The sequence below is a fragment of the uncultured Oxalicibacterium sp. genome (assembly GCF_913776015.1).
Taxonomy (GTDB): domain Bacteria; phylum Pseudomonadota; class Gammaproteobacteria; order Burkholderiales; family Burkholderiaceae_D; genus Oxalicibacterium.
The window spans coordinates 1-57,257 of record NZ_CAJYMD010000008.1; the positions used below are offsets into that span (position 1 = coordinate 1).

General features: G+C 56.5%; 49 protein-coding genes and 1 tRNA gene. 23 read left to right on the top strand and 27 right to left on the bottom strand.

The window, feature by feature from the left end; translation table 11 throughout:
- Positions 1–224, bottom strand: a 224-nt coding sequence (locus QZ725_RS01380) for a hypothetical protein (RefSeq protein ID WP_293775734.1), incomplete at its 3' end; no start/stop codon positions are given.
- Positions 225–609: 385 nt separating this feature from the next.
- On the opposite strand from QZ725_RS01380, the gene QZ725_RS01385 reads away from it, so the two are divergent.
- From QZ725_RS01385 to QZ725_RS01425, 9 genes are all read left to right on the top strand, one after another.
- Entirely contained in the window at positions 610–972 is a 363-nt protein-coding gene (locus tag QZ725_RS01385) for a hypothetical protein (protein WP_293775736.1), read from the top strand.
- Positions 973–1,075: 103 nt separating this feature from the next.
- Positions 1,076–1,246: a hypothetical protein gene (locus QZ725_RS01390; protein WP_293775737.1), complete on the top strand. Its 171-nt coding sequence runs from the start codon at positions 1,076–1,078 to the stop codon at positions 1,244–1,246.
- Positions 1,247–1,288: 42 nt separating this feature from the next.
- A complete protein-coding gene (gene mnmH, locus QZ725_RS01395; protein WP_293775738.1) occupies positions 1,289–2,353 on the top strand; it encodes a tRNA 2-selenouridine(34) synthase MnmH in 1,065 nt (354 codons plus the stop codon).
- A gap of 38 nt (positions 2,354–2,391) precedes the next feature.
- Entirely contained in the window at positions 2,392–3,447 is a 1,056-nt protein-coding gene (gene selD / locus QZ725_RS01400) for a selenide, water dikinase SelD (RefSeq protein ID WP_293775739.1), read from the top strand.
- A gap of 108 nt (positions 3,448–3,555) precedes the next feature.
- Positions 3,556–4,425: a putative selenate ABC transporter substrate-binding protein gene (locus tag QZ725_RS01405; RefSeq protein ID WP_293775740.1), complete on the top strand. Its 870-nt coding sequence runs from the start codon at positions 3,556–3,558 to the stop codon at positions 4,423–4,425.
- 51 nt (positions 4,426–4,476) lie between these two features.
- Positions 4,477–5,304 carry an ATP-binding cassette domain-containing protein gene (locus QZ725_RS01410; protein ID WP_293775742.1) on the top strand — a complete coding sequence of 276 codons (828 nt, stop codon included), beginning with the start codon at positions 4,477–4,479 and terminating at the stop codon, positions 5,302–5,304.
- Positions 5,298–6,134 carry an ABC transporter permease gene (locus tag QZ725_RS01415; RefSeq protein ID WP_293775744.1) on the top strand — a complete coding sequence of 279 codons (837 nt, stop codon included), beginning with the start codon at positions 5,298–5,300 and terminating at the stop codon, positions 6,132–6,134. Before QZ725_RS01410 ends, QZ725_RS01415 begins: the two co-directional genes overlap by 7 nt.
- Positions 6,134–6,940: a phosphonate ABC transporter, permease protein PhnE gene (phnE, locus tag QZ725_RS01420; RefSeq protein ID WP_293775746.1), complete on the top strand. Its 807-nt coding sequence runs from the start codon at positions 6,134–6,136 to the stop codon at positions 6,938–6,940. Before QZ725_RS01415 ends, phnE begins: the two co-directional genes overlap by 1 nt.
- 58 nt (positions 6,941–6,998) lie before the next feature.
- Positions 6,999–7,613 (top strand): class I SAM-dependent methyltransferase, encoded by a 615-nt coding sequence (locus tag QZ725_RS01425; RefSeq protein ID WP_293775748.1) that lies wholly within the window; start codon positions 6,999–7,001, stop codon positions 7,611–7,613.
- Between the two features lie 64 nt (positions 7,614–7,677).
- Here the strand turns inward: QZ725_RS01425 and QZ725_RS01430 are convergent.
- From QZ725_RS01430 to gntA, 10 genes are all read right to left on the bottom strand, one after another.
- Positions 7,678–7,773 (bottom strand) — tRNA-Sec (locus tag QZ725_RS01430).
- An 18-nt stretch (positions 7,774–7,791) separates the two neighbouring features.
- Positions 7,792–9,711 carry a selenocysteine-specific translation elongation factor gene (gene selB, locus QZ725_RS01435; protein ID WP_293775750.1) on the bottom strand — a complete coding sequence of 640 codons (1,920 nt, stop codon included), beginning with the start codon at positions 9,709–9,711 and terminating at the stop codon, positions 7,792–7,794.
- 6 nt (positions 9,712–9,717) lie between these two features.
- Positions 9,718–11,166 carry an L-seryl-tRNA(Sec) selenium transferase gene (gene selA / locus QZ725_RS01440; protein WP_293775752.1) on the bottom strand — a complete coding sequence of 483 codons (1,449 nt, stop codon included), beginning with the start codon at positions 11,164–11,166 and terminating at the stop codon, positions 9,718–9,720.
- Positions 11,166–12,182: a formate dehydrogenase accessory protein FdhE gene (gene fdhE / locus QZ725_RS01445; protein ID WP_293775754.1), complete on the bottom strand. Its 1,017-nt coding sequence runs from the start codon at positions 12,180–12,182 to the stop codon at positions 11,166–11,168. The genes selA and fdhE overlap by 1 nt, the downstream gene beginning before the upstream one ends.
- A 22-nt stretch (positions 12,183–12,204) precedes the next feature.
- Entirely contained in the window at positions 12,205–12,825 is a 621-nt protein-coding gene (locus QZ725_RS01450) for a formate dehydrogenase subunit gamma (protein ID WP_293775756.1), read from the bottom strand.
- A gap of 9 nt (positions 12,826–12,834) precedes the next feature.
- Positions 12,835–13,767, bottom strand: a complete 933-nt coding sequence (gene fdxH, locus QZ725_RS01455; RefSeq protein ID WP_293775758.1) for a formate dehydrogenase subunit beta — start codon at positions 13,765–13,767, stop codon at positions 12,835–12,837.
- Between the two features lie 12 nt (positions 13,768–13,779).
- The gene (gene fdnG, locus QZ725_RS01460) at positions 13,780–16,851 is read right to left on the bottom strand and encodes a formate dehydrogenase-N subunit alpha (RefSeq protein WP_293775759.1); all 3,072 of its coding nucleotides are present in this window, start codon (positions 16,849–16,851) and stop codon (positions 13,780–13,782) included.
- Positions 16,852–16,941: 90 nt separating this feature from the next.
- Positions 16,942–17,238 (bottom strand): hypothetical protein, encoded by a 297-nt coding sequence (locus tag QZ725_RS01465; RefSeq protein WP_293775760.1) that lies wholly within the window; start codon positions 17,236–17,238, stop codon positions 16,942–16,944.
- 230 nt (positions 17,239–17,468) lie between these two features.
- Complete coding sequence (locus tag QZ725_RS01470) at positions 17,469–18,089, bottom strand: urea carboxylase-associated family protein (RefSeq protein WP_293775761.1); 621 nt, start codon at positions 18,087–18,089, stop codon at positions 17,469–17,471.
- A 28-nt stretch (positions 18,090–18,117) separates the two neighbouring features.
- Complete coding sequence (gene gntA, locus QZ725_RS01475) at positions 18,118–18,867, bottom strand: guanitoxin biosynthesis heme-dependent pre-guanitoxin N-hydroxylase GntA (RefSeq protein ID WP_293775762.1); 750 nt, start codon at positions 18,865–18,867, stop codon at positions 18,118–18,120.
- 323 nt (positions 18,868–19,190) lie between these two features.
- On the opposite strand from gntA, the gene QZ725_RS01480 reads away from it, so the two are divergent.
- Together QZ725_RS01480 and QZ725_RS01485 are read left to right on the top strand one after the other, a co-directional pair.
- Complete coding sequence (locus QZ725_RS01480; RefSeq protein WP_293775763.1) at positions 19,191–19,475, top strand: PsiF family protein; 285 nt, start codon at positions 19,191–19,193, stop codon at positions 19,473–19,475.
- A 156-nt stretch (positions 19,476–19,631) separates the two neighbouring features.
- The gene (locus QZ725_RS01485; RefSeq protein WP_293775765.1) at positions 19,632–20,159 is read left to right on the top strand and encodes a gluconokinase; all 528 of its coding nucleotides are present in this window, start codon (positions 19,632–19,634) and stop codon (positions 20,157–20,159) included.
- Between the two features lie 17 nt (positions 20,160–20,176).
- On the opposite strand, the gene QZ725_RS01490 is transcribed toward QZ725_RS01485, so the two are convergent.
- The 3 genes from QZ725_RS01490 to QZ725_RS01500 all read right to left on the bottom strand — a co-directional run bounded on the left by QZ725_RS01490 (position 20,177) and on the right by QZ725_RS01500 (position 22,612).
- A complete protein-coding gene (locus QZ725_RS01490; protein ID WP_293775766.1) occupies positions 20,177–21,208 on the bottom strand; it encodes an alpha/beta hydrolase in 1,032 nt (343 codons plus the stop codon).
- Between the two features lie 107 nt (positions 21,209–21,315).
- A complete protein-coding gene (locus QZ725_RS01495; RefSeq protein ID WP_293775768.1) occupies positions 21,316–21,921 on the bottom strand; it encodes a M23 family metallopeptidase in 606 nt (201 codons plus the stop codon).
- A 52-nt stretch (positions 21,922–21,973) separates the two neighbouring features.
- A complete protein-coding gene (locus tag QZ725_RS01500; protein ID WP_293775770.1) occupies positions 21,974–22,612 on the bottom strand; it encodes a Vat family streptogramin A O-acetyltransferase in 639 nt (212 codons plus the stop codon).
- A 175-nt stretch (positions 22,613–22,787) separates the two neighbouring features.
- On the opposite strand from QZ725_RS01500, the gene atzF reads away from it, so the two are divergent.
- From atzF to urtE, 8 genes are all read left to right on the top strand, one after another.
- Positions 22,788–24,596 (top strand): allophanate hydrolase, encoded by a 1,809-nt coding sequence (gene atzF, locus QZ725_RS01505; RefSeq protein WP_293775772.1) that lies wholly within the window; start codon positions 22,788–22,790, stop codon positions 24,594–24,596.
- Positions 24,597–24,635: 39 nt separating this feature from the next.
- Positions 24,636–28,238, top strand: a complete 3,603-nt coding sequence (uca, locus tag QZ725_RS01510) for an urea carboxylase (protein ID WP_293775773.1) — start codon at positions 24,636–24,638, stop codon at positions 28,236–28,238.
- Between the two features lie 8 nt (positions 28,239–28,246).
- Positions 28,247–28,978, top strand: coding sequence for a GntR family transcriptional regulator (locus QZ725_RS01515; protein WP_293775774.1), 732 nt, complete (start codon positions 28,247–28,249; stop codon positions 28,976–28,978).
- 293 nt (positions 28,979–29,271) lie between these two features.
- Positions 29,272–30,525, top strand: coding sequence for an urea ABC transporter substrate-binding protein (gene urtA / locus QZ725_RS01520; RefSeq protein ID WP_293775775.1), 1,254 nt, complete (start codon positions 29,272–29,274; stop codon positions 30,523–30,525).
- 213 nt (positions 30,526–30,738) lie between these two features.
- Positions 30,739–32,295 carry an urea ABC transporter permease subunit UrtB gene (urtB, locus tag QZ725_RS01525; protein WP_293775809.1) on the top strand — a complete coding sequence of 519 codons (1,557 nt, stop codon included), beginning with the start codon at positions 30,739–30,741 and terminating at the stop codon, positions 32,293–32,295.
- A complete protein-coding gene (gene urtC / locus QZ725_RS01530; RefSeq protein WP_293775776.1) occupies positions 32,292–33,401 on the top strand; it encodes an urea ABC transporter permease subunit UrtC in 1,110 nt (369 codons plus the stop codon). The genes urtB and urtC overlap by 4 nt, the downstream gene beginning before the upstream one ends.
- Positions 33,398–34,273: an urea ABC transporter ATP-binding protein UrtD gene (gene urtD / locus QZ725_RS01535; RefSeq protein ID WP_293775778.1), complete on the top strand. Its 876-nt coding sequence runs from the start codon at positions 33,398–33,400 to the stop codon at positions 34,271–34,273. Before urtC ends, urtD begins: the two co-directional genes overlap by 4 nt.
- A 13-nt stretch (positions 34,274–34,286) precedes the next feature.
- Positions 34,287–34,985, top strand: coding sequence for an urea ABC transporter ATP-binding subunit UrtE (gene urtE / locus QZ725_RS01540; RefSeq protein WP_293775779.1), 699 nt, complete (start codon positions 34,287–34,289; stop codon positions 34,983–34,985).
- A gap of 161 nt (positions 34,986–35,146) precedes the next feature.
- Here the strand turns inward: urtE and QZ725_RS01545 are convergent, their stop codons facing one another.
- The 9 genes from QZ725_RS01545 to QZ725_RS01585 all read right to left on the bottom strand — a co-directional run bounded on the left by QZ725_RS01545 (position 35,147) and on the right by QZ725_RS01585 (position 46,974).
- Complete coding sequence (locus QZ725_RS01545; RefSeq protein WP_293775781.1) at positions 35,147–35,500, bottom strand: DUF3325 domain-containing protein; 354 nt, start codon at positions 35,498–35,500, stop codon at positions 35,147–35,149.
- Positions 35,497–37,140, bottom strand: coding sequence for a PepSY-associated TM helix domain-containing protein (locus QZ725_RS01550; protein WP_293775782.1), 1,644 nt, complete (start codon positions 37,138–37,140; stop codon positions 35,497–35,499). Before QZ725_RS01550 ends, QZ725_RS01545 begins: the two co-directional genes overlap by 4 nt.
- Entirely contained in the window at positions 37,137–37,427 is a 291-nt protein-coding gene (locus tag QZ725_RS01555; RefSeq protein ID WP_293775784.1) for a DUF3649 domain-containing protein, read from the bottom strand. The genes QZ725_RS01550 and QZ725_RS01555 overlap by 4 nt, the downstream gene beginning before the upstream one ends.
- Before the next feature lie 17 nt (positions 37,428–37,444).
- The gene (locus QZ725_RS01560; protein ID WP_293775786.1) at positions 37,445–38,164 is read right to left on the bottom strand and encodes a DUF4198 domain-containing protein; all 720 of its coding nucleotides are present in this window, start codon (positions 38,162–38,164) and stop codon (positions 37,445–37,447) included.
- Between the two features lie 267 nt (positions 38,165–38,431).
- Complete coding sequence (locus QZ725_RS01565; RefSeq protein WP_293775788.1) at positions 38,432–41,572, bottom strand: CusA/CzcA family heavy metal efflux RND transporter; 3,141 nt, start codon at positions 41,570–41,572, stop codon at positions 38,432–38,434.
- 12 nt (positions 41,573–41,584) lie between these two features.
- On the bottom strand, positions 41,585–42,832 hold the full coding sequence (locus tag QZ725_RS01570) for an efflux RND transporter periplasmic adaptor subunit (RefSeq protein ID WP_293775790.1): 1,248 nt from the start codon (positions 42,830–42,832) through the stop codon (positions 41,585–41,587).
- A 15-nt stretch (positions 42,833–42,847) separates the two neighbouring features.
- The gene (locus QZ725_RS01575; protein WP_293775792.1) at positions 42,848–44,248 is read right to left on the bottom strand and encodes a TolC family protein; all 1,401 of its coding nucleotides are present in this window, start codon (positions 44,246–44,248) and stop codon (positions 42,848–42,850) included.
- 97 nt (positions 44,249–44,345) lie between these two features.
- Positions 44,346–44,699: a DUF2946 family protein gene (locus tag QZ725_RS01580; protein WP_293775794.1), complete on the bottom strand. Its 354-nt coding sequence runs from the start codon at positions 44,697–44,699 to the stop codon at positions 44,346–44,348.
- Positions 44,700–44,736: 37 nt separating this feature from the next.
- Positions 44,737–46,974, bottom strand: coding sequence for a heavy metal translocating P-type ATPase (locus QZ725_RS01585; RefSeq protein WP_293775796.1), 2,238 nt, complete (start codon positions 46,972–46,974; stop codon positions 44,737–44,739).
- A gap of 108 nt (positions 46,975–47,082) precedes the next feature.
- Here QZ725_RS01585 and cadR point away from each other — a divergent pair, with 108 nt between their 5' ends.
- Positions 47,083–47,532: a Cd(II)/Pb(II)-responsive transcriptional regulator gene (gene cadR / locus QZ725_RS01590; RefSeq protein ID WP_293775797.1), complete on the top strand. Its 450-nt coding sequence runs from the start codon at positions 47,083–47,085 to the stop codon at positions 47,530–47,532.
- A gap of 137 nt (positions 47,533–47,669) precedes the next feature.
- Positions 47,670–48,173: a peptide deformylase gene (def, locus tag QZ725_RS01595; RefSeq protein WP_293775799.1), complete on the top strand. Its 504-nt coding sequence runs from the start codon at positions 47,670–47,672 to the stop codon at positions 48,171–48,173.
- Between the two features lie 29 nt (positions 48,174–48,202).
- Here the strand turns inward: def and QZ725_RS01600 are convergent, their stop codons facing one another.
- On the bottom strand, positions 48,203–48,529 hold the full coding sequence (locus QZ725_RS01600) for a hypothetical protein (protein WP_293775800.1): 327 nt from the start codon (positions 48,527–48,529) through the stop codon (positions 48,203–48,205).
- A 258-nt stretch (positions 48,530–48,787) separates the two neighbouring features.
- Here QZ725_RS01600 and QZ725_RS01605 point away from each other — a divergent pair, with 258 nt between their 5' ends.
- Positions 48,788–50,260, top strand: coding sequence for a sensor domain-containing diguanylate cyclase (locus QZ725_RS01605; protein ID WP_293775802.1), 1,473 nt, complete (start codon positions 48,788–48,790; stop codon positions 50,258–50,260).
- A gap of 141 nt (positions 50,261–50,401) precedes the next feature.
- Here the strand turns inward: QZ725_RS01605 and QZ725_RS01610 are convergent, their stop codons facing one another.
- From QZ725_RS01610 to QZ725_RS01620, 3 genes are all read right to left on the bottom strand, one after another.
- Positions 50,402–52,759, bottom strand: a complete 2,358-nt coding sequence (locus QZ725_RS01610; protein ID WP_293775811.1) for a penicillin-binding protein 1A — start codon at positions 52,757–52,759, stop codon at positions 50,402–50,404.
- Positions 52,760–53,017: 258 nt separating this feature from the next.
- Positions 53,018–54,307 carry a nitrate/sulfonate/bicarbonate ABC transporter ATP-binding protein gene (locus tag QZ725_RS01615; protein WP_293775804.1) on the bottom strand — a complete coding sequence of 430 codons (1,290 nt, stop codon included), beginning with the start codon at positions 54,305–54,307 and terminating at the stop codon, positions 53,018–53,020.
- Positions 54,308–54,324: 17 nt separating this feature from the next.
- Complete coding sequence (locus tag QZ725_RS01620) at positions 54,325–56,067, bottom strand: ABC transporter permease subunit (RefSeq protein WP_293775805.1); 1,743 nt, start codon at positions 56,065–56,067, stop codon at positions 54,325–54,327.
- 303 nt (positions 56,068–56,370) lie between these two features.
- Here QZ725_RS01620 and fnr point away from each other — a divergent pair, with 303 nt between their 5' ends.
- Positions 56,371–57,123 (top strand): fumarate/nitrate reduction transcriptional regulator Fnr, encoded by a 753-nt coding sequence (fnr, locus tag QZ725_RS01625; RefSeq protein ID WP_293775807.1) that lies wholly within the window; start codon positions 56,371–56,373, stop codon positions 57,121–57,123.
- Positions 57,124–57,257: the final 134 nt, after the last annotated feature.

Consider the following 57,257-nt stretch of genomic DNA (forward strand, 5'->3'; position numbering starts at 1 on the left):
TTTACCGCTGGATTGTCCAGGGCGCGGAGTGCCGATTTGACGTCCACAGCGGCGACACGGTAGCCATTCGGATACCGGAGCTGGACACGGAACTGGCTGTTTGGGAGTTCGAGCTGGAAGCGGGCCTTTGCCTGGCGTGCCAGGAGAATGCAAGCCAGGAAGTCGTCGGAGCCGCCCGAGCAGATGACGCCGGATCGGCAGTGGATTTCGTAGAAGGTTTTCATTTGCGCACCCACAAGTGAGCGCAGCATACCCAGCACATGCAGCCGGGCTGGCAATATGATTTTTTGGTTACGGTCTGTGATGAATTTTCGTTACGCGTAACGGAAATTGCAGGCTCACCCTGCGCCTGGAGGAAATTGAATTTGCGACGAAGGCGGAATTCGCGTTGCCGCTGTGCGTTGGATTTGGCGTCAGGCTTGCGAGGGCGACCGCGCCCTGGCTTTGTGAATGCATCTACGGTGTAGACGTCTGCGGTCTGCTTCATCCGTTTACCTTTTAGTGAATTTAAGCTAAGGTGCGGTCAACTAAGTTGCACCCAGCTTAGGTGAACTCAACTAATTGCGAAGACTAGTTGAACTCAACTACACATGTCAACGGGAAATTTTTATGACTTATGACGAGCTGATTGAAAAAGTACTGAAGGGACGGAGCGTGAATGCGACAGCGAAGGCTATAGGCCTGCCACAGAAGACGATGGATCAGTATGTAAAGGCTACCAATTTGCCCGATTGCGAACGCGCCGTTCTGCTTGCGAATGCAGCAGGCGTATCGATTGAAGAAGCTGTATTGGCAATCGTGAAGAAAAAGACTGAGCTGCGGCCAGAGCGTGTATCGACGTTTCTTAGACCGGCAATGGCCGCTGTTCTGACTGGTGTACTCAGTGTCAATTTGTTTTTGACACCTACCCCGTCGCAAGCCGCGCCAGTATTGAAGGCCGCGGCTGAGCAATTTGCATTATGTAAAATATAGGATATTGGAGGCTTTTATTTCTACACAAATTATCACTCTCCCTCTGCTATCATTCCGCGCTCAAATCTCCCCTTTACCAGATCTCATAGAAACAGGATTGATCATGGATGAACAACGTTGGCGCGCCCTTTGGATTCAGACGTTGCTGGAAGCCGGTGTGGATATGGAAAGCGCGTGGGATGCTTTCGATCTTTTTTATGGTGACGAAGGATTCGACACCGAGCCTGATCCGGTTGCTGCGGCCAAGGAATTTCTTGACGATATCAATGGCTGAGGAAGTGCTTGGCGCGAGCTGCTGCACTGGATTGCATCAAGAATGAAATACCCAGCCGTATTGCCATTTGCGGAAGCATTGACGCAACTCGATCGGTTCGACACGATCATTGACGTCCGTAGCCCGCTCGAATTCACCGAAGATCATGTGCCAGGCGCGATCAACTGTCCGGTTCTGGATAACGAAGAACGTGTCCGCGTTGGTACCTTGTATCGTCAGCTTGGCGCCTTTGAGGCGAAAAAGCTGGGCGCGGCGCTCGTCGCGAAGAACGTGGCACACCATATTGAAACGGTTTTCCAGCCACATCCACAGAACTGGAAACCGCTTGTTTATTGTTGGCGCGGTGGTAACCGTAGCGGTGCGATGTCGCATATCTTGGCGAAAATCGGTTGGCAGGTAACGCGTATTGAAGGTGGCTACAAGGAATATCGCGCTTACGTGAATATCGAGCTGGCGACGCTGCCGAACCAGTTTCGCTACCAGATGTTGTGTGGCCCGACTGGCAGTGGAAAAAGTCGCCTGCTGCGAGAACTAGCGCGACAAGGTGCGCAAGTCCTCGATCTTGAACTGCTGGCCAATCATCGAGGTTCCGTGTTGGGCAACATGCCTGATAGCGGACAACCCGCCCAGAAACGTTTTGAGAGTGCGATCTGGCACACTCTTCGTGGATTCGATCCGTCACGTCCGGTGTTCGTCGAGGCAGAAAGCAAGAAGGTCGGCAAGCTGAGGGTGCCTGATGCATTGATGGAAAAAATGCGCGCTTCTGCTTGCGTGGTAATTTCCCTGCCCTTGCCCGATCGGGTTCTATTATTGCTCGATGAGTATGCCCATTTTGTCGCTGATCCTGCGCACTTGACTGCACAACTCGCCTTGCTCACGCCATTGCACGGAAAAGAGCGTATCGCCGAATGGCGTGCGCTGGCTGAATCAGGACAGATGCCGAAACTGGTTGAGTGCTTGCTCGCAAGCCATTACGATGCACTGTACGCGCAGTCGATCAAACGCAACTTCATGCAAGCAGGAAGTGCCGTTGAAATGGCGATACCCGATGGCAGCAATGCTGCATTCGAACATGCCGCTGCCACACTGATTGCGACGAACGGATAAACTGTCGTCGCTAAACAATGTTTTCACACAGGATTTGAATGGCAGACATGGATACTTCCGGTATCAGATTGACCGGTTTTTCCCACGGCGGAGGCTGCGGATGCAAGATTGCTCCGGGCGTTCTGCGCGATATTCTCAAGAGTACAGGCGGCTTTCCGTTGCCGCAGCAACTTCTGGTTGGCATCGAGACGTCCGATGATGCTGCGGTTTATCAGCTTAACGATGAACAGGCACTGATCGCGACGACGGATTTTTTCATGCCGATCGTCGATGATCCTTTCGACTTTGGTCGCATCGCCGCAACGAATGCCATTTCCGATGTCTATGCGATGGGCGGCACGCCAATTATGGCGCTGGCATTGGTCGGCATGCCGATCAATCAATTGCCTATCGATGTTATTGGTCAAATTCTGCGTGGTGGTGAATCCATCTGTGCCGAAGCAGGCATTCCGATTGCGGGTGGCCATACCATTGATTCCGTCGAGCCCATTTACGGCTTGGTGGTTTTGGGATTGGTCCACCCTTCCCGTCTCAAGCGCAATGCTGATGCGCAGTCTGGCGATGCGCTGATTCTCGGGAAACCCTTGGGCGTGGGTGTATTGTCCGCTGCACTCAAGAAGAATCAGCTTGATCAGGATGGCTACGCTGCCATGATCGCCAATACGACCAAGCTCAATACACCTGGCAAGAAACTCTCGACGCTGGATGGCGTCCATGCCATGACGGATGTGACTGGCTTCGGCTTGCTTGGTCATACGCTGGAAATAGCTCGCGGCTCAGGTTTGCGCGCCAATATCGACATGACCTCCGTACCATTCCTGCCTCAAGTAACGGTGCTGGCGGAAAAAGGCTGCGTCACCGGTGCCTCGGACCGTAATTGGCTGGGCTATGGCAAGGATATCGAACTGGCGGCGCCCATCACCACCTTGCAAAAGGCATTGCTGACCGATCCGCAGACAGCGGGCGGGCTGCTGGTTTCCTGCGCACCGGAAGCCGTCGAAAAGGTCTTGGCGCTGTTTCGTTCGGAGGGGTTTCATGATGCGGCCGTGATTGGTCACATGGTGGAAGGCACGCCCGGCGTGCAGGTTGCTTGAAACAATAAAAAGGAGCAGAGAAAAGAAGCATCACGACGTGGTCTCGCACAAGCAGACCAGCCAGCAATGGCGAAGTCCAACCGTTTTTTCACAACCATGAGGTGTTGCATGATCCGTTTACCCAAATTCTCCGCCCTCCTCGCCTCGGTCCTCGTGACCGTTGCTATTGGTGCCACCAGCATGGCACATGCCCAGCAGGTACTGCGCGTATCGGCGATTCCCGATGAATCGCCAACAGAGTTGCAGCGAAAGTTCAAGCCACTGGGTGATTATCTGGCGCAGAAGACGGGTATGAAGGTGGAATTCACGCCTGTCACGGACTATGCCGCATCGGTCGAAGGTCTGATCACACACAAACTGGACATGGTCTGGTTTGGCGGTTTTACCTTCGTGCAGGCGAATGTACGTAGCGGCGGCAAGGTCATTCCGCTAGTACAGCGCGAGGAAGACGAAAAATTCCGTTCGGTTTTCATCACCACCAATCCATCAATTCACAAGCTGGAAGACTTGAAAGGTAAGAACTTCAGCTTCGGTTCCGAATCGTCGACGTCCGGTCACTTGATGCCGCGTTATTTCCTGCTGGCGGCCAAGCTGAATCCGGATACCGACATGAAGCGCATTTCCTTCTCCGGCGCACATGATGCGACCGTCGCTGCCGTCGCTGGTGGCAAGGTCGATGCAGGCGCATTGAACATTTCGGTCTGGGAAAAACTGGTTGAATCCAAGAAAGTGGATCCTTCCAAGGTACGCGTGTTCTACACGACGCCTGGCTATTATGACTACAACTGGAGCGTCAGCAGCGCGATGGAGCCTGCCCTGCGCAAGAAGCTGACCGATGCCTTCCTCGAACTGAAGCCCGATACGGCTGAAGGCAAGCAGATTCTCGAACTCCAGCGTGCCACGAGCTTCATCCCGACCAAGGCAGAAAACTACAAGGATATCGAAGCGGCCGCCCGTAACGCGGGCCTGCTGAAGTAAGCTGCCTGAGACGCCTGTCTTGCCCCGTGCGGGCGGACAGGCGACGCCATCATGAGTATTCATCTCGATTCGATTTCGGTACGCCACGACGGCGCACCTGAGTCCGCATTTGCCTTGCGGGGCCTTTCCCTTTCGATCGTGCAGGGCGAACAAGTTGCCTTGATCGGCCCTTCAGGAGCAGGCAAGACCAGTCTCTTGCACACGCTCGCTTGTGCTCTCCGGCCTGAAGCGCAGACGTCCGGCAGCGGCTATCGCCTGTTCGATCACGATCCCTGGCAGCTTTCCAATACGGAACGCCATGCGATGCGCGCGCGCCTGTTCCTGGCGCCGCAAACACCGCCATTGCCGCCACGTCAGCGGGTGGTCAATGCCGTGCTGGCTGGCGCATTGCCGTACTGGAGCTTGTGGCAAGCCGTCCGTTCGTTGATCAAGCCTGTTGACCCTGCGCGTGCCTATGCAGCTTTAGCGCGCTTCAACCTGGAAGACAAACTCTACAAACGTGTCGATCGCTTGTCAGGCGGAGAACGACAACGTTGCGGTATGGCTCGCGCACTCGTATCTTCCGCAGAATTGTTTTTGGTTGACGAACCCTTGTCGGCGCTTGATCCGACACTGGCGATTCAAACCTTGAATGTGCTGCAGCAGGAAGCTGCAGTGCGCAATGCGACGCTGATTTGCAGCCTGCATCAGGTGGAACTGGCCCGACACTATTTTCCACGCGTGATTGGTTTGCGTGACGGACAGATCGTATTCGATGCTGCGAGCGAACAGATCAGCGATACGGACATCGCAGCGCTGTATCGCAACCGGCGTGACGATGCTCCCGCGATCGCCGAGTCGCCCGTACCGCAATCAATCACCATCATTCCCCGATGCTGAGCGCAAATCCACAAAGCGCCTATCCTGATCCCGACTGGCACCGACGGATTGCGACATGCATTCTTGCATTGGTGATTCTGTGGCCATTACTGGTCATGGCGGAATTCAAACCGTGGATTTTGCTCGACGCGCAAAGTCTGGGCGCAACCTGGCAATTCGTTTCCACGTTTTTTCCACCCGCGCATTCCGCCGAATTTCTTTTGATGGTGCTGGAGGCCACCTGGGAAACCATTGCAATGGCGACAGCCGGCATGACCTTGGCCTTGCTCGGTGCGATTCCCATGACGTTGATCGCCACTGAACGGCTTTCCATTTCCCGTCTTGGCACCGGCCGCATTGCTGCGTGGGCAATGGGCGTTCGACAGATCGTACGCTGGATACTGATTCTTCTTCGCAGCGTGCCCGAGCTGGTGTGGGCCTTGCTGCTGGTACGCATTGTCGGTCTTGGCCCGACTGCAGGCGTGATCGCGATTGCGCTGACCTACTGCGGCATGCTGGGCAAAGTGTATGCCGATATTCTCGAATCATCGGATGCCGCTGCGTGCGATACCCTACTGCGCAACGGCAATAGTCGGCTTGCGGCCTTCTTCTATGGCGCCCTGCCCTCGTCTGCGTCTGAGCTCGTTTCCTACACCGTCTATCGCTGGGAATGTGCAATACGCGGTTCGGTCGTGATGGGTTTTGTCGGTGCCGGCGGACTCGGTCAACGCATGGATGAGTCGATGAAAATGTTGGCAGGCGACGAACTGGCCACCATGCTGTTGATGTTCGTGCTGCTGGTGGCATTGGCCGATTGGGTATCGGCCATGTTGCGCAGGAGGCTCGGATAATGCCGGCGTTGCCAGACTCGCTCGAATTGCCTGAGCCACCAAGCATGCGCTGGTCGACCATTGGTCTGCTGCTGGCTATCGTTTTGCTGATCATTGCCAGCTTCGTTTCGTTGCAGTTGAAGTGGCAGGCTTTCTTCACCGCGGGTGCGATCCAGACCACGGTCGAATTCCTGCGCGGTTTTGTGCCACCTGAAACAGCAGCACCTTTTCTTTCACGTATCGTCTCTGCGACGATGGAGACGCTAGCCATGTCTGCCGTCGGCACGGTACTGGCTGCCATTGCCGGCCTGCTGTTAAGCCTGCCCGCCAGCGGCCGCTTCGGCTTGCCTATGCGGACTGCCACGCGCGGCGTGCTGAATGTGTTGCGGTCGATACCTGAACTCGTATGGGCGGCCATACTATTGATTGCTGCCGGTCTGGGGCCGTTCGCCGGCACACTGGCACTGGCCATTCATACGGCGGGGGTGCTGGGCAGACTGTTTGCGGATACCCTGGAAAATTGTCCGCCACTTTCTGAAGAGACTTTGCGGCTCAACGGTGTACGTCCTGTGACAGCCTTTTTTTATGCAACGCTGCCGCATTGCAGTCCGCAAATGATGTCCTACGTGCTGTATCGCTGGGAAAACAATATCCGCGCGGCCGCGATTCTCGGTGTGGTCGGCGCTGGCGGATTGGGCCAGATGCTCAAATATCATCTCTCGCTATTTCAAATGCATCAGGCGGCAACAGTCATCATTGCGATGCTTGTGCTGGTCTGTATCGTCGATGCGGCAAGTTTCTGGCTGCGGCGTAAAATGACGCGTTGAACGTTCATTCAAAACGTTCGCTTCCATCATGACGTCATCATCAGACAGCTAAGTTTTTATGAGCAAGCCAGCACACTGGGACAAGGTTTATGCGGAAAAGGCACCGGATGCCGTCAGTTGGTATGCACCTCATCTGGATCAATCTCTCAAGCTGATTGAAGATGCGGCAGATTCGCCGGATGCTACCATCATCGATGTAGGCGGCGGGGAATCCACCTTGATCGACGATCTGATCGCACGCGGGTATCGCGATATTTCGATGCTCGATATCTCGCAAAAAGCGGTCGATGCCTGCCGTGATCGTCTTGGCGCAGCAGCGAAGAACATCACATGGCTGGTCGCCGACATAACGCAAGCGGCATTAGACACGCAGCGCTATGACATCTGGCACGATCGTGCGGTGTTTCATTTTCTGACCGAAGCATGGCAGCGCGAAGCTTACGTACGGCAAGTAATCCGCGCGATGAAACCGGGTGGTACGGTGATTGTGGCGACCTTCGGGCCGGAAGGACCACTCAGTTGCAGCGGGCTGGAAACAGTTCGTTATGACAGCGAAGGCTTGCATGGAGAATTCGGCGAACGTTTTCGTTTGGTTGGCAGCACCATCGAATTGCATGAAACGCCATTCGGCACCAAGCAGCAATTTCTCTATTGCTATTGCCGAGTCGAATAAATATCACGGACTAGTGCTGCGACTACGACTGCACAGCATTGCCGAAAGATCAGGCATAAAAAGATGGCGGAAGGAAGCGGGAGTCGAACCCACCCGGCGACGCATGGCGCCACCAACCGGGTTTGAAGCCCGGCCGCCCCACCAGGGACGATTTCCTTCCGTATTCATTAACCTGCTTTCAGCTCTTGCGGTTTTCCTGCGGAACGAAAAGCAGACAACCGGGGCGCAGCAAATGTTCATCGCCAATGCGCCGCAACAAACCGATACGATCAAAAAACTCCAGTATCTGAATGGCGCGTTTGCGTCCCAAACCTGTCGCATCACGATACGTTGCAGCAGTGATCTTGCCATGTTCATGCGCAATCGTGCGCGCCAATGTTGCAAGCTGCTGCACGACGACAGGATGATAATAAAGGTCTTTGACGATTTGGAAAACCTCACCGGCTTTTGCCATGCGAATCATCACGTTACGGACCTGGTTTTCCGGCATATTGATATGCGTGGCAACATCACGCACCCACGGCGGATCGAAACGTCCTTCACTCAATAGCGGCAAGGCTTTTTCGGCCATGATCTTTTCTGCGGCAAGCAGTTGTACGCCATGTGCGGGCAAATGCAGAAAACCATTGCGCTCCTGAATATCGCCATCGTCACGCAAATGCGCCAGCAACTGCAGCCATAGCGGCTCCGGCATACGTGGGATCGCAAGCCTGCGTACACGTTGCCGGTCGGGGCCGATATCTTCCGGATAGCGTTGATGAAATGCCTCCAGTGCTTGCAGTACAGCCGCCCTGCTCTCTTGCAATCTTTGCTGCGCAATGATCCACTTGCCATCCTGATCCGCAATGGTTCCTGCGAGTGCAGCAGGATCGAACGGCCATTTTTTGAGTCCGTTACGGCGTAACCAGACATGGCCATCGACGCCAAAAACCGAATGCGCCAGCGCACCTTCAAGGCGTGTCTGCATCAGATCAGCGCGTTGCGTGTGCAAGTAGTCGAGTCTCTCAGGCGTTTGTCGATAACGTGCCGGACCATCCGTATCAAGCACGTTTCCACCCGCAACGGTGCGTGTTGCCGAGGCGTCGCGCAGGATGAAGCGATCGCCCTGCCAGGCATGAATCGTATGCTGCAGTACGACTTGTGCAAGCCCCGATTCGCCCGGACCGATCGAGGCTTGTCCGAGAATGGCGACAGATGCCGTGCAATCCTGTGTCGCCAGATGCAGATGGACCTTGGTGCCCGAACGCAGCACATGCTCCTCGGACGGCGCGACATGCAGCCAGACATCCATGCGCTGCGTACCTTGCGCAATCGCCGGCGCACACAAAGTCTGTCCACGCTCGACTTGATTGCGCTCCAGACCGACCAGACCGATGGCACAGCGTTGCCCTGCCTGTGCCTCTTCCACTGCCTGACCGTGCACATGCAGGCTGCGAACACGGTACGGCTTGTCCGGCGCATGCGCCAGGCACAATCCGTCGCCGATCTTTACATGGTCCGCGGCAATGCTACCGGCGACGACCGTCCCCACACCATCCAGTGTAAAGACACGATCCAGGCCCATGCGAAAAGCGGCGTCGCTGCCATTGTCATTAGCGACGATAGCTGCCTGCTGCTGCAGCAAATCGCGCACTTCGGGCACGCCTTCACCGGTAATGGCTGATGCCTGCAGTATGGGATACTCAACTAGGCCATGTGCATGCAGCAACTGACGAACTTCTTCGACGCGTTGCTGGCGCAGTGGCGCATCTGCCTTATCAATTTTGGACAGCACTGCCGCACCGCGTTTAACGCCAAGCAGCGAAAGAATCGTCAGATGTTCGAGCGTCTGCGGCATGATGCCATCGTCAGCAGCCACCAGCAGCAACGCAAAGTCGATACCGCTGGCGCCTGCGGCCATCGTACGCACGAGTTTCTCGTGGCCTGGCATATCGACAAAACCGATCAAGCCATGCGGGCCTTGCAGATAGGCGTAGCCAAGCTCGATGGTAATGCCACGTTTTTTTTCTTCCGGCAGGCGATCACCATGAATGCCGGTCAATGCCTGCACCAGTGCTGTTTTGCCGTGGTCGATATGCCCTGCTGTGCCGACGATCATGGCGCTTCAGGCAAGTTGCTGACGCAAGACGTCGAGTTGCGATTGCACTTCCTGAACGTCATCGATGCAACGGCAATCGAGTAAGAGTTGGTCATCCGCAATGCGGCCGATAATCGGCATCGGCAACGCACGGAATTGCGCGGCCAAGTAATCGAGCGCAGAACCAATCCCGCGCTTGCCATCCAGAACGGGCCTGATGGCAAGGCCACAGGAAGGCAAACGATCTACCGGCAATGAACCAGAGCCAATCTGGCTGTTCATGTCTTGTACGCTCACGCTGTAACGCGGTGCCAGTGCCGCCTGCATGGGCTGCAGTAATGCCTGCGCCATCTGCGCTACCTGTTCCTGCTGCCGCGTGAGCCAACGCAAGGTTGGCAGATCACGCGTGAGTAATTCGGGTTGCAGATAGAGTGTCAGTGTCGCCTCCAGTGCAGCGAGCGGCAGCTTGGATAAACGCAAGGCACGCTTCATCGGAAACTTGCGAATGCGGCCGATCAAATCGCGATCACCAACAATCAATCCAGCCTGAGGCCCGCCTAGCAGCTTGTCACCTGAGAATGTCACGACGCCGCAACCATCACGCAGCATTTCTTGCGGCGTCGGTTCATGCGGCAAGCCGAATTGCGTCATGTCCACCAGAGACCCGCTACCGAGATCGGTCACGAGTGCTACACCATACTCTTTAGCCAGCGGCGCGAGTTGCGCTTCGGCGACCGAGGACGTAAAGCCCTGCACCGCATAGTTGCTGGTATGGACTTTCATCAGCACGGCTGTGTGTGGATTGATGGCGCGTTGATAATCGGCCAGATGTGTACGATTGGTTGTGCCGACTTCAATCATGGTGGCACCGGCACTCGCCATCACATCAGGCATGCGGAACGCACCGCCGATTTCCACGAGCTCGCCACGCGAGACGATGACTTCCCGTCCGCCGGCCAATGCGGCGATCGACAGCAGCACGGCAGCCGCATTGTTGTTGACCACGGTGGCTGCTTCCGCGCCGGTAATGTCGCACAGCAAACCTTCGACGATCGTGTCGCGATCCCCGCGACCGCCACTGCCAAGGTCATATTCGAGATTGTTGGGTCCCTCCATCATCGTCGTCAGATGACGAATGGCCGCTTGCGGCAGTACGGAACGTCCGAGGTTGGTATGAATGACCGTGCCGGTCAGGTTGATGACACGGCGCATGTGCGAAGCCAGTTTGGCCTCTACCGCGGCATGCAAATGCGAAACAAGTACGTCTGGCTGAACAGCCGTCAAGGATATCTCTTCGTTCAGAATACGATTGCGCAACCCATCAAGTAGCACACGCGCTTGAGTCGCAACTTGTGTGTGGCCACGCGTCTGAACCAAAGCCCGCACTTGCGGCAGGCGAAGCAGTTTGTCTATCGAAGGAAGATCCTGAGGCCTTGCCTTCGAGCCGTGAACCACGGACTCTCCGGTCGCTGCCATCAGTGCGTACTGCCCGGATCGGGCTCCTGCGCATCTGGGTCGCCGAACAGCAACATCAGATTGATACCATGTCGTTGAAAACCGGCTTCCGAAACCAGTAAGTCCAGCGTCAGCGAAGCCAGATCATCTGCAACGGGCTCGACTGCTGGGTTGCGCTCCATGCGCAGGATTTTTAGGTAATGGCCGCACTCGTCACAGGTTTCTGCCTCCACAGCTTCCTTGCGTACAGTTCCTACTGACTCGTCGTCACTAGCTTGCAGCGATTGATACTGGATGCCTTTGGTGCTGTCGCAATGCGTACATTTGATCCGTACGACATGCCACTGCGCAGAACACAACGAGCAATGTACATAGCGATAGCTGCCATCGGCATCGATCCGCGATATCGAAGCCGTAGGCAAACTGCCACAACATGGGCATCGCGATGGGTCATCGGTACGACCAAAAGGTGCAAGACGATCTTCGCCATGCGCCTGCTGGACGGCAGACACCATGTGAACCCAGTAAACCTGCAAACCTGCGGCAATCAAGGGTGCGCTTGCGAGATCAAGGCCGAACATGATGTTGTTAAGCAAACGGTCCGCCTGCTGTTCGATTTCCTGATCACTCAGAGCAAGCACTTTGCGGATCGCGGCGCCGACAGCATCTTGCGTTTGCAAAGTTGGCAGCATGCTCTCGAGCATGTTGCGTAACGCTGTGATCCATTGCGGATCGCGCTCCCATGATGTTGCCGCCAATGCCGGTTTGCCTGCATGGGCAGCAGCATTGATTGCATCGAAGTCGGGAAGTCGAACTGCAGGGAATGATTGCAGTGCCACATGCTGTGCATGGGCGATATCGGCTGCGAAAAGAAGGAAATCGCGCATTGCGTTTTCATGCGCGCATTGGCGCAATCGTCGTTCACGTGCCGAAAACACATCTGCAACCTGCGGCAAACGCAGGAATTCGACTTGTTGTCCGGCACGGACCGCGATTTCTTCAGGGCTGAGCAGTCTGCTCGCTTGGCTGATAGTCATGCAGCGATTGTGCCCTCAAAGATTATTTTCCGCCAGTGATTTTCCGGTACCAGAGCGAGTGATGCTTGCGTGCCCAGCTTTCGCTAACCGTACCGCGCGTCATCGCTTGCACCGAGCCTTTCACCCAGATCGCGGCGTAGATGTGAATGATCACGCTGATGATCAACACGACAGCGGAAATGGCATGGATCAATACGGCGAAGCGCCGTACGACGATCGGAAACAGATCGGCAAACCACGGACGCCAGAACATGATGCCGGTGACCAGCAACAATATGAGACTGATGCCGAAAATCCAGAAAACGGCCTTCTGTCCTGCGTTGTATTTGCCGACGGGCGGCATGCCCCCTTCCTCACCTTTCAGCAAGTCCGGGGAATGCTTGAGCCAGGCCGTGTCTTCACGCGTCCAGAAGTTGTCACGCCATACCTGGAAAAACAGGAACACGAAGCCCAGCACCATCAGTACGCCAAAAAACGGATGCAGAATACGCGTCCACGATCCGCCACCGAACAAGGCGCTGAAGAAGAACATGGATGGATGGAAAATCGCCAGCCCGGAAAGACCGGCGCAGATGAAAAGGATCGCCACGGCCCAGTGATTCAGGCGGGTGCGGTCCTCATAGCGACGAATGAGTTTTGTCATGGCGATCTCCTAGACGATGTCCGCATCGTTCTTGCGCTGCTCTTCAGCCAGACGCTCGCGTTCGGCTTCTTCGTCTTCCTTCGCTTCCAGCGGACCGACCTTCATGTAATGGAAGAAGCCGGCAAATGCCGCGCCAATCATGGCAGCGACTGCCAATGGTTTGGCAGCACCCTTCCACAATGCCACAAGCGGGCTGATGGTCGGATTTTCCGGCAGACCGTGATACAGCTTGGGCTGATCGGCATGCTGGAGCACATACATCACGTGCGTACCGCCGACACCTTGCGGATCATAGACGCCGGCATTTTCGTAACCGCGCTCTTTCAGATCGACGATGCGTTCTGCGGCGTATTCATGCATGTCTTCCTTGGTGCCGAAACGAATGGCGCCCGTCGGACATACTTTTACGCATGCTGGCTCAAGGCCGACCGTCACGCGATCCGAGCACAGGGAACACTTGTAGGCCTTATCATCCTTCTTGCTGATACGTGGCACATCGAATGGACAGCCAATGACGCAGTTGCCGCAACCGATGCAATTTTCGCTGATGAAATCAACGATGCCGTTGGTGTACTTGACGATGGCGCCGGGTGCCGGACACGCTTTCAGGCAGCCCGGATCCTCGCAGTGCATGCAGCCATCCTTGCGGATCAGCCACTCCAGACGCGTACCTTCGTCCTGGACCGGCATTTCAACTTCCGAATACCGCATGACTGTCCACGACTGCGGCGTCAGGTCACGCGGATTATCGTAAGTACCGTGATTCTCGCCCACTTCATCACGCAGATCATTCCATTGCATGCAGGCGACCTGGCAAGCCTTGCAGCCAATGCAGCTCGGAACATCGATGAGTTTGGCAAGTGCCGGCGTGTTACGCGCCTGCGGCATCGGCGTTGTCGTCGCCGAGCGCAGTGCGATATCGAGAGATTGTAGTGATGACATGTTCGTTCTCCCTTATGCCTTCTCGATGTTGACGGTGAACGACTTGTACTCGGGCGTATTCGTATTGGCGTCACCGACGAACGGTGTCAGCGTATTCACGAGGTAACCTTTCTTGGCTACGCCGACGAATCCCCAGTGATTGGGCAAGCCCACGGTGTCGATCTTCTTGCCGTCAACGGTAAGCTGCGGGATGCGCTTGCTGACCACGGCTACCGCTTTAATGAAACCCCGGTTCGAAGACACCTTGACCCAGTCGCCATTGCCGATCCCCTTGGCCTTGGCCAGTTCTTCGCCGATTTCGACGAATTGCTGAGGCTGGATGATCGCGTTAGACCGTACATTCTTGGTCCAGTAATGGAAGTGCTCGGTCAGTCGATAACTGGTCGCAACGTAAGGGAATTTGTCCGGCTTGCCAAATGCCTCCAAATCGCTCTTGAAGACGCGCGCTGCCGGATTGGCACGTGCCTTCGGATTGTTCGGATGCATTGGGTTGTTTACCAATGGCGATTCGAACGGTTCATAGTGCTCGGGCAGTGGGCCATCGGCCATACCGCTTGGCGCAAACAGACGTGCGACACCTTCCGACGTCATGATGAAAGGCTGCACGCGGTTCAGGTCGCCCGGATTCGCATCAGGACGGATGTCGGGAATATCTGAGCCACCCCAGGTCGTGCCATTCCACTGCACCAGCTTGCGTTTGGCATCCCACGGTTTGCCATCTGGCGCGGACGACGCTGCGTTGTAAAGAATGCGGCGATTCGCGGGCCACGCCCAGGCCCAGTTGAGTGTCTGGCCGATGCCCCATGGATCCGAGTTGTCACGACGCGCCATCTGATTGCCAGCCTGCGTCCAGCTACCGGCATAGATCCAACAGCCCGACGTGGTACTGCCATCGTCGCGCAACAAGCCGAAGCCAGACAATTGCTCGCCCGCCTTGGCCAATACCTTGGTTGGATCTTTGGGGTCGAGCACATCGGACAACGCCTTGCCGTTGAATTCCATCGCCAACTCTTGCGGAGAAGGTTTTGACGGAATCTTGTATTGCCAGGTCAAGTTCAGGATCGGATCTGGGAAAGCGCCACCGTCCTTCAGATACGCCTGCTTCATGCGATGGAAAAGATCGCCGATGATTTCGGCATCGCCACGTGCTTCACCTGGCGGCTCTGCGCCCTTCCAGTGCCATTGCAACCAGCGACCAGAATTGGTCAGCGAACCATCCTCTTCGGCAAAGCACACACAAGGCAGACGGAACACCGTGGTCTTGATTTCCTCGGTTTTCACATCGTTAAATTCACCGTGATTTTTCCAGAACTCGGCCGTTTCCGTTTCTAGCGGATCAATGCTGACGAGGAACTTCAGCTTCGACAAACCAGCGATGATCTTGGCCTTGTTCGGGAAAGAACCAACCGGATTGAAGCCCTGGCAGATATAGCCGTTGAGCTTGCCCTGATTCATCAACTCGAACGCCTGCAAGACGTCATAGACCTTGTCGAGTTTTGGCAGGTAATCGAAAGCCCAATTGTTTTCCGCCTTGGCCGCATCACCCCACCAGGTTTTTTGCAGACTGACGAAGAACTTGGGATAGTTCTGCCAGAAGCTCATCTGATTCGGGCGCAGCGGTTTCAGTGCACGCGGCTTGTAATACGTTTCCAGGTCCTGCTCGGCCTCATTGGGCAACGATAAGTAGCCTGGCAAGGAATTCGACAGCAAGCCAAGATCCGTGAGACCCTGAATATTGCTGTGTCCACGCAAGGCATTCATGCCACCGCCCGCGATACCGATATTGCCGAGCAGCAGTTGCATGATGGCCGCTGTACGAATCATCTGCGAACCTTGGCTATGCTGCGTCCAGCCAAGGGCATACATGATCGTCATGGCCTTGTTCGGCACGGCCGTTTCCGAAATCATCTGGCAAACCTTGATGAATTTCGCTTTCGGAGTACCGGTAATGCGTTCGACCATTTCTGGCGTGTAGCGCGAATAATGCTGCTTCATGATCTGCAGCACGCTGCGCGGATGCGCCATGTCCATATCGACCTTGGCGAAACCCTGTTCATCCAGTTCGTACGCCCACTGCTTGTTGTCGTAACGACGCTTGGTTTCGTCGTAGCCACTGAACAAGCCATCCTCGAAGCGATAGTTTTCGCCGACAATGAAGGTCGCGTTCGTGTAGTTACGAACGTATTCCTTTTGAATCTTGTCGTTGGACAGAAGATAGTTGATGACACCGCCAAGGAAGGCGATATCCGAGCCCGCCCGAATCGGGGCGTAATAGTCGCTCATCGCGGCCGAACGCGTATAACGCGGATCGACGACGATCAATCGTGCCTTGTTATGATGTTTTGCTTCAATAACCCACTTGAAGCCGCATGGATGTGCCTCGGCGGCATTGCCACCCATGATGAGTACGAGATCGGCGTTCTTGATGTCCACCCAGTGGTTGGTCATCGCGCCTCGTCCAAATGTTGGAGCCAGACTGGCTACCGTTGGACCGTGTCAGACCCTCGCCTGATTGTCGAAGACGAGCATCCCCATCGATCTCATCACCTTGTGTGTGATGTAGCCGGTTTCATTGGGAGACGCAGAAGCCGCCAGCATGCCGGTAGTCGTCCAGCGGTTGACGAGCTTGCCGTCATCCGTACGAGCCACAAAGTTGGCATCACGGTCTTCCTTCATGAGCTTGGCGATGCGTCCCATCGCTTCATCCCACGAAATACGCTTCCATTCCTTGCTGCCCGCTTCACGCACTTCGGGATACTTGAGACGGTGCGGGCTGTGTACAAAGTCGAGCAGACCGGCACCTTTCGGGCACAGCGTGCCGCGATTGACAGGGTGATCCGGATCGCCTTCGATATGAATGATGCTGGCCGTGACGTTTTTTGCCTTGTCACCCAAGCTGTACATGATCAGGCCGCAACCCACCGAGCAATACGGGCAGGTGTTGCGGGTTTCAGTGGCGCGCGCGAGCTTGAATTGTCGCGTTTCGGCCAGTGCTTCCGTCGGCGAAAAGCCGAGCGCGACCAGACTGGAGCCCATTAGGCCAGCCGTAGTCACACGGAAAAACTGCCTCCGGTTCATGTCCATGGTGATCACCTCCTAGAGCGTTTCTCGCGAACGCGTGGCATTAAAACGAACTGCTAGACCTACGGATGAATTGCTATCATCCGTTTTTACTTACTTGGACGGGCCGTTGCCATCCCCTCCCGTACTAGCTGGCGCCTTGCTCTTGGAAGCGCCTTCATCATCCTGATGCGTACTGCTCAAGCCACCGATCGCAGTACCGCCATCAGCAGGGCTGGAACCCGGAACGGCAGGCGGCAAAGGAGAGCTGGATGCAGGAGTAACAGAATTGGCGGAGGGAGAAGCAGCAGGCGCGGAAGACGCTGGCGCGCTACCGGAAGATTTGCTGTCGCAGGCGGAAAGTACCAGAAGCGAAAATGCAAGGCTGGCACAGATATGCAGCTTATTCATTGGCTATCCCGAATGATGTGGAACATCGAATTCGCCCCCGTGAGGGGTTTGGCTATTTTTAATATAACAGGCATGTTGCAAACGTTCAATCAACTTTGCACCACGATGGATGAAAGAAATGCATTCCATAATCCATTTTGGTGAAATGCAGCGGTTGTGATTGAGCAAAACGGAAAGACAATACAGCTACTGGAGTGGACACGAGCGCAGGAGAAATAGTTTCGCCACAGCTAAGATGACTGGCCGATTGCTTCTCGAATTTCGATATCGATAGGCTTGAAGGCGTGGTTATTGGAGAGTTCTGCAGAACATGCAGTCACCCCAACGACCATGTCCATTTCGGCGCGCAGATCGATGAATTGGCCGGCCTTCGATAGTGGCGGGCCAATGGTCAATTCACCATTATCCGCAATCTTCACATTCATGAAGACGTTGAAGGTTGTGGGAATACGATCGGGCTGAATACCGAAAGGTGCCAGGTTATTGACCAGATTCATGAAGCAGCTGGGATGCGGCGCGTGATTATCGTAAATGATCTGGAATGTCTCTGGGCTGCATGGCGTCAACAGAAAATCATGTCGCCCTACCTGATCCTCGAGAATCGTGAACATCGGCGTACTACGATTGGAATAGAGAACATGGCCGGTGGTCAGGTAGATCGTATTGGCATAATCAATACTTCGCCCCGAAGACAGCACTTCGTCAAGATCGTGTTCGTTGAAGGCCATCAAATCCGATACTTGCTCGCCCATCGGATCGATGATTCTCAATACCTGCCCACGTTTCAGAATAAATGCCGTGCCGCTTTGCTGTTCGATATGACGACATTCCAGAGTATATGTGTGACTCATTGCCTGGCTCATTCTTTCGATCTTCTTTTCAAGTTTCACTTTTCTTTGCATTCAAAGCGCTGAAAGGGCAACGCCATGTTTCTTCCACGGCACGCCCTGCATATTGACGCGCATCCGACATGCTGCCGTACTCGCTCAACGTCTCATTTATCGATCCCTGGAGTTTGCGTTCACGCGCTCGAATCACTTCCTGCATTCGCTCAAAACGTCCGTCATCGCGCAGTTTCTCAAATTGCGCGTGGAGGTTAAACACTAGGGTTGGCCAAGCAAAACGTCGTGTATAACGCGATGCGGCAGGATGAATGCCTACTACGAAGAAACTCTGTCCGGCAAAACTGAAAGCGAAATGGGGATTCTCGGGGTCGTCACTGACTGCCGGGTCCCACGCATGCAAATTGGCATCGAGAGCATGCAATTGCTGAAGCTGCTGCCAAAGTAATTGTTCAAATTGCTGCTCGGAATGAATGACCGGCTGCGAGAAGGTCGCTACAAAGGTCGAAAATTCGCCATCCAGACTGGGCTGTTCCTGCAGAAAATGGAAAAGATCATGTGCCAGACCTGCGGTGGATTTTTCGTCGCCTAATGCAGGGTAGTGTCCTATCCGATAGCCGCCCTGCTGGATGGCCGACTTGGCACCCACGCAGGAAAACTGCGGATTCAGCACAAGTGAACGAAAAGAATCATGAATGAAATCCAACAAGGCTTGCGGTTTCTGGTCCAGCATGTCGCCCGCTACCAGCTTCTTGTCAATAAAGGCTGCGTAGTTGCTGCATTCCATGGCATCGCTGCTGTTGAATGGATTTTCGTGTCGTAATACTTCGTTGAGCAATGGTTTCTGTGTCTGGCTTTGCATGGCGGTCTGGCGGCCTTGATGAAGCCGTGAAAATGGAATGTGTCCACCATAGCCTGTGAAGAGATCGTCTGCGTATCGGACAATTGCGGCAATGCTTGTAAGTATTACGGAAGGGATATGTCAAAAAAGTGACAACCGATGTCGGCGTTTGCAAATGTTTTTTCCGGCACGATTGTTTCGTGCTGTAATGCCGATGCTGCTCACAGCGCTCTACCTCAAATAACCGGTGCGAAAGAAAGGATTTCAAAATGAAAAAACTGCTTGGTATTGCCATATTGCTGATGCCGATCGCCTTTCACACGGCGCACGCGGAAACGGCACAACAAAACAAGATGACGGAATGCAACAAGGAGGCTTCCGGCATGAAAGGCGATGAACGCAAAGCGTTCATGAAAAGCTGCCTGAGCAAGCCGAAAGCAACCGATGCGCAACAGGCACAACGCGACAAGATGAAAAGTTGCAACGCGCAAGCCAAGGACAAGAAAGGCGATGATCGCAAGGCGTTCATGAGTAGCTGCCTGAAAGGAAATTAAGGAAATTGAGGCGCGTTTTTACACAAGCCCTAGAGCACAAGCCCTAGAAAAAGCCCGCTACCTTGCGGGCTTTTTTCATGTCGTCTTCCCGGTTTGTTTGCATGGGGAACGCTTGCACGCATGGTATGGTCGTAAAACCATATCGATGAAAGACGCATGAAAACACTTTTGAATAACGATAGACGCATCGTCGTCATGGGCGTATCAGGATGCGGGAAAAGCTCGGTCGCTCGCTTGCTGGCAGAGCGACTAGGCTGCGACTTCATCGAGGGTGATGACGCGCATCCGCAGGAAAACATCGACAAGATGGCTGCAGGGATACCGCTTAGCGACGCAGACAGACAGGACTGGTTGCAGACGCTGAAACAAACCTTGCAGCATCGGGTGCAATTGCAGGACAGCGTGGTATTGACCTGTTCGGCACTCAAGCGACGTTATCGTGACCTTTTGCGCGAAGCCGATCCGCATTTGTTTTTTCTCCACCTGCATGGCGACCATGCATTGATCGCACAACGCATGGCATCTCGCAATCGGCATTTCATGCCGACCGCCCTGCTCGATAGCCAATTTGCCGATCTTGAACCTCTACAAAGCGACGAGTTCGGTATGATGCTCGATGTTCGGCACTCGCTGGAAAAGCTGGTCACGCAAGCAATCGAGGCCATCAGTATCGAAGTCGAATAATCGACCTCGATACGCCCTTACTTTTGCCTCAGCCCTTGCAACAGCGCCGCATGGAAACGCTCGGGCTCCTGAATCTGCGGTGAATGCCCAAGATCATCGAATTCGACAAGACGTGCCTGTGGAATACTCGCTGCGGTCTGCTTGCCCAACACCGCATAATTGCCTAGCGTGGGCTGTACTTCTGGCGCCGCGAAATTCTTGCCGATTGCCGTGTTGTCGTTGGTACCGATCAGCAACAAGGTCGGCACTTGCAGCAAGGGAAACTCATAAACAACGGGCTGGGTATATATCATTTCATACGTCAGGGCTGAATTCCACGCTACCTTTTTCTTACCCGGGCCTGCATACATACCGGCTTGCATCGTTACCCAACGATCAAACTCCGGCCGCCACTGATCGACATAGTAGGTTTTCTGCTGATAACGACGGACGCCTTCCGCATTGGTTTGCAATTCGTTCGCATACCATTGATCCACCGTTCGGTATGGCACACCCTTGGTTTTCCAGTCCTCCAGGCCGATCGGGTTGACCATGACAAGTTGTTCGGTTTGCTGCGGATACAGCAAGGCATATCGCGTAGCGAGCATGCCGCCCATCGAGTGCCCCATTACGGTCACTTTCTCAACATTCAGACTTTGCAGCAAGGCGTGGGTGTTCGCAGCCAATTGATGAAAACTGTATTGGTAATGCGCCGGTTTGCTCGACTTACAGAACCCGATCTGATCCGGCGCAATCACGCGGTAGCCATTTTCGGTCAATGCCTTGATGGTGCCTTCCCATGTTGCCGCGCAAAAATTCTTGCCATGCATGAGAACAACCGTTCGGCCATTTGCCTTCGGTGGCGCAACGTCCATATAGCGCATATGCAATTGTTGCCCCTGCGAACGGAACACATAAGTTTTTAATGGATAGGGATAGTCAAAACCTTCGAGTTCTGCGCCATACGTAGGCACAACTGGGGTTGACTCTGCCTGCGCTAGCGTTGGCAGCAGTGGCAGCACAAGGCTGCATGTCACAGCCAGAAAAAGTGACGGTCCTATGGTGCGCATGGCGATCCTCATCAATGAACAAATCGTCTGATCGAGTACCGTTACACAACATTGGTTCCGGCACATCGTCATTCGCATTGAAAGATCGAACCTCAAAACCATACTTCTCAAGGCAGGCTGGAACGATCGTTCACAAATTCTGCGCTCACGCCAGGGCCGGCTTTCAGCAAGGGATAAGGATTCAGGGCGCCGTTCTTGTAGATGCCGTAATGCAGATGGGGTGGCGTACCACGCGCGTTGCCGGTATTGCCAACCATGCCAAGCAGCGAGCCCGGCACGACGCGGTCGCCTGCAGCAATCTCCGCGTAGTCGTCGAGATGTGCGTAGTAATGTCGGTGCCCGCCCGGCCCCAGCACCCACACCACCTTGCCGCCGAGGTTATTGGTGCCGACGCTCGTGACAATACCTTCGGTCGTGGCAAGTACCGGCGTGCCGCGTCGCGCAAAGATGTCAATCCCTTCATGTACCCGACCGCCACTGCGCGAGGCGTTCCAGGTATCACGCAACTGTTTGACGCCAATGCCCTGGACCGGTATCGGCAGCGATGTGGGCGCCTCCATCAAAGACAGTTTGATGACGTAGAACGGTGTCTTGGAGATCGGCGGCAGATAAGGCCATGCCAGATAGCCGGCCACCGCCAGAACCACCCAGAAAGCCAGGCGACGCCAGCCCGATGAGGATGCTGTTTTGGCAGAGGACGTTTCTTCATGCATGCAGGTTGGATCATGAAATGTATCGGTCGTTCTCCCGCATCGAATTGGCAACCTAGGCGGGCTTGCACACTTGTAGGGCATCGATATCGGCACCCACAATCGCTTCCAGATGCCGACTGATCAAATCGATGGGCCAGTCCCACCATGCAATCTGCTCCAGTTGTGCCACCTGCTCCGGTGAAAAACGCGAGCGGACAATCTGTGCCGGGTTGCCGCCGACAATGGCATAGGGCGGCACATCACGCGTCACGACCGAGCCCGCTGCGATGATTGCGCCATTGCCGATATGCACGCCCGGCATGATCAAGGATTGGTAACCGATCCAGACATCGTTGCCAATGACGGTGTTTCCCTTGAATGGCAAATCGCCTTCTTTCGGCATCACCTTTTCCCAACCCTGTCCGAATATCTGAAAGGGATAGGTCGATATGCCGGACATCTTGTGATTCGCGCCATTCATGATGAAGCGTACGCCCGTCGCAATGGCGCAGAATTTACCGATGATCAGTTTATCGCCAATGAACGGATAGTGATAGAGAACATTCCGTTCGAAATTCTCCGCGCCGTTCGGATCATCGTAATAGGTGTACTCGCCAATCTCGATGTTGGGATTGTTAATGATGTTCCTGATGTAGCTGACTTGCGGAAAGCCAGGTAAAGGATGTTTGTTGCTTAGGTCTGGGCCGTTCACAAGGGCTCCTTTGTTATCGCGAGGATTTGGTGCAGACATGCGCCACGTGGGTGCAATTACCTTGTCGTTTTCAAGGTTGAATAGCAAAAACGGTGATTTCCCTACGCTTGTTTCTCGATAAACGCATGGCACGAGGTTTGCTAAATCCCATCTTGTACACAAGAAGGGATACCACATGCTCGGCTGGACTATCAAGGAATGGCAACAAGCCTATCGTTCGGGCCAATCGCCCGCCACATTACTGCGCAAACTGCTCGCTACGCTACCAGCAAATGACGTCGCCTGGATCACGATCATGGATGAGGCCGGGCTCGAGGCGCAACTTGCGCATCTGGCGAAACGGCTGATCGAGGTCGATGGCGATCTGGCACAACTGCCCTTGTATGGCGTGCCATATGCCGCGAAAGACAATATCGATGTAGCGGGCATACCAACGACTGCGGCCTGCCCTGCCTTTGCCTATGTGCCGCAAAGCAATGCCACCATCGTGAAGCGGCTTGCCGATGCCGGTGCCATCGTCATTGGCAAAAGCAATCTCGATCAATTTGCCACCGGTCTGGTCGGTGTGCGCTCGCCCTACGGCATTCCCACCAACACCTTCAATCCCGAATATGTATCAGGTGGATCGAGCTCCGGTTCGGCGTCGCTGGTGGCGCGCGGCATCGTGCCATTTTCTCTCGGCACCGATACGGCGGGCTCCGGCCGTGTGCCGGCTGGCCTCAACAATATTGTTGGACTCAAGCCGACACGCGGCGCATTCAGTAATACCGGCGTGGTCCCGGCCTGTCGTACGCTCGATTGCGTCTCGGTCTTTGCCAGTACGTGTGCCGATGCCGTCACGGTCTACGACGTCGCCGCTGCACTGGATAAAGCCGATGGTCTGTCGCGCGCGATGCCTGCGGCGGCACGTCTTGATGCACTGCCCGCAACACCGCGTTTTGGCATCCCTGCCAAACCGGAATTTTATGGCGATGCCCAGGCGGAGAAAGCGTTTGCCTATGCCATCCGTCAGCTTGAAGCGCAAGGCGCTAGCTGTGAGCCGATCGACTTTTCACTCTTCGATGACGTCACCAAGCTTTTGTACGATGGTGCCTGGGTCGCCGAACGCTACGCTGCCATCGAAGAATTTGCAGCAACACAGGAAGACGCGATTCACCCGGTCGTGCGCGGCATCATCTTCAAAGCAAAGCAGTTCTCGGCTGCCGATGCCTTCAAGGGCACGTACCGTCTGGCCGACCTGAAGCGCAAGTCCGATGCACTGCTCGCGCAATTCGACGCGCTGGTGGTACCGACTGCACCCACCCATTACAAGATTGCCGAGTTGCTGGCGGACCCCGTGCGCCTCAACAGCAACATGGGCAAGTACACCAACTTCGTCAACCTGCTGGATTGGAGCGCCTTTGCCGTACCGGCAAGCCTGCGTGACGATGGTCTGCCATTCGGCATCACCTTTATCGCCGATGCCTGGCGCGAACGCGCGCTGGCTGCATTTGCAGCGCAATGGCATGTCAGCACAGGACTCACGCGCGGCGCCACCGGTCTGCCCTTGGCCGCCGATACAGATCTGCCACCTTGTGCCGATCCAGGCGCCATGATTCGCGTCGCCGTCGTAGGCGCGCATCTGCGCGGCATGCTGCTCAATCATGAACTCACGACGCGCAATGCCCGTTTCGTCAGCAGCACCACAACAACGCCTGAATATCGTCTGTTTGCGCTGGCCAACACAACACCGCCTAAACCGGGTCTGGTACGCGTGGCTGAAGGCGGCGCGGCCATTCGCATCGAACTGTGGGATGTGCCTGGAGAAGCGTTCGGCTCCTTCGTCGCCGGTGTGCCTGCACCGCTGGGTATCGGCACGCTGACCACCGCTGATGGCAGCAGTGTCAAGGGTTTCATCTGCGAAGCGATCGGCCTCGATGGCGCGCAGGACATTACCGCATTCGGCGGCTGGGCCGCTTATCTGGCAAGCAAGAAAACAGCCTAACCACGCCTGTCGCAACCGATTACCTTCGAGGATTCACGCATGTTCAACACTGTTCTGATTGCCAACCGTGGCGAAATCGCGTGCCGTATCGCACGCACGCTGAAGAAAATGAACATCCGTTCGGTCGCCGTCTATTCGGATGCCGACCGCAACAGCCTGCATGTGACAGCTGCCGATGTGGCCGTCTCCCTGGGTGGACAGACTGCTGCCGAAAGCTATCTGCGCGGCGAACTCATCATCGAAGCTGCCAAGAAGACGGGCGCGCAAGCCATCATTCCGGGCTACGGTTTTCTTTCCGAGAATGCCGATTTCGCGGCACGCTGCGAAGCGGAAGGCATTGTCTTCGTTGGTCCGACGCCCAAGCAGATGGAACAGTTCGGCCTCAAGCATGCCGCGCGCGAACTGGCCGAACAGGCTGGTGTACCGCTGGTACCGGGCTCCGGTCTGTTGCCCGATCTGGCGTCGGCGAAGGCAAAGGCTGACGAGATCGGTTATCCGGTCATGCTCAAGAGCACCGCAGGTGGTGGCGGTATCGGCCTCACGCGCTGCAACAGCGAAGCCGAACTGGTTGCCGCATTCGAATCTGTACAGCGCCTCGGTCAATCGTTCTTCGCCAATGCCGGCGTATTCGTCGAGCGCTTTGTCGACAAGGCACGTCATATCGAAGTACAGATTTTTGGCGATGGCCGCGGCAATGTGATTGCACTAGGCGAGCGCGACTGTTCACTGCAGCGCCGCAATCAAAAGGTAGTGGAAGAAACACCGGCTCCGCATCTGTCCGCAGAATTGCGTCACGCTCTGCTGGCATCGGCAGAAAGCCTTGGCCGTTCGGTCGGCTATCGCTCGGCAGGCACGGTCGAATACATTTTCGATGCAGAAAAACATGCGTTTTACTTCCTCGAAGTGAACACACGTTTGCAGGTGGAACACGCGATCACCGAAAGCGTGACCGGCATCGACCTGGTCGAATGGATGATCCAGACTGCCGCCGGCAATCCACCATTTCTCGACCGCCCGATTCGCGCACAAGGTGCATCGATCGAGGTGCGCGTCTATGCCGAAAACCCGCTGCGCAATTTCGCGCCCAGCCCCGGCACGCTGACGGAGGTATTTTTCCCCGACAATATTCGTGTCGATGGCTGGGTCGAAACCGGCACCGAAGTGTCGGCGCATTACGATCCGATGATCGCCAAGCTGATCGTCAGCGGCAAGGATCGCGCCGATGCGATTGCCAACATGTCGCAAGCGCTGGCAGAAACACGGCTTTCTGGCATTTCCACCAACCTCGATTACCTGCGCCAGGTCGTCGCCAGCGAAGGCTTTCAATCGGGTGATGTCTCGACGCGCTATCTCGACAGCTTCGATTACCGTCCGCAAGTCCTTGAAATCATCGAGGCCGGCACCTACACGACGGTGCAGGACTATCCGGGCCGCGTCGGCTACTGGGATATCGGTGTGCCACCCTCCGGCCCGATGGATGACTGGGCATTCCGTCTGGCCAACCGCATCGTCGGCAACCAGCCTCACGCCGCCGGTATCGAAACCACGGTGCTCGGTCCGACCTTGCGTTTTCATTGCGACAGCGTGATTGCGCTGACCGGCGCGCCAACCGATGCCACGCTTGACGGTCAACCGATTGCCTTCTGGGTACCGATTAGTGTGAAAGCAGGTCAGGTCCTGCGCGTTGGCAAGGCCAACAGTGGTTGCCGCAGTTATCTGGCGATTCGCAACGGGCTCGATCTGCCCGTCTATCTCGGCAGCCGCGCGACGTTCGCACTCGGCCAGTTCGGCGGCCATGCCGGTCGTACATTGCGGCCTGGCGATGTATTGCCGGTCGCCAATCCTGAATTGCCTGCCACAGCCGATCTGGCACCGGCGCATGCACCAGTCGCCCTGCCCTCTTCACTAATTCCGTCTTATGGCAAAACCTGGGAAATTGGCGTGCTGTATGGCCCGCATGGCGCACCCGATTTTTTCACCAGCGAATCCATCGAAACCTTTTTCGCCAGCGAGTGGGAAGTCCATTACAACTCGAATCGTCTCGGCATTCGACTGAACGGACCGAAACCTTCGTGGACACGTTCGGACGGTGGCGAAGCCGGCCTGCACCCATCGAATGTGCACGATTGCGAATATGCGATCGGCAGCATCAACTTCACCGGCGACATGCCGGTGATTCTGACGCGTGACGGCCCCAGCCTTGGCGGTTTTGTCTGCGCAGCCACCATCGTCAAGGGCGAGCTGTGGAAAGTCGGCCAGGTCAAGCCGGGCGACAAGATCCGCTTTGTGGAAATGTCGTTCGAAGAAGCGCTGGCGCTTGAGCAACGTCAGGATGCATTCCTCTCTGCATGGGATGCCAGCACGCTCACGCCGCCGGTCTTTGCCGCACAACGTGGCACGCCCATCCTGTTCGAACGTGCGGCACAGGGCGAAGCACCCAAGACCGTGTTCCGTCAGGCTGGCGACAAATACATTCTCATCGAATACGGCGAAAACGTGCTCGATCTGAATCTGCGCTTCCGTATTCACGCACTGATGGAAGCGCTCAAGCATGACGACCATGCCGGTGTGCTCGAGCTTTCGCCCGGCGTGCGTTCGCTGCAAGTACGTTACGACAGTCGCATCATTTCGCAAGCGACTTTGGTCAAGGTACTGTCCGACACGGATGCCGGCCTGAAAGACATCGCTACCATGCGCGTACCCAGCCGCGTGGTCTATCTGCCGATGGCCTATAACGATTCCGCCACGCTGGATGCCGTTGCACGTTATCGCCAATCTGTGCGCGATACGGCACCGTGGTTGCCAAGCAATACCGAATTCATCCGCCGCATCAACGGCCTGGATTCCGAAGAAGTCGTGCGTGACACCATCTACGAAACCAGCTACATGGTGCTGGGCCTTGGCGACGTGTATCTGGGTGCGCCCTGCGCGGTGCCGGTCGATCCGCGCCATCGCATGCTGACCTCCAAATACAATCCGGCCCGTACCTACACGGCTGAAGGAACGGTCGGTATCGGCGGCGTCTACATGTGCATCTATGGCATGGATTCGCCGGGCGGCTACCAATTGGTCGGCCGCACGCTTCCGATCTGGAACAAGTTCATGAAGAACAGCATGTTCGTCGATGGCAAGCCGTGGTTGCTGCGCTTCTTCGACCAGGTACGTTTCTATCCGGTGTCGGAAACCGAACTTGATCAATTGCGCAACGATTTCCGTGAAGGCCGTTGCGGTGTGCAGATCGAGGAAGAGATGTTCGATCTGGGCAAGTACAACGCCTTCCTCGAACGCATAGAACCGGAAATGGAAGGATTCCGTACACGCCAGAAAGCGGCTTTCGACCTCGAAGTGGCACGCTGGGCCAGCGAAGCCGATCAGGCGACCGCTGCTGCCGATGCGCAGCGCAATCCGCTGGATGCTGCCAATCTGACCGGCTCTGTCGTCTCTGCCGATATCACCGGCAATGTCTGGAAGATCGTGGCCGAGGCTGGCGCAACCGTGAAAGCTGGCGATCCGTTGCTGATTCTGGAAGCGATGAAGATGGAATTCCATATCGCCGCGCCATGCGATGGCGTGGTCGGCAACTTCCACTGCAAGCCCGGCATGATGATCAATGCCGGTGATCCGCTGGTTTCCATCGAATAGGCCACAGCATGCAAGCGCAACCACTCAGCGAAATCTTGCCGACCACCGGCAAGAACGCCAACAACCTGGCAATGCAAATCTATCGTCAGATCAAGGCCGACATTTTCGACTTTCGCCTGCTGCCCGGCGACAAGTTCAGCGAAGGCGATATCGCCACGCGCATGCAAGTCAGCCGCACGCCGGTAAGGCAGGCACTGTTCTGGCTTCAGCGCGAAGGCTATGTCGATGTGCATTTCCGCAGTGGCTGGCAGGTGCGCAGTTTCGACTTCAAGTACTTCGAAGACTTGTACGAGATTCGCATCATGATGGAAACATCGGCAGTAGGCAGTCTGGTCGAACGCGGCGAGACCGAGCGTTTGGCAACGCTGCGCGAGATCTGGTGCATTCCCGCCAGCGAACAGTTGGCCGAGCCGAGCAAGGTCGCGGCACTCGACGAAGCCTTTCATGCACGTCTGGTGGCGGCCGTCGGCAACAACGAAATGGCGCGCATGCATCAGGATGTGACAGAGCGCATTCGCATCATCCGTCGGCTCGACTTTACCAAGGCACCGCGCATCGATGCCACGTATAGCGAACATGCCGACATTCTTGATCGCATCTTCAGCGGCGATGCAGCCGGTGCACAGCAAATGCTGCGCGATCACATTGCCGAAAGCCGCGATGAAGTCAAACGCATCACGCTGTTCATGCTGCACAACGCTCGCGCGCAGTACGCAGGCGAAGAATTGGAAAGCTCCTGATTTGTGCAAGCGCACCACGTCGGCGCAAGGGTGACGATGCGGTAGCGATGTAGCACTTCAACCGAGGTCCAGTATCGATATCAACTGCCATTTTTCGATGGCAACGGTGGTGTTCGCCCTTGTTATTGCATTGTCGTCGTTGGTCTGGAAATTGCTATTAGCGTATGTCTTGTATCCAAGATGAAATACAACATGGACGTGACCGGTAACGGCAATGTCCATGGCATGAAAAGTCTGCTGTTCCCTTTTGCTGTCATTTGCGTTTTTGTTCAATCACATAGGAGCACATCAACATGTCACGTCGTCTGATTTTGAAAGCAACGGCACTCGGCGCCTTCGCACTGGCTGCCTCTTCCTGGCTGCCGCCTGCTTTCGCCGCCGATACCATCAAGGTCGGCATTCTGCATTCGCTGTCGGGCACGATGGCAATCTCCGAAACGTCACTCAAGGACGTGGCGCTGATGACCATCGATGAAATCAATGCCAAGGGCGGCGTACTGGGCAAAAAACTGGAGCCTGTCGTCGTCGATCCCGCATCAAACTGGCCGCTGTTTGCCGAAAAGGCACGCCAACTGATTTCGCAAGACAAGGTGTCGGTCGTGTTCGGCTGCTGGACTTCGGTCTCGCGCAAATCCGTCCTGCCGGTCTTCAAGGAATTGAACAGCCTGCTGTTCTACCCCGTGCAATATGAAGGCGAGGAACTTGAGAAGAATGTGTTCTACACGGGTGCGGCACCCAACCAGCAAGCCATTCCTGCGGTTGAATACCTGATGTCGAAAGAAGGTGGCGAAGCCAAGCGCTTCGTGCTGCTGGGTACCGACTATGTGTATCCGCGTACCACCAATAAGATCCTGCGCGCCTTCCTGCACAGCAAGGGCGTGAAGGATTCGGATATCGACGAGGTCTACACGCCGTTCGGCCACTCCGACTATCAAACCATTGTCGCCAACATCAAGAAGTTTTCCGCTGGCGGCAAGACGGCCGTGATCTCGACCATCAATGGCGACTCCAACGTGCCGTTCTACAAGGAACTGGGCAATGCCGGCATCAAGGCAACCGATGTACCAGTCGTCGCTTTCTCTGTGGGTGAAGAAGAGCTGCGCGGCGTCGATACCAAACCGTTGGTGGGGCATCTGGCTGCATGGAACTACTTCCAGTCCGTGAAGAATCCGGTCAACACTGAATTCATCAAGAAATGGAAAGACTATGCCAAGGCCAAGAAACTGCCGAATGCCAGCACGGTCGTGACCAACGATCCGATGGAAGCTACCTACGTCGGCATCCACATGTGGGCGCAGGCAGTCGAGAAAGCCAAGTCCACCGATACCGACAAGGTCATCGCAGCGATGGCAGGCCAGACCTTCAAGGCACCATCGGGCTACACGCTGAAGATGGATGAAACCAACCACCACCTGCACAAGCCTGTGATGATCGGCGAAATCCGCGCCAACGGTCAGTTCAATGTGGTCTACAAGACCAAGGAACCGATTCGCGCCCAACCTTGGAGCCCATACATCAAGGGCAACGAGAGCAAGCAGAAGATGTAATCGTCTTCCCGGCAAGACGGCTGCATCTGCGGGTGCAGCCGTTCCGGCGGGACATTGCATCGATTGCTGGAACATCGATTGCAGAGTTCACACCGGAAAAAACGTGAAGTTTCCCTCGAACTGGCGCATCGCGCGCCATTCAAGATCACATCCATGACACGCATTTCTCGTTTCACTTTTCGCGCATGGCTGCTCGCCTTTCTGTGGCTGGTAATGGCTGGTGCGCATGCTGCGATCGATCGTGCCGTACTGGCACCGCTGGGCAACGACGATGCCGATGCCCGCATCGAAGCGGTCGGCCATATCGCTGCATTGGCCACGCCGGATGCACGCCGCGTTCTCGACGCACTCAACAATGAAACCCTGTACGTGACGCCGGCTGGCGACGTACTGGTCGTCGATGACGACAAGGCATGGAATCCTGTAACCGATGCCACCACGGCCGTACCGGACGATGCCGAAGATATCAGCGTCAACAATCGCCTGCGTAGCGTGCTGCAAGGTGCGCTGTCCGGCATGCGCCTGTTTTCCGAAGATCGCAGCGAACGTCTGGCCGCCGCGCGCGCCATGACGCGCAATGCCGATCCAGCGCAATTGCCGTTGATCGAAAAGGCATTGGAAAAGGAAAAAGATGCCGACGTCATCGCGCAACTCGAACAGGTACGCGCCATTGCCAATCTGAATGCCGAGGATGCGGCCAAACGCAAGGCCGCGCTGATCACCTTGCGCAACACGACCGATGCCAGCCTGATGGGCACGTTCCGCGACATGGCCGAGAAAAAGCCGGATGGCAGCTATCAGGAACCGGATGCAGAAGTGCGCGCAGAAGCCGCCAAGACGGTCGCCGCCTTGCAGAACCATCTGCGCATGACCGACATCGCCGGCAAGGTTTTCTACGGCCTGTCGCTCGGCAGCGTGTTGCTGCTGGCAGCTCTCGGCCTGGCCATCACCTTCGGCCTGATGGGCATCATCAACATGGCGCATGGCGAAATGCTGATGATCGGTGCCTACACCACTTATCTGTGTCAGTTGTTCTTCCGCGCCTACTTTCCCGAGGCGATCGACGCTTACCTTTTGCTGGCGCTGCCCGCCGCCTTCATCGTCACCGCGGCAGTCGGTATCGTGATCGAGCGGCTCGTGATTCGCTGGCTCTATGGCCGCCCGCTGGAAACGTTGTTGTGCACCTGGGGTATCAGCCTGATGCTGATGCAGGGCGTGCGCACCCTCTTCGGCGCGCAAAATGTCGAGGTCGCCAATCCTTCATGGATGTCCGGTGGCATCACGGTGATGGGTTCACTGGCACTGTCGTGGAACCGCATCATCATCATCGTCTTCTCGCTGCTAGTGGTGCTGGCAGTCTGGCTGATCCTGAACAAGACAAGGCTGGGCCTGTTCCTGCGCGCCGTCACACAAAACCGTCGTATGGCCGATTGCGTCGGCGTATCGACCGGACGCATCGACATGATGACCTTCGGACTCGGTTGCGGCATTGCGGGTCTTGGCGGCGTGGCACTGTCGCAACTGGGCAATGTCGGCCCCGACCTCGGGCAGGCCTACATCGTCGACTCCTTCATGGTGGTGGTATTGGGCGGCGTCGGCCAGTTGGCCGGTACCGTGATCGCCGCATTCGGACTGGGTGAAATCACCAAGTTCCTTGAGCCGGTTGCCGGTGCCGTGCTGGCGAAGATCGCCATCCTGGTCGTCATCATCGTCTTCATCCAAAAACGTCCGCAAGGCCTGTTTGCGCTGAAAGGCAGGAGTGTGGAATGAGCAACGCCGTGATCAAAACCTCTCTCTTCACTCGACCCGCCTGGATCGGCATTGTGCTGTGCGCTATCGTTCTGGCTGCCCTGCCCTTGCTGAACCTACTGTTTGCTGCCGACCACGCTCTGCATGTATCGAGCTACACGGTCGGCCTGATCGGCAAGTTCATGTGCTACGCAATGGCCGCACTGGCACTCGATCTGGTATGGGGCTATACCGGCATCCTGTCGCTCGGGCACGGCGTGTTCTTCGCGCTGGGCGGCTACATGCACGGCATGTACCTGATGCGCGCCATCGGTAAGGATGGCGTCTATCAAAGCGATCTGCCAGACTTCATGGTGTTTCTGAACTGGAGCGAGTACCCGTGGTACTGGTGGATGACGAATCACTTCTGGTTTGCCATGCTGCTGGTGGTGCTGGTGCCGGGCTTGCTGGCATTCGTATTCGGCTACTTCGCATTCCGTTCGCGCATCAAGGGCGTGTACTTCTCGATCATCACGCAGGCGATGACGTTTGCCTTCATGCTGCTGTTCTTCCGCAATGACACGGGCTTTGGAGGCAACAATGGCTTTACCGACTTCAAGCGGATTCTCGGCATCACGATCACGGCGCCTGAAACCAAGGCCGCGCTGTATCTCGTCACCCTTGCCTTCCTGCTCGGTGCATTGTTGCTGTGCCGCTGGATCGTCACTTCCAAGCTCGGCCGCGTGCTGCAAGGCGTGCGCGATTCCGAATCGCGTCTGATGTTCATCGGCTACAACCCGCTGTGGTTCAAGCTATTCATCTGGGTGCTGTCGGCGATTTTGTGCGGCATTGCCGGTGCGTTGTATGTCCCGCAAGTCGGCATCATCAATCCTTCCGAGATGTCGCCGGCCAACTCGATCGAAATGGTGATATGGGCAGCAGTCGGCGGACGCGGTTCGCTGATCGGCCCGATCATCGGTGCCTTCAGCGTCAACGGTCTCAAGAGCTGGTTCACGGCGGCCTTTCCCGATTTGTGGCTATATGCGCTGGGGCTGATCTTCATTCTCGTCACGCTATTCATGCCACAAGGGATTCTGGGCGTTGTACAGAAACTGAAGAAACGTACAAAAGACGGAGAAGCCGCATGATGGTCAAACAGCCCGGCGAACAAGCAACCAACTTCGACCCATACATCGACGAGTACGTCGATGAATACGTTGGCGACCAGGGTGAAACTAATTACGGTCGCGTCAAGCCCGAAGGGCTGGATACCGCGCACGGTGCGATTCTGTATCTGGAAGATGTGGTCGTGAATTTCGATGGCTTCAAGGCCATCAACAAACTCAATCTCGATATCTCGGTCGGCGAACTGCGCTGCATCATCGGCCCCAACGGGGCCGGCAAGACGACGATGATGGATGTCATTACGGGCAAGACGCGCCCTACTTCCGGCTCTGTCTATTTCGGCCAGACCATCGATCTGACACGCATGACCGAATACCAGATTGCGCATGCCGGCATCGGCCGCAAATTCCAGCGACCGACCGTTTTTGAACATCACACTGTGTTCGAGAACCTTGAGCTGGCGATGAAGATGGACAAGCGCGTCAAGACGACGTTGTTTGCGCGTCTCAACAGTGAACAGCGCGACCGCATTGCGGACACGCTGAAGCTGATTCGCCTAGACGGTCAGGAAAAACGACTGGCCGGCCTGCTTTCGCACGGCCAGAAGCAATGGCTGGAAATCGGCATGCTGCTGATGCAGGAACCTCTGCTGCTGTTGCTGGATGAACCGGTCGCCGGCATGTCCGATGCCGAAACGGTGCGCACTGCCGAACTGCTCAACGAACTGCGCGGCAAGCATTCGATCATGGTGGTCGAACACGACATGGGCTTCGTCGAAGAAATCGCACAAGGTGGCAAGGTGACCGTGCTGCACGAAGGCTCGGTGCTGGCCGAAGGCAATATGCAACAGGTGCAATCGAACGATCGCGTGATCGAAGTCTATCTGGGACGCTAGGAGTACCGCATACATGCTGCAAGTCGATGAACTGAATCAATACTACGGCGCGGCGCATACCTTGCGTGGCGTGTCGCTCAATGTACAAAAAGGCCGCTGCATGGCGCTGCTGGGCCGCAATGGCGTTGGCAAAACCACCTTGCTCAAATGCCTGATGGGCGTGCTGCCGGTTGCGAAAGGCAACGTTACCTTCGAAGGTCAGGACATTACACGTCTGAAACCACATCAGCGCGCCGCGCTCGGCATTGCCTATGTGCCGCAAGGTCGGGAAATCTTCGCGCGCCTGACCGTGGAAGAAAATCTGCTGATGGGCATGGCCACCAAATCGGGACGTGCTGCCGCCTCGATTCGTGGCGAGGTCTATGAACTCTTCCCCGTTCTGAAGGAAATGCTGCATCGGCGCGGTGGCGACCTATCTGGCGGTCAACAACAGCAACTGGCGATTGCCCGCGCTTTGCTGGCCGATCCCAAGCTGATCATTCTGGATGAACCGACCGAAGGGATCCAGCCATCGATCATCAAGGATATCGGGCGCGTGATTCGCCTGCTGCGCGAACGCGGCGATATCGGCATCCTGCTGTGCGAACAGTATTTCGATTTCGCTCACGATCTGGCCGATGACTTCATCGTCATGTCGCGCGGTGAAGTGGTTGCCAGCGGCACGCAGGCGCAAATGAATGACGAGAGCGTCAAACGACATCTGGCTGTGTGATGCATCTGTATTGATGCCGAATATAAAAAAGCGACGACCAGTTAAATACTGTCGTCGCTTTTTTATTGCGTGGACATTGCCATTTATCCAGCGCAGCCAGCTATCAGATCGCCGCTATGACGGTATGACATGCAAGCATGCGCACGGCGATGCTTGCTGAATTATCCCACCATCCACAGTACGCCAAACAGCATACCTAACACCGCAGCCACTTGCCCACCTTGTATTGCGCGTTGCGGTGCATAAGTCAACAGCAGTACCAGCAATAAGGCGCTCATCGTCATCGTGCCCAGACACAACACAGCACCGACCGTCCAGCCTTGCAGATATACGCAGGCGGCAAATGTCAGCAACAGCGCCAAGGTGCCGAGCAGCCGGCAGATGCGGCGGATGCGCTGGTCCGGCTCCTTGCCGCGACCATGCATGTCGGCGTAATGGCGATCCATGCCAATACTCAAGGCTGTCCAGCCACCATAGGCAAATGCCAGACTCGTGAGAAAACCGAAACCCATCATGTCGCCTCCCGTGCGACGAGTTCCTCTGTCACTTCGTTAGGAGCAGTCTGCTGTGGACGCGCCTTGGCCACAGGTTTCATCGCCGTTTTCTTTTTCTGCAAATGACGCACTGCATACAGGAGACAGAAACCGAATACCAGCGCAAACAGATCAAAACCGACCACCGGCCACGGCCCTTTGCCTTGCAGCAGTGTTACGCCGAGATGAGAATGCGTGGTGAACACATTCAACACCGGCAAGGCCATGAACATCAGTCCACCGATGGACAAGACGACTTGCCAAGTACGGCGCGAAGCAGTCACGAGACCGACCAGCGCCGTCGCGCCCCACGCAATAAAGAACCAACTGATTTCCGCTTCAGGACGTTTGTCGATACCGAGCGGTAGCAGACGATTTGCCCAAAAATAGGCTGCATAGGCGATTGGCAGGCCACCGATGGCGCCCAGATTCAAGCCCTCCACCAGACGGAGGCCGAATCCGACACGCCCGCCCTTCGCCAATACCTTGGCATACTCCTGCCGTTTCTTGACGGCCCATAACAAGGCTCCGGTCGCGACCATTGCACTGCCTGCCAAACCACACAGGAAGAACAGGAAACGTAGCAAGGGATCGGCAAAACTGGCCAGATGCAGCCCCATCAATACACCACGCGATTCGACCGCAGCACTTGGCGCATCGCCCTCGAACGAGGTCATGGCCCCCGTTACACCATCGAACTGTACCGACTGGCGCGAATTGGAAAGCTTCTGTTCCTGCTGGCGGGTGATGCTGACCGTGGCATTGGCATCGCCAGCATTGTTGATGGTAACGCGATCGATTTCACCGCCACCCCAATGCTTTTTCGCCTGCGCGATCATCGGCGCGACAGGAGCCAACGGTGCCGCCGTACCGGCAGCAGGCCGCTCACCACGATTCGGGAATACTTCTGCGAAAAAGGCTTTCTGATCGCCGCTGTATGCGACTTGCGCGCCGCTTGGCATATACATGAACATCAGCGTCACCAGACCCGTGTACGTGATCATCAGGTGATACGGCAACGCCAGTACAGCCAGGGCATTGTGTGCATCCAGCCAAGAGCGCTGACCTTTTTTCGGACGGAAGGTAAAGAAATCTTTGAAGATGCGCTTGTGCGTGATGACGCCGCTGATGATGGCAGCCAGCATGAACATGGCGCAGAAACCAGCGATCCAGCGCGCCCATTGCGCAGGCATGTAATGGAGATCGAAGTGCAGGCGATACAGAAACTCGCCGCCGCGTGTATCACGTGCCTCGCCCAGCACCTCACCCGTGGATGGATTCAGTTCGTGACGCACAAACTTGCCGCGCCCTTTTTCGCCCGGTGCCGGCGGTACGCTCCAGCCTACCGAAACGGAAGGACTGCGTTCATTCGGCGCACTGATGAACCAGCGATTGATACCGGCCGCATTTTTTTCCAGCATGCCGATCGCGCTCTGAATCGCCACTTCACTGGCAACCGGCTTGATGGACGCCTCATGCATTTCCGGCTTCATCCACAACGAAATTTCGTCGCGGTAATAAGACGATGTCCCCGCTGTGAACATCAGCAAGAGAACCCAACAGACCAGCAATCCTGACCAGGTATGCAACCATGCCATCGACTGGCGAAAACCTTCTTTCATGCTACGCCTCGCCACATCATGACGCCCAATGCCAGCAACAACGTCGGCACGCCAATGCCAGCCCAGGCGCGCAACGCAGTGCGCGCGGCGAATACCCAGATCACGGCACAGACATACACCGTAAAAGACAGCAGCGTGGCTGTCAGTACGGCATCTGCCCGGGAGAGCGGCAGCGTCAGCGCCATCATGGCGGTTGCTGCCGCTGCCAGTGCGTAGCCGCCAAGAATGGCAGCGACGGCACGCGACGCCACGCCGAGGCGATAGCGCAGTCCTTCGTTGGATTTCATCTTGCTTGTTTCAATACTTATTTGTTAGGTGTGGCGGCTGGCGCGGCAGGCAGCGGCTTGGCACCGGTCGATTGATTCAGGGACAGCGTCGTGACGTAACTGGCGGTGTCATATGCCTGACCATCGCGCTGGCCTGGTGTTTTGTCCGTATGCTTGGTTTCCAGTATATAGGTACCTTGCCACGGCGTATCGAAATGCACGAGACCCTGTTCATCCGCATGCGCTTCCTTGCCCCAGCCCGATTGCGTGTTGATCGTCACGGCAGCTTTCGGCAGTGGCTGGCCCTTGTAGGTGACCTTGTATTCGCCAGCCTTGCCGGTCGGTACGATATCCAGCGTCAGTTTCGGCTCGACGGCAGCTGACGACGTGATCAGGCGCGCAGCAGGCGTCCAGATCAGGCGCGACTTGACCTTGTCGCCTTCCTTTTGCTCGATCACCGGATAAGTCGCTTCTTCGGCATACAACGATTCATTCTTGCCGGCACGTGCCGACAGCTGGAACGATTTGGCCGATTTCGTCAACGTCAACGCCTGTTCACCCTTGCTGCCCGCCAGATGGGCGGTCGGCTTGACGAACTTGTCGAGCAAGCCGGGCGAGGTTTCGCGCAGGTTTTCACCGAACTCGCCAAAGTACAGGTTGGCACTGTTGGCATCCTGCTCCAGCCAGACCTGGTGGGCTTGTGCCGAACCGGCAAGCACCAAAGCGGAAATCAACGGCAACAAGGCGAAACGTTTCATCGAGCAGTCCTTTTCTTGTGGTGAATAAAGTGAATGAAGCCGGTAATAAATTTCCCGAGTTCAGGCAACGAATATTGAATGAGAATGGTTATCGTTGCTATTCTAGAAGGAAAGTGTAAGCGCTGCAATGGAAAGCCGCGATTTCGATCGTGATTACATCGAAAAGACAGCGCCCCTCTTATCCAAACCACAAAACCACAAAATAAAACACAAAAGAAAAAGCGCGGATCACCTTCATCCGCGCTTTTATTTTGTCGAGAATTTTCGTTATGACAACAATTCTTCTTCTTTCTGATACGCCATTCGGTAAAGCAAAGGCAACACCAGCAAGGTAAGAAAGGTGGAGGAAAGAATGCCGCCAATGACCACGGTCGCCAACGGACGTTGCACCTCGGCGCCGGTACCGGTCGCCAACGCCATTGGCACGAAGCCGAGCGAGGCAACCAGTGCCGTCATCAACACAGGGCGCAAGCGTGTCAGCGCGCCTTCCCTCACCGCCTGCGCCACGCTTCTGCCCTCCTCGCGCAGATTGCGGATGAAGGAAATCATGACTAGGCCATTGAGCACTGCCACGCCGGACAAGGCAATGAAGCCAACCGCTGCCGAAATCGACAAGGGAATGCCGCGCATCCACAAGGCGATGATGCCGCCAGTCAAGGCAAACGGAATGCCGCTGAACACCAGCAAGCCGTCGCGCACGTTGCCAAACATCGCAAACAGCAGCGTGAAGACAATCAGCAAGGCAACCGGAATCACGATCTGCAAGCGCTTGGCAGCAGACTGCAACTGCTCGAACTGGCCACCCCAGGTTGTCCAGTAACCGGCCGGAATTGCCACATCCTGCTGGATGCGCTCTTCTGCTTCGGATACGAAAGAGCCCAGATCGCGATTACGTACATTGGCGCTGACAACGATACGACGCTTGCCGTCTTCGCGGCTGATCTGGTTGGGGCCCGGCGCAATCGACAGTTTTGCCACTTCGCCCAACGGAATGAAACGTACCGGGCCGGCTTCACTGCTGCGCGGCAAGGCCAGCGGCAAGCGCGACAGCGCATCCAGATCCTGCCGCGTCTGCTCTGGCAGGCGTACAACGATATCGAAGCGACGGTCGCCACGGAACAAGGTGCCGGCGCTGGTGCCGCCAATCGCCGTCGCCAACGCAGATTGCACATCCATGACATTGAGGCCGTAACGTGCCGTTTTCTCGCGATCGATCTCCACCGTCAGCATCGGCAAGCCAACCGTCTGTTCGACCTTCACGCCCGTCGCACCGCGCACTTGCTGCAACGAAGCCGCGATTTTTTCGGCGGTACGATTGAGTACGTCCATGTCGTCGCCGAACAGCTTGACGGCCACATCGCTGCGCACACCGGAGATCAGTTCGTTGAAGCGTAACTGGATCGGTTGCGAGAACTCGAAATTGCCACCGGGAACGCTCGCTGCCGTTTCATTCATCGCTGCCACCAGTTCTGCATGCGACTTGCGCGGCTTAGGCCATTCGTCCTGCGGCTTGAGCATCACCAGCGTATCGCTGATGTTGGGCGGCATCGGGTCAGACGCAATTTCCGCCGTTCCCGTACGAGCGAACACACGCTCGATTTCAGGATGCGCGGCCAGCAACGCAAGTTCCAGTTGCTGCTGCATTGCCACCGATTGCGTCAGGCTCGTACCCGGCACCCGCAGCACCTGAATCGCGATATCGCCCTCGTTGAGATTCGGCGCAAACTCACTGCCAATGCGCGTGCTCAACAAGCCCGACACGATCACCAGCACGACCGCAAACGTCAGCACCACAGACTTGTTATCCATCACGCGGTCGAGCACAGGCGCATACCAGCAACGTGCCTTTTGCATCAGGATGTTTTCCTTTTCGGCCACGCGTTCGCCGATGAACAGCGCAACAGCTGCCGGCACGAAGGTGATCGACAGAATCATCGCGCCGGCGAGCGCCAGCACCACGGTCAGCGCCATCGGGTGGAACATGCGGCCTTCGACACCGGTCAGTGCAAAGATCGGCAGATAGACGGCCATGATGATCAACTGACCGTAGATCAGTGGCCGCCGTGCCTCCCTCGCAGCCGCAAATACTTCCTGAAAGCGTTCGCTGCGCGTCAGCACTCGCCCATGATGCACCTGCGCATGTGCTAAGCGTCTCACGCAGTTTTCGACAATCACCACCGCGCCATCGACGATGATGCCAAAATCCAGTGCGCCCAGACTCATCAGGTTGGCGCTGACCTTGTATTGCACCATGCCGGTGAAGGTGAACAGCATCGATAACGGAATCACCAGCGCCGTGATCAGAGCCGCACGCACATTGCCAAGGAAGAGGAACAGCACCACGATGACGAGAATCGCGCCCTCCAGCAGGTTTTTCTTGACGGTGGCGATCGCCTTGTCGACCAGATGCGTGCGGTCGTAGACCGTCACCGCCTTCACGCCTTCTGGCAGACTGCGATTGATGGCTTGCATGCGTTCATCCACGGCTTGTGACACCGCACGACTGTTCTGGCCGATCAGCATGAAGACGGTACCCAGCACGACTTCGCGTCCGTTCTCGGTGCCGGCACCGGTGCGCAATTCACGTCCGTAGCCAACTTCGCCGATATCGCGCATGCGGATCGGAATACCGCCATTGTTGCCAAGGATGATGTTGCCGATGTCTTCAATGGTCGCCACCTGCCCCGGTGCGCGAATCAGCAACTGCTCGCCATTGCGTTCGATGTAGCCGGCACCGACGTTGCCGTTATTGCGCTGCAAGGCAAGCACCACGTCCTGCAAGGTCAAGCCATACGAAGCCAGGCGCTCCGGCACGGGTGCCACCTGATACTCGCGTTCGAACCCGCCGATGGTGTTGATCTCGGTCACCCCAGTCACATTGCGCAATTGCGGCTTGATGATCCAGTCCTGAATCTCGCGCAAATCGGTGGACGTGTACGGCGTGCCATCTGGCTTGCGCGCGCCATCTTTGGCTTCGACGGTCCACATGTAGATTTCGCCAAGGCCGGTCGAAATCGGGCCCATGGTTGGCGTCAGCTCGGGCGGCAGGTTTTGGCGTGCTTCCTGAATCCGTTCATTGACCAGTTGGCGTGCAAAGAAGATGTCGGTGCCATCCTTGAAGATCACCGTGATTTGCGACAAACCGTAGCGCGAGAGTGAACGCGTTTGTTCAAGACCGGGCAAACCGGACAGCACGGTTTCCAGTGGCCAGGTCACACGTTGCTCGGTTTCCAGCGGCGAATAGCCGGGCGTGGCCGTGTTGATCTGGACTTGCACGTTGGTGATATCGGGCACGGCATCGATCGACAGGCGCTGGTAGTTGTAGATACCCATTGCAGCCATGCCGAATACCATCAACATGACCAGCCAACGCTGCTCGATGGCAAAGCGGATCAGACGTTCAAACATGATGTCATCTCCTCAATGCGTATGCTCGACCGAAGCCTTGCCGAGTTCGGAACGCACGACAAAACTGCCCTCAGCGGCATATTCCTGCCCAAGCTGCATGCCTTGCAGAACTTCGATGCGCTTGCCGTCACTACGCCCGAGCTGAACAGCTTGCGCCCGGAAACCGTCGGGCGTGCGCACGAACACCACATCGCGGTTTTCCAGCTTGTGGATGGCGTTCTTGCTGACGGCGACCGGTACCTGATTCTCGCCAGTCATGATGTCGATCGTCACGAACAATCCTGGCCGCCAGATGCCCTGCGGATTGGTCAGCGTTACGCGCGCGGTTGCCGTACGTGTCTGCGCCCCCAGCAAGGAGCCGACATAGGCCACCTTGCCACTGGCCGACGAAGCAAAGGCATCTGCCTTGACGACCACACTTTCTCCCACGCGTATGTGCGGCAGGTTGCTGGCTGGCACGGCGATTTCTGCCCACACTGTACCGAGATCGGACAGCGTGAAGATCGGCGTATCTTCCTTCAACGATTCGCCCAAAGATATATGCTTTTCGACCACCATGCCGTCGAATGGCGCACGAATCTCGTAACGATTCAATTCCCTGCCGCTACCGGCATCGGCACCGATGGCAATCAGTTTCTGCGCGGCGTTACGCGCCGCGATTTCGCTCTCCTGCAAGGCTTGCTGTGCCTGCAGGAAATCCTGCTCGGCCGACACCTTTTCCTGCCACAGCATCTTTTCGCGCGCATAGGTCAATTGCGCAAGCTTCAGGCGCTTTTGTGCTGCCGATAATTCACTGCGCTGTTCTGACACGGCAGTACTCGCCATTACCGCCAGCACCTGTCCTTTCCTGACCTGCTGTCCGAGATCGGCAGTCACCTGCAAGACCACACCGGACACGCGCGGCACGATATGCGCCGTGCGATCTTCGTTGAAACGAATCTCCCCCGGCAAGGTCATCGACGTGCGAATGAACGCGGTATCCGCAACCTCTATCTTGATACCGGAAGTCTTGATCTGCTCGGCATTCAGCTTGACGTTATCGACCTCTTTTTCCTGCGTCTGCGTTGCGTCGGACGTTACCTCGGATTTTCCGGCGGCCCGCTTCTCGTCTTTCTTGACGCTTGCATGACCATGTCCATCGTTTTCGCCATGCTCGTCCTGTGAGCCGCCACCCAGCAGAATCAATCCGCTGAGAACAAGGCCGACTGCAACGATGATGGCGATCCATGTCGCCTGCTTTTTATTCAGATTGAAAATCATGATCGTGTCCTGTTCTTATCGTTGCGTTGTCTCGTGGCTGGTGCCGCGATTCGCGTGGCGGATTGCATCACGGACGTTCGAAGCCGCGGACGGTAATGCGACCGCATCCTCTGGCATGCCTAGCCAGCGATCGATGTCGGCAGCGGCTGTGTGTGCGTCAGCCAGTGCGCGCAAATACTGCGAGCGTGTCTGCAGCAAGGTACGCTGCGCATCGAGCACATCGAGAAAATTAAACTTGCCGAACTCGAACCCTCTGACAGCGGCGTCATAGGCGCTTTGCGCGCCTGGCAGCATGTCACGTTGCAATGTCACGGTTTGCTGGGTCGCATTGCGCAGCATTTCGTAAGCCTGCGTGACATCGGCATCAAGTCGGATCAGCGTCACCTGCGCTTCATCGCGTGCCTTGTCGGCACGACGCAAGGCTTCAAGCAGATTGCCCTGGTTACGGTCGAACAAGGGCAGCGGCAGTGACACACCAAACAGTGCCTGGTCTCGCCCAAGTTCGTTATTGCGCTGCATCCCCAGACTGACGCTGACATCAGGAATGCGCTTGCTCTTTTCAACCTCGACCTGCGCCTGCCAACGCTCGATTTCCGCGCGCGCACGTCGTGCCAGTGGCGCGTCCTGCATGCGCTGCTCCAGTTCGTTCCAGCTCGGCACGACAGGCAATGCCTGTGCATCGCCGACGACTTGTCCGAAACGTGCAGCCGGATTACCCCAAGTGGCAGCCAATTTGCGGCGGGCCACATTCAGGTCGGTGGTGGCCTGCGTGACGTCGAGACGTACGCCGGCTTCAGCCACACGAGCACGCGTTTCTTCCACTGGCGACACCTTGCCGGCCTGTACGCGCCGTCCCGCAACACGACTGCCGCTTTCGGCAATGGTCAGTGCGGCCTGCGCGAGTTTCAAACGTTCCTGCGCGTACAGAACGCTAAAAAAAGCCGTGATCACGTTGGCACGAATGTCGGCGACACGTGCCGCCAGGTCGGCTTGCGACGTGTCGTAGGCACGTGTCGCAGCGGCAATGCGTGCACTGCGTTTGCCGCCAAGCTCGATCGGCTGACTCAATTCAAGGCTGGTGGTACGCGTGTCGCGCCGACGATCTTCCACCGCCATCGACACCGAAGGATTGGGAATGATGCCGGCTTGGCGAATGGTTGCGGCTACGGCCGCCGATTCATGGCGAGCCGCCGACAATTCCGGGCTGGAAGCAAAAGCCATTGCCAGTGCTTGCGGCAAGGCCAGCACGCCCAAAGATGCGGCTTCGGCGGCTGGATGGCTCCGCATCTCACCGATGGAAATACCGTTTCCGGCCACCATGCCTGGCGGCGGAAAATCGGTTTGTGCCATCGCCAAGCGAGGCACGGGCATGAGCGCAAGCGCCAGCATGCCGCATGACAGTGAAACCCTGTACATCGAATTCTCCTGGAACGAACATGGAAATTCGACGGAAGAGCAGTCCTATCGGCTTGTCGCCGTGAGTAGAGGAAAGATCAGGACCGGTCCCGCCGCGTCAGGCGGCGGGCAGACGATCGGGCCGTCTGGGTCCTTCAGGAAAATGCGAAGAGAAATACTGCGGGGGTGTGGCGTTGTAGATGCGCGGTGGCGGCACGACAGTCGGCAGCAGTGGCAAGGCAAAGAAGGCCTGCAGCGCAGCAGCATGACAATAGCCGCAGTCGCCATGTACCTTGGACAGATCGCCATCGCCATTTTTTTCATGGTAATCGGCATCGAACTGGTGTTCGTGATGACCAAAGTGCGTCGCTGTCGAAGGCAGTTGACCATGCTCGCAATAGACAGCCGCCGCAGCCCAGGAAAACTGGAACGGCAGAATCGTCAGCAGGAGGATGATCAACAGTTTTTTCACGGCAGGCATGATAACGCAGAAATCATTGAATACGTGCTCAGGACTTGTTCGGGATGGCTCGCAACAGCCGCAAACCGTTCGCCACCACGATCAGACTCGCGCCCATGTCGGCGAACACCGCCATCCACAGCGTCGCTTCTCCGGTCAGTGCCAGCACCAGAAAAACAGCCTTGATGCCGAGCGCGATCATGATGTTTTGCAACAGAACGCGATGGGTACTGCGGCTGAGGCCGATGAAGTCGGCCAGCTTGCCGAGACGGTCATCCATCAGGGCCACGTCCGCCGTTTCCAGCGCCGTGTCGGTGCCTGCTGCCCCCATGGCAAAACCGATATCGGCCTTGGCCAGCGCCGGCGCATCGTTGATGCCATCGCCAACCATGCCGACCTTGCCGCGTTCGGTTTGCAATGCACTGACAGCAGCCAGCTTGTCTTCCGGCAGCATATTGCCGCGCGCATCGGCAATGCCGACCTGGGCTGCGATGGCTTCGGCCGTGTGCGGATTGTCGCCCGTCAGCATGACCACATGTACGCCCTGACGTTGCAAGCGTGTGATCGCATCCGCTGCATCGGCACGGACCGTGTCGGCCACCGTGATCAACAACATGCGGCGCGTCTCGCTGGCAAGCACAACGACGGTTTTGCCGGCACGCTCATGCCCATCCAGCACTGCTTCCAGTTCGGGACTGCAAACACCCATTTCATGTATCAGACGATGGTTACCCAGATACCAGGTTTGACCGTCGATGACACCTTTGACGCCGCGCCCCGTCAACGCGGAAAAATCGCTGACCTCGAATGGTGAAGCCTGCGTGTGCCGCTTCCATGCGGCAAATACTGCGGTCGATACCGGATGATCGGACAGATGCCCGAGGCTGGCAGCGATCTGCAGCAAGTTGTCGGCATCGCCACCGAGCGCCACGACATCGACCACGGCTGGCTTGCCAGCGGTAATCGTGCCGGTCTTGTCCAGCGCGATCGCCTTGAGCTTGCGCCCCATTTCCAGATACACGCCACCCTTGATCAGGATGCCGTGCCGTGCTGCCGCCGCCAGTCCGCTCACGACCGTGACCGGCGTCGAAATCACCAGCGCACATGGACAGGCGATGACCAGCAATACCAACGCCTTGTACAGCCACGGCTGGAACGCCGCGCCCGTAACGAGCGGCGGCACGATGGCAATCAGTAAGGCCAGTGCGACGACTGCCGGAATGTAATAGCGGGCGAACTGATCGACAAAACGCTGCGTGGGTGCGCGCTCGCCCTGCACTTCCTGCACGCTGCGGATGATGCGCGCCAGGGTGGAATCGGTCTGTGCTGCGGTCACGCGATACGTAAAGGTCCCGTGTTCGTTGATGGTGCCGGCAAATACCTGATCGCCGGGACCACGTTCTACCGGCAGGCTTTCGCCGGTAATTGGCGCCTGGTTGATGGCGCTCTGCCCTTCTTCGATGATGCCGTCGAGGGGCAGTCGCTCGCCAGGACGCATGCGCACCACGGCATCACGATCCACGCTGGCTGCCGGTACTGCCTGCCACTCACCACCTGCATCGCGAACGGTCGCCATATCAGGCGTCATGGCCATCAGGCTCTGGATGGCATTCCGGGCACGATCCAGCGACATGGCTTCAATCATTTCGGCGGCGGCGAACAGGAAAATCACGACCGCCGCTTCCGGCCATTGGCCGATCAACACGGCGCCAATGACCGCCAGCGACATCAGGAAATTCATGTTCAGCGAGAAATGACGTAGCGCGACCCAGCCTTTGCGCAAGGTATCCAGCCCGCCGGTCAGGATGGCCGTCAGTGCCAGTGCAATCACGAGCATGGAACTGTCGCTCCCCGTCGTCCATGCCACGACCTCGGAACCGATTGCCGTGACGCCGGACAAGCCCATCAGCAGCCATTTGCGTTGTGAGATATGCAAACTGCCATCAAGCGTTACCTTTGCAGCATGCTCTGCGTCGGCATCCAGCGAATCCGACTTCACGACCGGCTCAAGATCGAGTTTCTTCAGCGCCGTGACGATGCCTTGCAAGGACGGCAAGGTGTGATGGACAGTGAGTTCACGCGCCATCAGATTGAACTGCATGGCAAGCACACCTTCCATTTTCTGGAAACGGTCGCGGATCAGTTTTTCTTCTGTCGGGCAATCCATTTTCTGAATCAGCAAAACCGCCTTTTCTGTACCGGCAGGAAGTGTTGCAGCAGACGCTGCCGCGGCGGAAACGGGCGCAGTATTGGTGGCACAACCGTGATCATGATTGCAACATCCCATGATTTCTCCTTGAACAAACTTGGTCTTGCTTGACCGGACACTTGTTATTAGAGACTCTGTAGCCACTATAGGGTCAAGCACTTCCGTTACTCTTTTGGGAGAAATCGCATGTCAGGGATGAAAATTGGCGAGTTGGCTGCCAAAACCGGTTCTTCGGTAGAAACCATTCGCTATTATGAACAGCAACAATTGCTGCCGCCGCCAGCCCGCAGCGCGTCGAATTACCGCATGTATGGCGAGCCGCATGTGAAACGCCTGCAATTCATCCGGCATTGCCGTTCGCTGGACATGGCGCTCGATGAAATCCGCGCCCTGCTTGCCCTGCGCGATCATCCGCAAGCCGACTGCGGCGGCGTCAATGACGTACTCGATCATCACATTGCGCACGTTGCAGCGCGGATTGTGGAATTGCAGAACCTGCAACAGCAATTGCAAGAACTGCGCAGTCGCTGCAGTGAGGTACAAGCCACCGACCATTGCGGCATCCTGCAGGAACTTGAAAATACCGAAGGTGGCGAACCGCGTAACCTGGGTTCGCACAGTGGCGGTTGCCACTGAAAGCCAATGCATCGACCGCGCATTTGAACGTTCGCTCACACCAAAACAAGCGGCTGCGCCAGCGCGTTTATCTGACCTATCTTCTGTATCATGCCGGCTCCGCCAGACTGAACTGCTCACCCTGTTCTATTCACTGAATGACACGCCGTAAGATTCTTCGCTATCCTGATCCACGTCTTCTCACCGTCGCCAAACCTGTCACGCGTATTGATGATGCGCTGCGACGACTCATCGATGACATGACAGAAACCATGTATGGCAGCGGTGGCATCGGTTTGGCCGCCACACAAATCGATGTGCATCAACGCGTGATCGTGATGGATGTGTCACAAAAACGCGATCAGCTCGTGGTGCTGATCAATCCCGTGATCCTGGCTGCAGGCGGCAGTGCCAGCCATGATGAAGGCTGTCTATCCGTACCCGGCACGACGATACGCGTGCGACGCCCTGCCTGGATTCAAGTGCAGGCACTGGATCGTGAAGGCGATTTGTTTGAAGTGCGTGCCGATGACTGGGAAGCGGTTTGCATCCAGCATGAGATCGAACATCTCGACGGCATCGTCTTTACCGACTACCTGCCAGTCGCACAACAGGAAAAATTGCGCAAGCAACTCGCAACGGCGGGAAACCGCCGCCGCTGACTAGCCGGATTGCGCGTGCCCTCAGTGCGTTACGCCTGAATCAGCGTGGCACTGACGGGATGCATCGCGCCCGTAGCCGGATGGCGCAACTTGGAAACGCGTGCAGCGAGAATGGGCGCAACCTGTTCCCTAGTTAGCCCGTTGCGGACGAAGAAAGCGTCGTCGATATCCAGTTCGGCGCGCACGGTGTCAGATTCAATCGCGATGTCACTGACCTTGCCGAATAAATCGATCTGCAAGCCGCTAGCTGGACTACGGATATCAATCAGACGTTGTGCTACCGCCTCGGCAAATTGCCGCGCATCCAAGGCGCGCAAGACAGGAAAGCAACCATCGATACGAATCCAGATTTTCATTGTGCGATTCCTGATTTGCCTACGGTCTTGCCTGCTTGCGGACGCAACATGTGCATAATTAAAGATTCCATTATCGAGATTTAACAAACTTCCACAATTAATACCCTTTTCACAACATTTTATCGTCAATCGCTAGGCTAGAATTGGCGCAACCGATTAAACGGTCGCCTGCCATAAAAAATGCCTACAACGCGTGCGCCCACCATCCGTGCAAAACTTGTCATGCTGATCCTGGCATGCGTTGTGCCGGCTTCATTGATGGCCATCGTCTTAATCGCTCACGATTATCAACGCGCACGCGAACACCTGCTGTTCAATCTATTGACGACCGCCCGCACGATGATATCTGTCGTCGATCGCGATCTGGCCAGCATCGAATCCTCACTGAATGCGCTCAGTACCTCACCCTATCTGGAACAACGCGATTTTCGTGCCTTTCATGCCCAGGCACGTGATGTATTGCTCAGTCAGGCTGGCGGCGATGATATGCATATTTCGCTGCTCGATAACAAGGGCATCCCTGTCCTGAATACCCGGCGGCCATATGGGACGGCATTTTCCCAATCCAATATCGCTGCCGGATATCACTCGATACGGGAAACCGGCAAGCCATTCATTTCCGATATTTTTACCAGTCAGTTTTCCGGTCTGCCAATCATCACGATCGGCGTGCCGATAAAAGACCGTTACACCTTGCACGCTGCGATCAAGCCGGATCGCTTTTACAAGCTGCTGCAAAGCCAGCGGTTGCCCGCCGAATGGGTTGCCGCCATCTTTGACGGTCAGAACACCATCATTGCGCGCAGCCGCGACATGCCACGTTTCGTTGGCAAGAAAGCATCGCAAAGCATGGAAGAACAGTTGTCCAGCGGCGAACCCATTTTCGTGACTACTAGTCACGACCAAGTCAAACTTTACACGGTCGTTGGCCGCTCAACGGTTTCCAGTTGGTCGCTCGCGATCGGGATTCCTGAGGACTTGATTAATCAGGAGCTGCGCCAAACCATGCTGTGGCTGATCATTGCCACCATCATCCTGCTTGCCAGCAGCTTGGGGGCAGCGTGGCTGATCGGCGGCCGTATCGCCGAATCGATTCGCGGCCTGACAGGCCCGGCACTGGCGCTCGGTGCAGGTAACGTTGTAACGGTGCCACCGTTGAATCTGCGCGAAGCCGATGAAGTCGGCAATTCGCTCGTAAAGGTATCGTACATGCTGCTGCATGCGCAGTATCGTGCCAACCACGATGCCCTGACGGGGCTCGCCAACCGTAGCCTGTTCAATGAAGTACTGGAACAGCATCTAACTCTATGCAAACGCAACCAGACGCCGCTCTCGATTCTTTATATCGATCTTGATGGTTTCAAGGCCATCAACGATCAGCATGGTCACGATGTAGGCGATCGCCTACTGTGCACCGTTGCCTCGCGCATGAAAGTGGGCAGCCGACGTTCAGACATGGTGGCGCGGCTTGGTGGCGATGAGTTTGCGATTATCATGGTTGGAGCAAGCAGAGCCGATAGCGCGGTGGTCGCACAAAAGCTGGTGGATAGTCTGTCGTGCCCTTATGAAATCGATGGCATGAAGTTACGCATCTCCGCCAGCATCGGTATAGCCGGCTATCCCGAGTCCGGCGAAACAGTGGAATCACTGTTACAGCGCGCCGATGACGCGATGTACCGCGCCAAGGAATTGGGGCGTCAGCGTGTAGAAACGGATGACATCGAATCCTGACGGCAAGACACGACAGCCAACAGATCGGATATCCGCAACGAATACCGTACCGCGAAGGCGCATCAAAGACTCCTTGGCACATAAAAAAGCAGACAATCGTCTGCTTTTTTCATACATCAGCCCATTTGTCCAAATCGACGCTCAACCGCGATAGAGATCATCCATGCGTTTTTGCTGCCGCTCTTCAGGACTATTTGGCGGCGGTGCGGTTTGCGGCTGAGAGTCCTGGCTTGGCGTAAAGAATCGCTCCCAGAAACTCTTTTCCTCATCAACATCCAGCGAACGCACAGCATTCGGACTGTCGACATAATCGCTGTACATCCAGTCATCTTCCGCACGTACCAACCCTGGTGGCACGACGGGCGACATTTCAGGCTTGCCGCGCAAGGCGGTACGCATGTAATCGGTCCAGATCGGCAAGGCGAGCGTACTGCCGAATTCACGACCGCCGAGCGAGCGCGGCTTGTCGTACCCCATCCAGGCGACGCCGACGATATCGCGACCGTAACCGGCAAACCAGCCATCCATTGCATCGTTGGTGGTGCCGGTCTTGCCCGCCAGATCGCTGCGCCCCAGACGTTGTCCGGCCAGATAGCCGGTGCCCGACCGCACCACATCGCGCATCATCGAATCGGTGACGAAGGCATTGCGCGGGGAAATGGCGCGGATGGTTTCATCACCGGCTTTCGGGTGATCGGCTTCGAGCAAGACTTTGCCTTGCGCATCGAGCACTTTCTCGATCAGATACGGCGTGACGCGGAATCCACCGTTCGCAAAAACGGCATAAGCGCCCGCCATTTGCAGTGGCGTCACCGAGCCGGTACCCAGTGTCAAGGTCAGATTCAAAGGCTGCTTGGCAGGATCGAAGCCAAACTGGCTCAGATGCTCGACAGCGAACTGTGGCGTGATCTTGCGCAGGATACGAATCGATACCAGGTTTTTCGAACGCTTCAAGCCGTTACGCATCGTGATCGGACCGTCGTACTGGCCGTTGTCATTGCCTGGATTCCAGATTTTGCCATCCTGCTGCAAACCGCCGTCATCCGACAACTGCGCATCGTTGACGATGGTACTGGGCGACAAACCGCGTTCCAGTGCAGCCGAATAGACGAATGGCTTGATCGTCGAGCCAGGCTGACGCCAAGCCTGCGTCACGTGGTCGAACTGGTTCTGCGCGAAGTCGAAGCCGCCGACCAGTGCACGAATCGAACCGTCTTGGCCATTCAGTGCGACAAAACCGGCCGCCACTTCGGGCAACTGCACGATCGACCATTTGTTCTTGACCGCAACGACACGAATGATGGAACCGGGCTTGAGCTTTTTCGGCTCCGCGGCCTTGGGCGCGAGGCTGGATGCGGCGAACTTCAAGCCGTCACCGGTGATTTCCACCACATCGCCCGACAGCAAGGCTGCCTGCACGCGTTTTGGCGAGGCCTCCAGAACGACGGCTGCTTTCAGATCGTCGCTATCCGGATAGCGGCCCAGTGCTTCCTCGATCGCCTGATCGCGATCTTCGGCATCCTGTGGCAATTCGATCTGTCCTTCCGGGCCGCGATAACCATGACGACGGTCGTAATCCAGAATGCCACGACGAACCGATGCATAGGCCGCATCCTGATCGGCTTTTACGAGTGTCGTATAGACCGTGTAACCGGCGGTGTAGATCGCATCGCCATATTGGCCATACATGAAGCGGCGTACGGATTCTGCCGCAAATTCGGCATGCGTACGGTATTGGCCGCCATCGCGACGCACCTGCGACTCTTCATGCCGCGCCTGATCGTATTGCGCCTGCGTGATGAAATTCAGATCGTGCATGCGCTTGAGCACATATTGCTGACGTTCTGTCGCACGCTTTGGATTGACCACCGGATTGGCACTTGCTGGCGCCTTGGGTAGGCCCGCCAGCATGGCCGCCTCGGCAATCGTCAATTCCTTGATCGGCTTGCCGAAATAGATGCGCGCTGCGCTACCGAACCCATAGGCGCGCTGTCCCAGATAAATCTGGTTCATGTAGAGCTCAAGAATCTGATCCTTGGTCAGATTGCGTTCAATCTGGTAGGCCAGCAACACTTCCTGCAGTTTGCGGCTATAGGTTTTCTGGCGCGTCAGAAGGAAGGTGCGTGCCACCTGCATGGTGATGGTCGAAGCGCCCTGCGAACGACTGCGTACGAGATTGGCCAGGCCCGCCCGCACAATGCCGAGAAAATCGACACCACCATGCTCGTAGAAATTGTTGTCTTCGATGGCGATGATCGCTTTCTTCAGGTGATCGGGTACCTGCGCAATCGGCACGAAATCGCGTCGCTCTTCGCCATATTCCCCTATCAGCGCCCCATCCGCGGTATAGACGCGCAGCGGGATCTTGGGCTTGTAATCAGTCAGCGCATCAATGGATGGCAGGTTGGGCATGATGAAGGCGAATACCCACAAGGCAAAGATGACCACCAGCCCGGCAAAACCGACGCCAGCCGCGACAGCGGCCTGGCGCAACTTGATATCGGTCGGTCGCTCAGACCACGCAACGAACTGCTCGGAAAGATACTTGATGAACCGCAAGGCGAACCTCTGTATGTACTGTGTATAGAGCGAATGTAAAACCAGCCAAATACAAACTGGCAACTGCGAAACTGATTTGCGCCGCAACTTTATCAGGCATTGCCGGATCGAGTTGAAAGCAATTGTTTTTACGTTAAGAAAACGTAACCCTGCATGGACCGCATCACGCGGGAAGCGTTTCCGAAAATCGTTGTCCTCTTAGCCAATATGCGCGCCTTCAGGTAAGCGCAAACGGCCGGTATGGTAGTCGTAATCGTATAGTTCACCATAGCGCCCCCACTCAATCGCCGTCTCCAGGATGGCTTGTGCCGCATCGCTTTCGCGATTCTCGGACAGAGATTCGATGAACTGTTTCTCGGGCAATTCACCGCTGGTTTCGCGTTCCAGCTCCGCACGAATGTGCATCGCCAGTGGCACATGCAACAACAATTGCTGGCCAAACATTTCCTTGCGCATCATGTGCGGTACATGGCTGTAACGGTGCCCAAGAGCAGTGAGTGCGATATCGCCCTGTTCCACTTGCGCCAAGCCAAGCAAATTGAGTGCCTCATAGGCAGGAAACAAGTCTTCGTCGGGCAATTGCGCTTCGTCGGCCAGCTTGGGCAGATCAGCACGACCATGAAATGGTGCTGCTGCCAGCAGATCAAGCACGGCTTCAATACGCGCCACACCCGCTTGTGGCAAGGCGTCGCTCCAGGACTTGCGCGCTGCGGCAGCGACCGGACGCATCGTCATCAATCCATAAACCTGATCGATGAGCGCGCGCACGGCGGGCGAATCGGCATTGCGCGGACGCGGCAGGTTGACGGCAATTTCGGTACCGATGCGGCCGGGGCTACTGGTCATGACGAGAATGCGGTCGGCCATCATGACCGCTTCCTCGATGTTGTGCGACACCACCAGAATGCCCTTGGTCGGGATGCGTCGCGCCTCCCACATTTCGAGAATATCGTCGCGCAGGGTTTCGCCTGTCAGCACATCGAGCGCCGAGAAGGCTTCATCCATCAGCAGCACATCTGGGCCAGTCACCAGACCGCGTGCGATACCGACGCGCTGCTTCATGCCACCTGAAAGCTCGCGCGGCAAGGCACCACCGAAACCGGCCAAGCCGATCAAGTCCAGCATGGCATCGGCGCGTTGCGCGCGCTCGTCGGCGGGCACGCCTTGCGCTTCGAGACCCAGTTCGACATTCTGTTGCACCGTCAGCCAGGGAAACAACGCAAACGACTGAAATACCATTGCAATACCCGGCACGGGTTCCTTGATATCGCGCCCGCGATAACGCGCGCTGCCTCCATCAGCACGTACCAAACCGGCCATGATGCGCAATAGTGTCGATTTGCCCGAACCCGATTTGCCCAGCAAGGCGACGATTTCGCCTTCGCGCAGGGCGAAGTCCACGTTTTCCAGTACGTGCGATGCAATGCCATCGGCAGTGCGGAAGGATTTCGTCACGCCTTCCAGCGTGATCAATGCCTGATCGTTCATTTTTTCGTCTCCCGTATTCAATTGCTGCGCGCCTCGGCCAGCAGATAGAGTCGCCGCCAGAAAAAGCGGTTCAGCAACATCACGAAAATGCACATCACCCCGATACCCAGAGCGATGCGATGGAAATCACCGGCATCGGTGGTCTGCTTGATATAACTGCCAAGACCGGTAGCCGCCAGGGTGGTATTCCCCCAGGTGACATATTCGGCAACGATGCTGGCGTTCCACGAACCGCCGCTGGCCGTGATCGCGCCAGTCACAAAACTTGGAAAGACGGCAGGCAGGTAGACGCGCTTCCATTTCATCCAGCCCTTGAGGCCGAGATTGTCTGCCGCCAGACGCAATTCGTTGGGAATCGCGCTTGCCCCAGCCACTACGTTGAACAAGATGTACCACTGCGTGCCGAATACCATCAGTGGGCTGAGCCAAATATTGGCATTCAGATCCAGCTTCAGCAGCACGAACACCACGAAAGGAAACATCAGATTCACCGGGAATGCCGCCAGAAACTGGGCGACGCCCTGCACGCGCTGCGCCCATGCCGGACGCAAACCGATCCACACGGCAATCGGCACCCACACCAGCGATGCCAGACCGATCAGCAGCATCACACGCAGCAAGGTGATGCAGCCCAGCCAGACGACATGCGCCGTCTCGGCCCAGCCGACTTCCGCATGGATGAAGATGCCAAGGCGAATCACTGCCAGGGTCGTCACCGTCAGGATCACGCCATCCCAGAAGCCCGCCGGGATAGGTGCGAGGCGTGTTTTACGACGTGAAACCGCTGTGCCATCCTGCCCTTGTTGGGGCAGGCGAAACCAGCCAAGCGCACGCGCCAGTCGCGCTGTCACCTTGCTCCAGAACAAACGCATCCAGCGCGAACGACGCCCCAGATCGAGCAGCCAGGAACGTTGTGCAATATCGCCCGGTGACTCCTCGAAACGGAATTTGTCGGCCCATGCCAGCAAGGGGCGAAAGAACAACTGGTCGTACAGCACAATGCCAGCCAGCATGGCGACGATGGCCCACAAGATCGCGTGCACATCGCGCGCCTCGATGGCGGTTTCGATGTAGGCACCGATGCCGGGCAATCGGATGTCCTGCCCCGCTACCGAAATGGCTTCGGAGGCAACCAGAAAAAACCAGCCGCCCGACATCGACATCATCATGTTCCACAGCAGGCCCGGCATTGCAAACGGCAATTCCAGCCGCCAGAAACGCTGCCAGCCCGAAAGCCGGAAGATGCGGGCCGCTTCATTGAGTTCCGGCGGCACCGTACGGATCGATTGATACAGGCTGAACGCCATGTTCCATGCCTGCGACGTAAAGATCGCAAAGATGGCCGCGCATTCAACGCCCAGCATGTTACCGGGGAAAAGTGCGATGAAGGGTGCAATCGCAATTGCCTGAAAACCGAGGATCGGCACCGACTGCAGAATGTCCAGTGACGGAATCATCACCTTTTCTGCCGCCCGATATTTCGCAGCGACCGCCGCGAACACGAAGCTGAACAGCAAGGCAAACGCCAGCGCCGTGAACATGCGCAGGATGGTACGGAACAGGTAATACGGCAGATTGACCGGATCGAGCGAAATCGCCGTCACCTGCCCGACCACAAAGGGCCGCGTCATCTGCATGGCGCCAAACGCCAGCGCGACCAATACGGCCAGCACGAGCGGCAACAAAGCCCAATCCCAGCGATTGGGCGAGACAGCGAGCAATGAACGCGCGTGCCGACGCGGAGTGAACAATTCAAACATGGGGATACTGCCAGCAAGACGAGTCCATCGGGCCACCCGCTGGCGGGCGGCGACATGCCCCTTTAACGCAGCGACAATATTGCCGGTGTACAAAAGGTCGCCGAATCTTGCATCAGGTCGCGTGAAATTTGCGTTATCGGTACGAAACGATCCTGTTAGCCGATCGTTCGCCGCTGGATGATGAAAGTTTTTAACGCCGCCCTAACACGATTGGCATGTAAGGGGCGCTAGCATTTACAATCATGCCCTGTAACCGCATCGATGCGATTTTCGCTAACGCTACATTTCTGATTCGGATTCTCCATGACCCAACCCTCTCCTTCTGCCGAACCATTGAACGTGCATGCGTTGCGCGCCAGCTGCTCCAATTGCAGCATGCACCAACTCTGTCTGCCGATGGGGCTGGGGGAAAATGACATGGCACGGCTCGATCAAATCATCGGCCGCCGTCGCAAGGTGCCCCGCGACGGCCATTTGTATCGCATGAACGATCCGTTTACCAATTTGTACGCGATCCGCCTGGGCCACTTCAAGACCTGCCAGGTCAACGCCGGTGGTGAGCAGCAGATCACCGGATTTCAGATGACGGGTGAATTGCTCGGTATGGATGCGATCAGCACCGATCGCCATCACTGCGATGCGATTGCGCTGGAAGACAGCGAGGTCTGCGAGATTCCTTTCCCGCGTCTGGAAGAACTGTTTGGCACGATGCCGACACTGCTGCGCCATTTCCATCGCATGATGAGTCAGGAAATCACGCGCGAGCAGAATGTCATGCTTTTGCTGGGCAATATGCGCGCCGAGCAGCGTTTTGCCGCTTTCCTCGTCAACCTTGCCTCGCGCTATCTGACCCGCGGCTATTCGTCGACCCATTTTCAGTTGCGCATGTCGCGCGAAGACATCGGCAATTATCTCGGCCTGACAATCGAAAGCATTAGCCGCCTGCTGTCCAAGTTCAAGAAGCAGGGATTGTTGAAGGTCAATAATCGCCAGATCGAATTGCTCGATTTGCCGACACTGAAAGCCATGGCCGTAGGCAGCGACGTGTGCGCTTGAAACGTGCACATTACCGAGATATCCAACTGAATCTCGCCTAACGCTGGCGCACGCCTTGCTTGCAAGGAAATGCTACGAAGCTTGTCCGAAACACATTTGGCAAGCATTTCGCTATACGTCTGCTTTTACGGAAG

What these genes read in the sequence shown, in the direction of transcription:
- QZ725_RS01465 (WP_293775760.1), bottom strand. Translation starts at nt 17,238, where the DNA reads ATGAATAAGCTGCATATCTGTGCCAGCCTTGCATTTTCGCTTCTGGTA.
- QZ725_RS01585 (WP_293775796.1), bottom strand. Translation starts at nt 46,974, where the DNA reads ATGGGATGTTGCAATCATGATCACGGTTGTGCCACCAATACTGCGCCC.
- QZ725_RS01385 (WP_293775736.1), top strand. Translation starts at nt 610, where the DNA reads ATGACTTATGACGAGCTGATTGAAAAAGTACTGAAGGGACGGAGCGTG.
- fdxH (WP_293775758.1), bottom strand. Translation starts at nt 13,767, where the DNA reads ATGTCATCACTACAATCTCTCGATATCGCACTGCGCTCGGCGACGACA.
- QZ725_RS01415 (WP_293775744.1), top strand. Translation starts at nt 5,298, where the DNA reads ATGCTGAGCGCAAATCCACAAAGCGCCTATCCTGATCCCGACTGGCAC.
- fnr (WP_293775807.1), top strand. Translation starts at nt 56,371, where the DNA reads ATGACCCAACCCTCTCCTTCTGCCGAACCATTGAACGTGCATGCGTTG.
- QZ725_RS01575 (WP_293775792.1), bottom strand. Translation starts at nt 44,248, where the DNA reads ATGTACAGGGTTTCACTGTCATGCGGCATGCTGGCGCTTGCGCTCATG.
- uca (WP_293775773.1), top strand. Translation starts at nt 24,636, where the DNA reads ATGTTCAACACTGTTCTGATTGCCAACCGTGGCGAAATCGCGTGCCGT.
- atzF (WP_293775772.1), top strand. Translation starts at nt 22,788, where the DNA reads ATGCTCGGCTGGACTATCAAGGAATGGCAACAAGCCTATCGTTCGGGC.
- QZ725_RS01570 (WP_293775790.1), bottom strand. Translation starts at nt 42,832, where the DNA reads ATGATTTTCAATCTGAATAAAAAGCAGGCGACATGGATCGCCATCATC.
- QZ725_RS01620 (WP_293775805.1), bottom strand. Translation starts at nt 56,067, where the DNA reads ATGTTTGAATTGTTCACTCCGCGTCGGCACGCGCGTTCATTGCTCGCT.
- QZ725_RS01480 (WP_293775763.1), top strand. Translation starts at nt 19,191, where the DNA reads ATGAAAAAACTGCTTGGTATTGCCATATTGCTGATGCCGATCGCCTTT.
- gntA (WP_293775762.1), bottom strand. Translation starts at nt 18,867, where the DNA reads ATGGAATGCAGCAACTACGCAGCCTTTATTGACAAGAAGCTGGTAGCG.
- QZ725_RS01600 (WP_293775800.1), bottom strand. Translation starts at nt 48,529, where the DNA reads ATGAAAATCTGGATTCGTATCGATGGTTGCTTTCCTGTCTTGCGCGCC.
- QZ725_RS01490 (WP_293775766.1), bottom strand. Translation starts at nt 21,208, where the DNA reads ATGCGCACCATAGGACCGTCACTTTTTCTGGCTGTGACATGCAGCCTT.
- QZ725_RS01410 (WP_293775742.1), top strand. Translation starts at nt 4,477, where the DNA reads ATGAGTATTCATCTCGATTCGATTTCGGTACGCCACGACGGCGCACCT.
- QZ725_RS01555 (WP_293775784.1), bottom strand. Translation starts at nt 37,427, where the DNA reads ATGAAATCCAACGAAGGACTGCGCTATCGCCTCGGCGTGGCGTCGCGT.
- urtB (WP_293775809.1), top strand. Translation starts at nt 30,739, where the DNA reads ATGGCTGGTGCGCATGCTGCGATCGATCGTGCCGTACTGGCACCGCTG.
- QZ725_RS01565 (WP_293775788.1), bottom strand. Translation starts at nt 41,572, where the DNA reads ATGTTTGAACGTCTGATCCGCTTTGCCATCGAGCAGCGTTGGCTGGTC.
- phnE (WP_293775746.1), top strand. Translation starts at nt 6,134, where the DNA reads ATGCCGGCGTTGCCAGACTCGCTCGAATTGCCTGAGCCACCAAGCATG.
- QZ725_RS01425 (WP_293775748.1), top strand. Translation starts at nt 6,999, where the DNA reads ATGAGCAAGCCAGCACACTGGGACAAGGTTTATGCGGAAAAGGCACCG.
- def (WP_293775799.1), top strand. Translation starts at nt 47,670, where the DNA reads ATGACACGCCGTAAGATTCTTCGCTATCCTGATCCACGTCTTCTCACC.
- QZ725_RS01560 (WP_293775786.1), bottom strand. Translation starts at nt 38,164, where the DNA reads ATGAAACGTTTCGCCTTGTTGCCGTTGATTTCCGCTTTGGTGCTTGCC.
- fdhE (WP_293775754.1), bottom strand. Translation starts at nt 12,182, where the DNA reads ATGACTATCAGCCAAGCGAGCAGACTGCTCAGCCCTGAAGAAATCGCG.
- QZ725_RS01605 (WP_293775802.1), top strand. Translation starts at nt 48,788, where the DNA reads ATGGCCATCGTCTTAATCGCTCACGATTATCAACGCGCACGCGAACAC.
- urtE (WP_293775779.1), top strand. Translation starts at nt 34,287, where the DNA reads ATGCTGCAAGTCGATGAACTGAATCAATACTACGGCGCGGCGCATACC.
- QZ725_RS01485 (WP_293775765.1), top strand. Translation starts at nt 19,632, where the DNA reads ATGAAAACACTTTTGAATAACGATAGACGCATCGTCGTCATGGGCGTA.
- QZ725_RS01515 (WP_293775774.1), top strand. Translation starts at nt 28,247, where the DNA reads ATGCAAGCGCAACCACTCAGCGAAATCTTGCCGACCACCGGCAAGAAC.
- urtC (WP_293775776.1), top strand. Translation starts at nt 32,292, where the DNA reads ATGAGCAACGCCGTGATCAAAACCTCTCTCTTCACTCGACCCGCCTGG.
- QZ725_RS01615 (WP_293775804.1), bottom strand. Translation starts at nt 54,307, where the DNA reads ATGAACGATCAGGCATTGATCACGCTGGAAGGCGTGACGAAATCCTTC.
- urtD (WP_293775778.1), top strand. Translation starts at nt 33,398, where the DNA reads ATGATGGTCAAACAGCCCGGCGAACAAGCAACCAACTTCGACCCATAC.
- selA (WP_293775752.1), bottom strand. Translation starts at nt 11,166, where the DNA reads ATGGCAGCGACCGGAGAGTCCGTGGTTCACGGCTCGAAGGCAAGGCCT.
- QZ725_RS01545 (WP_293775781.1), bottom strand. Translation starts at nt 35,500, where the DNA reads ATGATGGGTTTCGGTTTTCTCACGAGTCTGGCATTTGCCTATGGTGGC.
- selB (WP_293775750.1), bottom strand. Translation starts at nt 9,711, where the DNA reads ATGATCGTCGGCACAGCAGGGCATATCGACCACGGCAAAACAGCACTG.
- urtA (WP_293775775.1), top strand. Translation starts at nt 29,272, where the DNA reads ATGTCACGTCGTCTGATTTTGAAAGCAACGGCACTCGGCGCCTTCGCA.
- QZ725_RS01495 (WP_293775768.1), bottom strand. Translation starts at nt 21,921, where the DNA reads ATGCATGAAGAAACGTCCTCTGCCAAAACAGCATCCTCATCGGGCTGG.
- mnmH (WP_293775738.1), top strand. Translation starts at nt 1,289, where the DNA reads ATGAAATACCCAGCCGTATTGCCATTTGCGGAAGCATTGACGCAACTC.
- QZ725_RS01450 (WP_293775756.1), bottom strand. Translation starts at nt 12,825, where the DNA reads ATGACAAAACTCATTCGTCGCTATGAGGACCGCACCCGCCTGAATCAC.
- QZ725_RS01550 (WP_293775782.1), bottom strand. Translation starts at nt 37,140, where the DNA reads ATGAAAGAAGGTTTTCGCCAGTCGATGGCATGGTTGCATACCTGGTCA.
- QZ725_RS01390 (WP_293775737.1), top strand. Translation starts at nt 1,076, where the DNA reads ATGGATGAACAACGTTGGCGCGCCCTTTGGATTCAGACGTTGCTGGAA.
- selD (WP_293775739.1), top strand. Translation starts at nt 2,392, where the DNA reads ATGGCAGACATGGATACTTCCGGTATCAGATTGACCGGTTTTTCCCAC.
- cadR (WP_293775797.1), top strand. Translation starts at nt 47,083, where the DNA reads ATGTCAGGGATGAAAATTGGCGAGTTGGCTGCCAAAACCGGTTCTTCG.
- QZ725_RS01470 (WP_293775761.1), bottom strand. Translation starts at nt 18,089, where the DNA reads ATGAGTCACACATATACTCTGGAATGTCGTCATATCGAACAGCAAAGC.
- QZ725_RS01405 (WP_293775740.1), top strand. Translation starts at nt 3,556, where the DNA reads ATGATCCGTTTACCCAAATTCTCCGCCCTCCTCGCCTCGGTCCTCGTG.